The organism is Mesorhizobium sp. M1403, from assembly GCF_040317695.1.
Lineage (GTDB): Bacteria > Pseudomonadota > Alphaproteobacteria > Rhizobiales > Rhizobiaceae > Mesorhizobium.
The window spans coordinates 1-54,515 of sequence record NZ_JAMYKY010000024.1 but is presented as its reverse complement, the minus strand read 5'-3'; the positions used below and the strand labels follow the sequence as shown (position 1 = coordinate 54,515).

The 54,515-nt window shown below is 63.4% G+C and carries 56 protein-coding genes and 1 pseudogene (1 of these 57 running past the window's edge); 26 read left to right on the top strand and 31 right to left on the bottom strand.

Annotation, left to right across the window (positions count from 1 at the left end; genetic code table 11):
- On the top strand, window positions 1-72 hold the 3' portion of the coding sequence (locus tag NKH01_RS27865; protein ID WP_352909832.1) for an amidase. 1,425 nt of this gene lie to the left of the window's left edge; only the last 72 of its 1,497 coding nucleotides appear in the window; its start codon lies off the left edge, out of view; the stop codon is at window positions 70-72.
- A gap of 96 nt (window positions 73-168) precedes the next feature.
- Window positions 169-1,062: an acetylglutamate kinase gene (argB, locus tag NKH01_RS27860; RefSeq protein WP_023677482.1), complete on the top strand. Its 894-nt coding sequence runs from the start codon at window positions 169-171 to the stop codon at window positions 1,060-1,062.
- Window positions 1,063-1,194: 132 nt separating this feature from the next.
- On the opposite strand, the gene NKH01_RS27855 is transcribed toward argB, so the two are convergent.
- The 3 genes from NKH01_RS27855 to NKH01_RS27845 all read right to left on the bottom strand — a co-directional run bounded on the left by NKH01_RS27855 (window position 1,195) and on the right by NKH01_RS27845 (window position 3,942).
- Complete coding sequence (locus NKH01_RS27855; protein ID WP_023718205.1) at window positions 1,195-1,593, bottom strand: RidA family protein; 399 nt, start codon at window positions 1,591-1,593, stop codon at window positions 1,195-1,197.
- A gap of 221 nt (window positions 1,594-1,814) precedes the next feature.
- Complete coding sequence (bchE, locus tag NKH01_RS27850; protein ID WP_353023403.1) at window positions 1,815-3,356, bottom strand: magnesium-protoporphyrin IX monomethyl ester anaerobic oxidative cyclase; 1,542 nt, start codon at window positions 3,354-3,356, stop codon at window positions 1,815-1,817.
- Window positions 3,357-3,465: 109 nt separating this feature from the next.
- Window positions 3,466-3,942 carry an Lrp/AsnC family transcriptional regulator gene (locus NKH01_RS27845; protein ID WP_023718203.1) on the bottom strand — a complete coding sequence of 159 codons (477 nt, stop codon included), beginning with the start codon at window positions 3,940-3,942 and terminating at the stop codon, window positions 3,466-3,468.
- Window positions 3,943-4,082: 140 nt separating this feature from the next.
- Here NKH01_RS27845 and phhA point away from each other — a divergent pair, with 140 nt between their 5' ends.
- A complete protein-coding gene (gene phhA, locus NKH01_RS27840) occupies window positions 4,083-4,916 on the top strand; it encodes a phenylalanine 4-monooxygenase (protein ID WP_353023380.1) in 834 nt (277 codons plus the stop codon).
- Here phhA and NKH01_RS27835 read toward each other — a convergent pair.
- Complete coding sequence (locus tag NKH01_RS27835) at window positions 4,911-5,411, bottom strand: MarR family winged helix-turn-helix transcriptional regulator (RefSeq protein WP_353023378.1); 501 nt, start codon at window positions 5,409-5,411, stop codon at window positions 4,911-4,913. The two genes, phhA and NKH01_RS27835, sit on opposite strands and share 6 nt — an antisense overlap.
- Window positions 5,412-5,423: 12 nt before the next feature.
- Here NKH01_RS27835 and NKH01_RS27830 point away from each other — a divergent pair, with 12 nt between their 5' ends.
- Window positions 5,424-5,672, top strand: coding sequence for a hypothetical protein (locus NKH01_RS27830; protein WP_353023377.1), 249 nt, complete (start codon window positions 5,424-5,426; stop codon window positions 5,670-5,672).
- Window positions 5,673-5,742: 70 nt separating this feature from the next.
- On the opposite strand, the gene NKH01_RS27825 is transcribed toward NKH01_RS27830, so the two are convergent.
- Window positions 5,743-6,504, bottom strand: a complete 762-nt coding sequence (locus NKH01_RS27825) for a GGDEF domain-containing protein (RefSeq protein WP_352716554.1) — start codon at window positions 6,502-6,504, stop codon at window positions 5,743-5,745.
- Window positions 6,505-6,665: 161 nt separating this feature from the next.
- On the opposite strand from NKH01_RS27825, the gene NKH01_RS27820 reads away from it, so the two are divergent.
- Window positions 6,666-7,373 (top strand): pyrimidine 5'-nucleotidase, encoded by a 708-nt coding sequence (locus NKH01_RS27820; RefSeq protein WP_023677476.1) that lies wholly within the window; start codon window positions 6,666-6,668, stop codon window positions 7,371-7,373.
- A gap of 34 nt (window positions 7,374-7,407) precedes the next feature.
- On the opposite strand, the gene NKH01_RS27815 is transcribed toward NKH01_RS27820, so the two are convergent.
- A complete protein-coding gene (locus NKH01_RS27815) occupies window positions 7,408-8,247 on the bottom strand; it encodes an LOG family protein (RefSeq protein WP_023718198.1) in 840 nt (279 codons plus the stop codon).
- Window positions 8,248-8,392: 145 nt separating this feature from the next.
- Between NKH01_RS27815 and dapD the strand changes: the two genes are divergently transcribed.
- From dapD to NKH01_RS27795, 4 genes are all read left to right on the top strand, one after another.
- Window positions 8,393-9,247, top strand: a complete 855-nt coding sequence (gene dapD / locus NKH01_RS27810) for a 2,3,4,5-tetrahydropyridine-2,6-dicarboxylate N-succinyltransferase (protein ID WP_352484324.1) — start codon at window positions 8,393-8,395, stop codon at window positions 9,245-9,247.
- Window positions 9,248-9,271: 24 nt separating this feature from the next.
- Window positions 9,272-9,643 carry a DUF805 domain-containing protein gene (locus NKH01_RS27805; protein ID WP_031193743.1) on the top strand — a complete coding sequence of 124 codons (372 nt, stop codon included), beginning with the start codon at window positions 9,272-9,274 and terminating at the stop codon, window positions 9,641-9,643.
- Between the two features lie 21 nt (window positions 9,644-9,664).
- Window positions 9,665-10,453 (top strand): hypothetical protein, encoded by a 789-nt coding sequence (locus NKH01_RS27800; RefSeq protein WP_352484325.1) that lies wholly within the window; start codon window positions 9,665-9,667, stop codon window positions 10,451-10,453.
- A 233-nt stretch (window positions 10,454-10,686) separates the two neighbouring features.
- A complete protein-coding gene (locus NKH01_RS27795; RefSeq protein WP_023718195.1) occupies window positions 10,687-11,787 on the top strand; it encodes a GGDEF domain-containing protein in 1,101 nt (366 codons plus the stop codon).
- On the opposite strand, the pseudogene NKH01_RS27790 reads toward NKH01_RS27795, so the two are convergent.
- Window positions 11,777-12,807, bottom strand: a pseudogene (locus tag NKH01_RS27790) (2-dehydropantoate 2-reductase). The gene NKH01_RS27795 and the pseudogene NKH01_RS27790 sit on opposite strands and share 11 nt — an antisense overlap.
- 129 nt (window positions 12,808-12,936) lie before the next feature.
- Between NKH01_RS27790 and dapE the strand changes: the two are divergent.
- Window positions 12,937-14,136: a succinyl-diaminopimelate desuccinylase gene (dapE, locus tag NKH01_RS27785; protein ID WP_353023373.1), complete on the top strand. Its 1,200-nt coding sequence runs from the start codon at window positions 12,937-12,939 to the stop codon at window positions 14,134-14,136.
- Window positions 14,137-14,138: 2 nt separating this feature from the next.
- On the top strand, window positions 14,139-14,747 hold the full coding sequence (locus NKH01_RS27780) for a hypothetical protein (protein WP_023718193.1): 609 nt from the start codon (window positions 14,139-14,141) through the stop codon (window positions 14,745-14,747).
- Here NKH01_RS27780 and truA read toward each other — a convergent pair.
- The 4 genes from truA to def are packed head-to-tail and all read right to left on the bottom strand — an operon-like array spanning window position 14,729 to window position 17,485.
- Window positions 14,729-15,484: a tRNA pseudouridine(38-40) synthase TruA gene (gene truA / locus NKH01_RS27775; protein ID WP_353023370.1), complete on the bottom strand. Its 756-nt coding sequence runs from the start codon at window positions 15,482-15,484 to the stop codon at window positions 14,729-14,731. The genes NKH01_RS27780 and truA overlap by 19 nt on opposite strands.
- An 18-nt stretch (window positions 15,485-15,502) precedes the next feature.
- Window positions 15,503-16,012 carry a GNAT family N-acetyltransferase gene (locus NKH01_RS27770; protein WP_353023368.1) on the bottom strand — a complete coding sequence of 170 codons (510 nt, stop codon included), beginning with the start codon at window positions 16,010-16,012 and terminating at the stop codon, window positions 15,503-15,505.
- Entirely contained in the window at window positions 16,009-16,938 is a 930-nt protein-coding gene (gene fmt / locus NKH01_RS27765) for a methionyl-tRNA formyltransferase (protein WP_353023401.1), read from the bottom strand. The genes NKH01_RS27770 and fmt overlap by 4 nt, the downstream gene beginning before the upstream one ends.
- Window positions 16,939-16,954: 16 nt before the next feature.
- A complete protein-coding gene (gene def / locus NKH01_RS27760; protein ID WP_023718189.1) occupies window positions 16,955-17,485 on the bottom strand; it encodes a peptide deformylase in 531 nt (176 codons plus the stop codon).
- A gap of 103 nt (window positions 17,486-17,588) precedes the next feature.
- Here def and NKH01_RS27755 point away from each other — a divergent pair, with 103 nt between their 5' ends.
- Window positions 17,589-18,851, top strand: coding sequence for a DNA recombination protein RmuC (locus NKH01_RS27755; RefSeq protein WP_023718188.1), 1,263 nt, complete (start codon window positions 17,589-17,591; stop codon window positions 18,849-18,851).
- 43 nt (window positions 18,852-18,894) lie between these two features.
- Here NKH01_RS27755 and NKH01_RS27750 read toward each other — a convergent pair whose 3' ends face one another.
- The 3 genes from NKH01_RS27750 to NKH01_RS27740 form a co-directional block, all read right to left on the bottom strand.
- Window positions 18,895-19,299 (bottom strand): GFA family protein, encoded by a 405-nt coding sequence (locus tag NKH01_RS27750; RefSeq protein WP_023718187.1) that lies wholly within the window; start codon window positions 19,297-19,299, stop codon window positions 18,895-18,897.
- A 67-nt stretch (window positions 19,300-19,366) separates the two neighbouring features.
- Window positions 19,367-20,329 (bottom strand): cation diffusion facilitator family transporter, encoded by a 963-nt coding sequence (locus NKH01_RS27745; RefSeq protein WP_352548083.1) that lies wholly within the window; start codon window positions 20,327-20,329, stop codon window positions 19,367-19,369.
- A gap of 106 nt (window positions 20,330-20,435) precedes the next feature.
- Window positions 20,436-21,245, bottom strand: a complete 810-nt coding sequence (locus tag NKH01_RS27740; protein WP_023718185.1) for a transglutaminase-like domain-containing protein — start codon at window positions 21,243-21,245, stop codon at window positions 20,436-20,438.
- A gap of 215 nt (window positions 21,246-21,460) precedes the next feature.
- On the opposite strand from NKH01_RS27740, the gene NKH01_RS27735 reads away from it, so the two are divergent.
- The gene (locus NKH01_RS27735; RefSeq protein WP_013528464.1) at window positions 21,461-21,586 is read left to right on the top strand and encodes a hypothetical protein; all 126 of its coding nucleotides are present in this window, start codon (window positions 21,461-21,463) and stop codon (window positions 21,584-21,586) included.
- A gap of 153 nt (window positions 21,587-21,739) precedes the next feature.
- On the top strand, window positions 21,740-22,054 hold the full coding sequence (sugE, locus tag NKH01_RS27730; RefSeq protein ID WP_023718184.1) for a quaternary ammonium compound efflux SMR transporter SugE: 315 nt from the start codon (window positions 21,740-21,742) through the stop codon (window positions 22,052-22,054).
- A gap of 83 nt (window positions 22,055-22,137) precedes the next feature.
- On the opposite strand, the gene NKH01_RS27725 is transcribed toward sugE, so the two are convergent.
- Entirely contained in the window at window positions 22,138-22,566 is a 429-nt protein-coding gene (locus tag NKH01_RS27725) for a DUF6481 family protein (protein ID WP_023718183.1), read from the bottom strand.
- Between the two features lie 231 nt (window positions 22,567-22,797).
- Between NKH01_RS27725 and NKH01_RS27720 the strand changes: the two genes are divergently transcribed.
- From NKH01_RS27720 to NKH01_RS27710, 3 genes are all read left to right on the top strand, one after another.
- The gene (locus NKH01_RS27720; protein ID WP_353023364.1) at window positions 22,798-23,856 is read left to right on the top strand and encodes an LLM class flavin-dependent oxidoreductase; all 1,059 of its coding nucleotides are present in this window, start codon (window positions 22,798-22,800) and stop codon (window positions 23,854-23,856) included.
- Window positions 23,857-23,974: 118 nt separating this feature from the next.
- A complete protein-coding gene (locus NKH01_RS27715) occupies window positions 23,975-25,135 on the top strand; it encodes an AI-2E family transporter (RefSeq protein ID WP_353023362.1) in 1,161 nt (386 codons plus the stop codon).
- 157 nt (window positions 25,136-25,292) lie between these two features.
- A complete protein-coding gene (locus NKH01_RS27710) occupies window positions 25,293-26,294 on the top strand; it encodes an LLM class flavin-dependent oxidoreductase (RefSeq protein WP_352495038.1) in 1,002 nt (333 codons plus the stop codon).
- 157 nt (window positions 26,295-26,451) lie between these two features.
- Here NKH01_RS27710 and NKH01_RS27705 read toward each other — a convergent pair whose 3' ends face one another.
- Window positions 26,452-27,075, bottom strand: coding sequence for a L,D-transpeptidase (locus tag NKH01_RS27705; protein WP_352640289.1), 624 nt, complete (start codon window positions 27,073-27,075; stop codon window positions 26,452-26,454).
- 254 nt (window positions 27,076-27,329) lie between these two features.
- A complete protein-coding gene (locus NKH01_RS27700) occupies window positions 27,330-28,349 on the bottom strand; it encodes a LacI family DNA-binding transcriptional regulator (RefSeq protein ID WP_023718178.1) in 1,020 nt (339 codons plus the stop codon).
- Window positions 28,350-28,602: 253 nt separating this feature from the next.
- On the opposite strand from NKH01_RS27700, the gene NKH01_RS27695 reads away from it, so the two are divergent.
- The 3 genes from NKH01_RS27695 to NKH01_RS27685 are packed head-to-tail and all read left to right on the top strand — an operon-like array spanning window position 28,603 to window position 32,422.
- Window positions 28,603-30,150 carry a sugar ABC transporter ATP-binding protein gene (locus tag NKH01_RS27695; protein ID WP_352846896.1) on the top strand — a complete coding sequence of 516 codons (1,548 nt, stop codon included), beginning with the start codon at window positions 28,603-28,605 and terminating at the stop codon, window positions 30,148-30,150.
- Window positions 30,147-31,460: an ABC transporter permease gene (locus NKH01_RS27690; RefSeq protein WP_023718176.1), complete on the top strand. Its 1,314-nt coding sequence runs from the start codon at window positions 30,147-30,149 to the stop codon at window positions 31,458-31,460. Before NKH01_RS27695 ends, NKH01_RS27690 begins: the two co-directional genes overlap by 4 nt.
- Window positions 31,457-32,422, top strand: a complete 966-nt coding sequence (locus tag NKH01_RS27685; protein WP_023718175.1) for a substrate-binding domain-containing protein — start codon at window positions 31,457-31,459, stop codon at window positions 32,420-32,422. Before NKH01_RS27690 ends, NKH01_RS27685 begins: the two co-directional genes overlap by 4 nt.
- Before the next feature lie 69 nt (window positions 32,423-32,491).
- Here the strand turns inward: NKH01_RS27685 and NKH01_RS27680 are convergent, their stop codons facing one another.
- The 6 genes from NKH01_RS27680 to NKH01_RS27655 are packed head-to-tail and all read right to left on the bottom strand — an operon-like array spanning window position 32,492 to window position 39,553.
- On the bottom strand, window positions 32,492-32,953 hold the full coding sequence (locus NKH01_RS27680) for a MarR family winged helix-turn-helix transcriptional regulator (protein WP_023718174.1): 462 nt from the start codon (window positions 32,951-32,953) through the stop codon (window positions 32,492-32,494).
- Window positions 32,950-33,534 carry an amino acid synthesis family protein gene (locus tag NKH01_RS27675; protein ID WP_023718173.1) on the bottom strand — a complete coding sequence of 195 codons (585 nt, stop codon included), beginning with the start codon at window positions 33,532-33,534 and terminating at the stop codon, window positions 32,950-32,952. The genes NKH01_RS27680 and NKH01_RS27675 overlap by 4 nt, the downstream gene beginning before the upstream one ends.
- Complete coding sequence (locus NKH01_RS27670; RefSeq protein ID WP_353023358.1) at window positions 33,527-34,402, bottom strand: UPF0280 family protein; 876 nt, start codon at window positions 34,400-34,402, stop codon at window positions 33,527-33,529. The genes NKH01_RS27675 and NKH01_RS27670 overlap by 8 nt, the downstream gene beginning before the upstream one ends.
- Complete coding sequence (locus NKH01_RS27665; RefSeq protein WP_353023356.1) at window positions 34,402-35,943, bottom strand: 6-hydroxynicotinate reductase; 1,542 nt, start codon at window positions 35,941-35,943, stop codon at window positions 34,402-34,404. The genes NKH01_RS27670 and NKH01_RS27665 overlap by 1 nt, the downstream gene beginning before the upstream one ends.
- Entirely contained in the window at window positions 35,940-38,693 is a 2,754-nt protein-coding gene (locus NKH01_RS27660) for a molybdopterin-dependent oxidoreductase (RefSeq protein ID WP_353023399.1), read from the bottom strand. Before NKH01_RS27660 ends, NKH01_RS27665 begins: the two co-directional genes overlap by 4 nt.
- Complete coding sequence (locus NKH01_RS27655) at window positions 38,693-39,553, bottom strand: FAD binding domain-containing protein (protein ID WP_353023354.1); 861 nt, start codon at window positions 39,551-39,553, stop codon at window positions 38,693-38,695. The genes NKH01_RS27660 and NKH01_RS27655 overlap by 1 nt, the downstream gene beginning before the upstream one ends.
- Before the next feature lie 272 nt (window positions 39,554-39,825).
- Between NKH01_RS27655 and pncA the strand changes: the two genes are divergently transcribed.
- Both pncA and NKH01_RS27645 read left to right on the top strand, forming a co-directional pair.
- Entirely contained in the window at window positions 39,826-40,425 is a 600-nt protein-coding gene (gene pncA / locus NKH01_RS27650; RefSeq protein ID WP_023718168.1) for a bifunctional nicotinamidase/pyrazinamidase, read from the top strand.
- Between the two features lie 40 nt (window positions 40,426-40,465).
- Window positions 40,466-41,893 (top strand): sodium:proton antiporter, encoded by a 1,428-nt coding sequence (locus NKH01_RS27645; protein WP_023718167.1) that lies wholly within the window; start codon window positions 40,466-40,468, stop codon window positions 41,891-41,893.
- Here the strand turns inward: NKH01_RS27645 and NKH01_RS27640 are convergent, their stop codons facing one another.
- From NKH01_RS27640 to gcvA, 8 genes are all read right to left on the bottom strand, one after another.
- Window positions 41,894-42,613, bottom strand: a complete 720-nt coding sequence (locus tag NKH01_RS27640) for an ABC transporter ATP-binding protein (protein ID WP_352484342.1) — start codon at window positions 42,611-42,613, stop codon at window positions 41,894-41,896.
- On the bottom strand, window positions 42,606-43,334 hold the full coding sequence (locus NKH01_RS27635; RefSeq protein ID WP_023718165.1) for an ABC transporter ATP-binding protein: 729 nt from the start codon (window positions 43,332-43,334) through the stop codon (window positions 42,606-42,608). The genes NKH01_RS27640 and NKH01_RS27635 overlap by 8 nt, the downstream gene beginning before the upstream one ends.
- Window positions 43,331-44,293: a branched-chain amino acid ABC transporter permease gene (locus NKH01_RS27630; RefSeq protein WP_023718164.1), complete on the bottom strand. Its 963-nt coding sequence runs from the start codon at window positions 44,291-44,293 to the stop codon at window positions 43,331-43,333. The genes NKH01_RS27635 and NKH01_RS27630 overlap by 4 nt, the downstream gene beginning before the upstream one ends.
- Window positions 44,290-45,171, bottom strand: coding sequence for a branched-chain amino acid ABC transporter permease (locus NKH01_RS27625; protein ID WP_023718163.1), 882 nt, complete (start codon window positions 45,169-45,171; stop codon window positions 44,290-44,292). Before NKH01_RS27625 ends, NKH01_RS27630 begins: the two co-directional genes overlap by 4 nt.
- A gap of 86 nt (window positions 45,172-45,257) precedes the next feature.
- Window positions 45,258-46,562 carry an ABC transporter substrate-binding protein gene (locus tag NKH01_RS27620; RefSeq protein WP_023718162.1) on the bottom strand — a complete coding sequence of 435 codons (1,305 nt, stop codon included), beginning with the start codon at window positions 46,560-46,562 and terminating at the stop codon, window positions 45,258-45,260.
- A 163-nt stretch (window positions 46,563-46,725) separates the two neighbouring features.
- Window positions 46,726-48,168, bottom strand: a complete 1,443-nt coding sequence (locus tag NKH01_RS27615) for a hypothetical protein (protein ID WP_353023350.1) — start codon at window positions 48,166-48,168, stop codon at window positions 46,726-46,728.
- A 168-nt stretch (window positions 48,169-48,336) separates the two neighbouring features.
- The gene (pncB, locus tag NKH01_RS27610) at window positions 48,337-49,641 is read right to left on the bottom strand and encodes a nicotinate phosphoribosyltransferase (protein ID WP_353023348.1); all 1,305 of its coding nucleotides are present in this window, start codon (window positions 49,639-49,641) and stop codon (window positions 48,337-48,339) included.
- Window positions 49,642-49,835: 194 nt separating this feature from the next.
- Complete coding sequence (gcvA, locus tag NKH01_RS27605) at window positions 49,836-50,810, bottom strand: transcriptional regulator GcvA (RefSeq protein WP_352467794.1); 975 nt, start codon at window positions 50,808-50,810, stop codon at window positions 49,836-49,838.
- Between the two features lie 181 nt (window positions 50,811-50,991).
- On the opposite strand from gcvA, the gene speB reads away from it, so the two are divergent.
- The 4 genes from speB to NKH01_RS27585 all read left to right on the top strand — a co-directional run bounded on the left by speB (window position 50,992) and on the right by NKH01_RS27585 (window position 54,320).
- Window positions 50,992-52,053 (top strand): agmatinase, encoded by a 1,062-nt coding sequence (gene speB, locus NKH01_RS27600; protein ID WP_353023346.1) that lies wholly within the window; start codon window positions 50,992-50,994, stop codon window positions 52,051-52,053.
- A 138-nt stretch (window positions 52,054-52,191) separates the two neighbouring features.
- Window positions 52,192-53,001 carry a transporter substrate-binding domain-containing protein gene (locus NKH01_RS27595; RefSeq protein ID WP_031195178.1) on the top strand — a complete coding sequence of 270 codons (810 nt, stop codon included), beginning with the start codon at window positions 52,192-52,194 and terminating at the stop codon, window positions 52,999-53,001.
- Between the two features lie 6 nt (window positions 53,002-53,007).
- On the top strand, window positions 53,008-53,676 hold the full coding sequence (locus NKH01_RS27590; RefSeq protein ID WP_353023343.1) for an amino acid ABC transporter permease: 669 nt from the start codon (window positions 53,008-53,010) through the stop codon (window positions 53,674-53,676).
- Window positions 53,673-54,320 carry an amino acid ABC transporter permease gene (locus tag NKH01_RS27585; protein WP_023722520.1) on the top strand — a complete coding sequence of 216 codons (648 nt, stop codon included), beginning with the start codon at window positions 53,673-53,675 and terminating at the stop codon, window positions 54,318-54,320. The genes NKH01_RS27590 and NKH01_RS27585 overlap by 4 nt, the downstream gene beginning before the upstream one ends.
- The last annotated feature ends 195 nt before the right edge of the window (window positions 54,321-54,515 follow it).

Below are 54,515 nucleotides of genomic sequence, written 5' to 3'. Positions count from 1 at the left end.
TCGTTCGCCGCGCAGATGGAAAAGATCTCGGGATGGCTGGGCCGGCGGGCGCCGCTGCAGGTGCCGGCATAGGCGGTGATTTGATCGATCGTGACAACAAAGCCGTTTGCCCCCTCGTCCAATTCCCGCTAAGACGCCGCCGTTCATGCCAAGCTGGGAACCACGCCGATGACGGATGTCGCCGCCACCGCCGAAATGCAGGCCGCGCTGCTTTCAAGGGCGCTGCCCTATATGCAGCGCTACGAGAACAAGACGGTCGTGGTGAAATATGGCGGCCACGCGATGGGCGACATCGCGCTCGGCAAGGCCTTCGCCCGCGACATCGCACTGCTCAAGCAATCCGGGGTCAACCCGATCGTCGTGCATGGCGGCGGGCCGCAGATCGGCGCCATGCTCAGCAAGATGGGCATCGAATCCAAATTCGAGGGCGGCTTGCGCGTCACCGACCAGAAGACCGTCGAGATTGTCGAGATGGTGCTGGCCGGGTCGATCAACAAGGAGATCGTCGCGCTGATCAATGCCGAGGGCGAGTGGGCGATCGGCCTGTGCGGCAAGGACGGCAACATGGTGTTTGCCGAAAAGGCGCGCAAGACCATGATCGATCCGGATTCCAACATCGAGCGGGTGCTCGACCTGGGCTTCGTCGGTGAGCCGGTCGAGGTCGACCGCACATTGCTCGACCTCCTGGCACGATCCGAAATGATCCCGGTGCTGGCGCCGGTGGCGCCCGGCCGCGACGGCCATACCTACAACATCAATGCCGACACTTTTGCCGGCGCCATCGCAGGCGCCTGCCAGGCGACGCGCCTGCTGTTCCTCACCGACGTGCCCGGCGTGCTCGACAAGGACAAGAAGCTGATCGACGAGTTGACCGTGGCCGAGGCCAAGGCCCTGATCAAGGACGGCACGGTCTCGGGCGGCATGATCCCCAAAGTCGAGACCTGCATCGAGGCAATCGAGCGCGGCGTCGCAGGCGTCGTCATCCTCAACGGCAAGACGCCGCATGCGGTGCTGCTCGAGCTGTTCACCGAACACGGCGCCGGCACGCTGATCGTGCCGTGAGTGGCCTCAGTCTGTCCAACGCCGCGACAGACCGGAAGACCATCCGATCACCATCGCGCCGCTTGTCGAGACAGGCGGGCGGGCGAACGATCGACTAGGTAGTCTCCGCCTTCGTCGCTCGCCGCCAATCGATCATCCGGGCTGAGGAAGGCGCGCGATGACCTTTATCTCAAAATCGAAGCCCGCCAGCCAATTCACCCCCACCGCGGTCCAGTTCGGGTAGGGCGGTTCACCGATCGCCCTAAGTCGAACGGCGTCAATCGCCTCCCACTGCTTGGCCGGGTCGGTGTGGAACGTGGTCACGTCAACGATGTCGTCGAACGTGCAACCGGCGGCCTTCAGCACCGCCGCGAGATTGTCGAAGGCAAGCTGGACCTGCTTTTCGAAGGCTGGCTCCGGCGACCCGTCCTCGCGGCTGCCGACTTGGCCCGAGACGAACAGAAAGCCGCCTGAGCGGATCGCCGCCGAATAGCGATTGATTTCGTAGAGGGCCTGCCGACCGGCAGGGAAGATCGCATCGCGTTTGGTCATTGTTTCACTCCATTCAAACAAGGCAGGCCGGTCCCGACCATCGCGATGTGGCTTCTCCGAGAAGGTGAGAGCCGCTCGCAAGACTTCGGGGTTTTGGATCGCTGCGTTCCATTTTCCGGGGCGGTCGCTGATATCCGTCCCGTATCCCGAAGTGGGTACATACATTCCGTATGTCAATATACATACGTTGCGTATGCTTGTTAAAAGATTGCCCGAGCCGGTCAGGCGCGCGGCGAAATCGTGGTCGCAGGCGGTGTCAGCCTGCGCGCCGGGTGCGCGACCACCATCGATTCCTCTTCCTGGTCTTGCGGCGCGCCCCAGAATTCGGCGAGCGTCGGGCCATTCTTCAGGCGGCGGTCGCGGACCAGAAAGCCCCAGACTTCACGAAACCAGACGCGGCGGCCCATTTTGGTGTACCAGCGCATCGAATGCCGTTGCTCCGGATCCTTGTGGAACAGGATGCGCGCCAAGGCCTTGGGCCGCGACTGCACGGCCAGTTCGATCAGCTTGACGGCGAAGAACAACATCCACGGCTTGAGGCGGGTCATCTGCAGCACCTGGTGCTTGTAGTCCCACAGGCGGGCGTCCAGCTGGATCACCTTGCGGTCCCTGGCAATCCTGAAGAACGGCGTCCAGCGGTGCGGCGTCACATAGAGCGCCTGGATCTGGTCGGGGTCATAAGCGATCAGCTGGCGGAAGCCGCGCCAGAGGTCGCGGAAACTTTCGTCCTCGAAACCGGCCACCCAGGTCGCCATCGACAAGATGCCATTGAGGCGCAGCAGCCGTATCGCCTCGCGGTCGGATGAGGTGCTGCCGCCCTTGCGGATCAACTGGAGCGTCTGCTCGTCGGTATTTTCCATGCCAAGCAGCCAGCGGATGACGCCGGCCTTGCGATAGAGATGCAGGCTGCCGGCGTCGCGGACGATGTCGTCGGCGCGGGTGGAGCCGACGATCAGCACCGGCACATTCTCGGCGATCATCGCATCGAGAAAGGCGCGCCAGGCTTTTTTGGACGAGGTCGGGTTCTCGTCGGCAAGGTTGATCAGCTCGACGCGGTGCTCGCGGTATAGCCAGGCAATCTCCCGCGCGAACTTCACGGGGTCGCGGTGCCGCCAGCGCGTCCAGAACCCCCGCTGGCCGCAATAGTTGCACAGATGCGGACAGCCTCGCGAGAACTGCATGACCACCGCACGCTTGCCTCCCCAATAGCTATAGCGAGTGATATCGATCAGTTCCCAGCCGATGCGGTAGTCGTCGAGATTGGCGATCGTCCTTGCCGGGTTGGTGGCAAAAGGCCGGCGCAAATCGTCGCGAAAGGCGATGCCCGCCACATCCGACAGCGGCTTGCGTTTTTCAAGCGCTTCGACCAGCGCGACGATGGTCGCCTCCCCCTCGCCACGAACGATGAAGTCGAAGGCCTCCGTTTCGGCCAGTATGTCGCGCCAGTGATAGGTCGGAAACACGCCGCCATAAATCAGGATTGTCGCCGGATCGATGTGTTTGACCATGCCGGCGATCAGTAGGGCTGTCGGATGCGCAGAGGTCGAGCCGGAATGGCCGATCAGAATACAGTCGGGATGATCGCTCAAGGCGTCCCGGACCAGCGTGGCAAGCGGCATCGGCCCGAATTCGGCGTCCACAAGTCGCACTTGATGTCCCGCGTCGATCAGCGGACCGCCCAGTGCCAGCAAACCGAGCGGCGGCAGATGGTCGTCCGGCACACGGCTGCCGATGGCCGTATGTGGCGGGTTGATCAGGACGATTTTTCATGGCGGACCTTATGCAATGGCGGTCCGCATGTCGTAGTCGGCGATCTAGCGCTGGAGATTGGCTCGCTTCAGCAGTTTGTGTGCAGCTTTTCCGCAGAAATGCCTACCGTCTGAGATGTGCAAGCGGGACATGGCCCGGCCCCTTGATGTTCTGCAGCACAAGCTGGGTGTGGACGTCACGCACGCCTTCGAGCCGCATCAGCCGGTGCATGACGAAGGCATTGAGCTCGTCGACCGACGGCACCATCACATGCAACAGGAAATCATGATCGCCGGTCATGGTCCAGCATGAGGACACCTCGTCCATCCGCTGGACGGCGGCGATGAAGCTTTCGGGCGAGCCGTCGCTGTGGCTGGTCAGGCGCACCTGGATGAACACCTCGACCATCAGCCCGACGGCGCGACGGCTGAGCACCGCGGCGAAGCCCTTGATGATGCCCGCCTGCTGAAGCGCCTCGAAGCGCCGCGCGCAAGGTGTCGTCGACAGGCCGATCTCCTGCGCCAGTTCGGATACCGGCTTGCGCCCGTCGCGCTGCAGGCTGTCGAGCATCTTGATCTCGAATTCGTCAAACTGAGGCATTTTCACTCTCCCAAAGCTCGATCGTGGAGTCTTTTACCTCCAACCCCGCATTTGAGCCACCATCAAAGCTGATTTGCCTCGCGCCATCCGGCTAGAATTTCCGACGATCCGCTGATCATGATTTCCAGGGAGAGCAAGCCATGACGATGAACGTTGCCGACTACGCCCGCGAATGCGCGGCGCGAGGCCTTCGCGGCGATTATTCGGTCTGCCGTGCCGATTTCACCGTGGCGCAGGGCTACAATTATAGCGACGAAGAACAGGCGGTGTGGCGCACGCTGTGCGACCGCCAGACGAAGCTGACCAGGAAGCTCGCCCACCATTCCTATCTCGATGGCGTTGCGGCGCTCGGCCTTCTCGACAAGATCCCGGATTTCGGTGAGGTCAGCGAGAAGCTGCGCAAGCTCACCGGCTGGGAGATCGTCGCCGTGCCGGGGCTCATTCCCGCCCAGCCGTTCTTCGACCACCTCGCCAACCGTCGCTTCCCGGTCACCAACTGGCTGCGAACCCAAAAGGAGCTCGACTACATTGTCGAGCCCGACATGTTCCACGATTTCTTCGGTCACGTGCCGATCCTGACGCAGCCGGTCTTTGCCGACTTCATGCAGATGTATGGCAAGAAGGCCGACAGCGTGATTGCGGTCGGCGGCGACGAGATGATCACCAGGCTTTACTGGTACACCGTCGAATACGGGCTGATACGCGAGCCGGGCCAGCCGCTGAAGGCTTTCGGCGCCGGGCTGATGTCATCCTTCACCGAGCTTCAGTTCGCGGTCAAAGGCGGCGAGGCGCACCATGTCGCCTTCGACCTGGAAACCGTAATGCGCACCGGCTACGAGATCGACAAGTTCCAGCGTGCCTATTTCGTGCTGCCGTCGTTCGACGTGCTGCGTGATGCTTTCGAGACCGCCGATCTTGCGGCGATCGTGGCGCGCCGCAAAGGCGAGCCGGCGCTCGACCCGGCGAGCCTATAGGCTGTCGGCTGTTTCCAGGGCCTCGGCTTTCAGCCGGGCAAGCTGGTCGCGCTGAAGGTCGAGCGACGCGGTGACGAAGCGCAGGATCGTGGCCAGCTCGGTGTCGCTAAATGTGGCGATCACCTTTTCTCCCTCCTGCGCGATCGCACCATAATAGCGCGCCGATAGTTCTCGCGTGAGTTCCGTCGCCTCTATGACCACCTTGCGCCTGTCCTCGAGGCTGCGCGTTCGTGTCAGCAGGCCGCGCGCCTCCAGCCGGTCGATCAGCGCGGTGACTGCGGCCGGCGTCAACCCTGTTGCGGCCGCGACCTCGCCAGCCGATTGCGGGCCGCCATAGAGCAGCGCCAGGCAATGGCGTTCCGCCGTACTCAGCTCAAGCCTATCGCCTACTGCCTCGTCATAAGCCTGCGTCGCGTCTTGCCAGCCCATAATGGCAAGGCTGATGGCCGTCTTCATGTCGGCCCGATTCATGCTTGACGAGTTTATTTCGATCATCTAACTATCAATTTGCCTAACATTACGGCCATTATAGTAATATGCTGCGTCGGGCGCAAGGCACGGCCTGTCGCAGCACGCAAGGAGTGGACAAGGAACCAGAACCAGACGCGCGGCCCACTCACACCGGCCGAAGAATTCAAATACGCCAAGCTGGCGATGGAATGGTATGGCTGGGGTTCTCCCATTGGCCTTGGTATTGCACTGGTCGCGCTGGCGGCCGCTGCCCTGCTGTTCCGCATCGCCATCTTCGGATTTTGACAGCACTGGCCGCGGCGCGGTTGAATTCTGATAGGGTAGAATTTTTCCAGCACAAGGCTTAGGGCTGAGCTCACGCCGCTTCGGAAATGTCACGATCGATGATCGACAGGTTGCGGCCGCGATGCTTGGCCTCGTAGAGCCGCTGGTCGGCGGCGCGCATTAGCTCCGACACTGCGGCGTCCTCGCCGCAGGTGGTCCCGCCGATACTGACCGTCAGCGGAACGGTTCGTTCGTCGACGGGCCGGAAACGGATACGCTCTACTTCACGGCGGATGCGCTCGGCGACGCGCCTGGCTTCGTGTTCGGTGGCGCCGATCAGAAAGGCGCAGAATTCCTCACCGCCGATGCGGCCAAGGACATCGCCGCTGCGCACGCCACGCTCTATCGCACTTGCGATCAGGAGCAGCGCCTCGTCGCCGATCAGATGGCCGTAGCTGTCGTTGATGGTCTTGAAATGGTCGGCATCGACGATCAGCAATGCCCCGCGATCGGATTTACGCCGAGAGCCGTCGAGGGCGGCAAAGAAACTTTCGCGGTTGAGCATGCCGGTCATGTCGTCGCGGCTCGCCTTTTCCGCCAAGCGCCTGTGGGCGGCGGCGAGCTGGGCATGGGCGCGGGCGAGCTCGCGATGCGCGGTCTTCAACCTTTCGCCCTGCCAGACCGAATAGGCACCGGCGCCCCAGGCAAGAGCCAGCGGGCATACGGTGGACGTCAACCAGATGGTGCGATTGATCGGAAAACCCATTGCCGGCACGACGATCAGCGTCAGCAAAAGTGAGACGGCGACGGAGGCGAAAGCGATGGCGGCAGACTTTAGAAATATGCGATTCATCGCTTGCTCCCACTGGTCCGTCTTGGTGCCAGCAAGCGCTGAATGTCACCTTTCGGCGATGCTTAAGATTTTAATCACGGCGCCATTTTCACCACCCAGGGCGCGCATAGGTTGTGGATAAACCTCCTGTTAGAAAGATCGTTTCGTGCCATAAGGACGGTATGACGACGCTTCCCGACCCCGCCCGCTTTGCCCATGTCACCGACTGGGTGTTCGATCTCGACAACACGCTCTATCCGCACCATTCCAATCTGTTCTCTCAGATTGATGTGAAGATGACCGCCTATGTCGGAGAATTGCTGACGCTGCCGCGCGAGGAAGCACGCAAGCTGCAAAAGGAGCTCTACCGGGAATACGGCACGACACTGAACGGGTTGATGACGCGCCACGGCATCGACCCCGACGACTTTCTCGAGAAGGTCCACGACATCGATTATTCCTGGCTGGTGCCAGATCCCGTCCTCGGCACCGCCATACGCCAGCTTCCCGGCCGCAAATTCATCTTCACCAATGGCGATCGCCGGCATGCCGAACGCACCGCGCGGCAGCTGGGCATTCTCGAGCATTTCGACGACATTTTCGATATCGTCGCAGCCGGGCTGAACCCCAAGCCGGCGCGACAATCCTACGAGAAATTTGCCGAACTCCACGCCGTCACCGGGCAAAATGCGGTGATGTTCGAAGACCTCGCCCGCAACCTGTCGGTGCCGAAATCGCTGGGCATGACCACGGTGCTGGTGGTGCCGCGCAATTTCGAGCCGACCTTCTCGGAAATCTGGGAACGCGACCCGGCCAACGAGGACGACGTGGACTTCGTCACCGACGATCTCGCCGGCTTTCTCACGGCGATCGTCGAAGTCCCCGCTTGAGGCAGTCGGCGCGCTTCAAATTCTTGCTTGCATATCAGAGCTTATAGAAGCGGCTGACGATCCCCCAGGCCTCGTCGGCGGTGTCGACGAAATCGATGATGTCCTGGTCGCCGGGGGTGATCGTACCTTGCTCGGCGAGGAAATCGAGGTCGATCGCCCGTGCCCAGAAAGCCTTGCCGAACAGGATGACCGGCACCCGTTCCATGCGGCCGGTCTGGATCAGGGTCAGCGTCTCGAAGAACTCGTCCATCGTACCGAAGCCGCCGGGAAACACCGCAACGGCCTTGGCACGCATGACGAAATGCATCTTGCGGACCGCGAAATAGTGGAAGTTGAAGCAGAGTTCCGGCGTCACGTAGGCGTTTGGCGCCTGCTCGTGCGGCAGCACGATGTTGAGACCGATCGACGGCGCGCCTACATCGTCGGCGCCGCGATTGCCGGCCTCCATGACGCCAGGCCCGCCGCCGGTCACCACGACGAATTCGCGATAGTACGAAGTGGCCGACTGCTGCGAGCAGAGGCGGGCGAATTTGCGCGCCTCCTCATAGTATTTGCTGTTTTGCTCCAGATTCTTCTTCTGCGTCTCGTTCTTGGCCGCCCAGGCTTCACCGCCGGGCTCGGGGATGCGCGCGCCGCCGAACAGGATGACGGTCGATTGGATGCCGCGCTCGGCCAGGATCATCTCCGGTTTCAGCAGTTCGAGCTGCAGCCTGACCGCGCGCAACTCGCGCCGCGTCATGAAATCGGGGTCGTTCCAGGCCAGCCGATATGTCTCCGCGCGCGTTTGCGGCGTGTCCGGCACGCTTTTCGACCGCTCCAGATCCTCGTCCGAATGCGGTAGCGGCGTCCACCCCGCCTTTTCCATGGGAGTCATATTTGCTTTACCCGTCCAATCATTCACTTGCGCCGTCCCGTGACGCTGCCGCGATTGACCCTCCCCAAGCCTTCACATAGGGTCCGCGCGACTTTCAAACAGGTTAAGGCGCCGGCCCTTAACAGCTTGGTAATGGAGCGAATTCATGTCGAAGCCCGATCTCGCGAGTCTCGAGAAGATCATCGAGAACGCCTTCGAGGAACGCGACACCATTTCGACCGCAACCCGCGGCGAGACGCGCGAGGCCATCCAATCGGCGCTCGACCTGCTCGACCGGGGCGTCGCCCGCGTCGCCGAGCGGCAGGCCGACGGCAAATGGCACGTCAACCAGTGGCTGAAGAAAGCGGTGCTGCTGTCCTTCCGGCTCAACCCGATGGAGATCATCAAGGGTGGTCCCGGTCAGGCGGTATGGTGGGACAAGGTGCCTTCGAAGTTCGACGGCTGGAGCGCCGTCGATTTCGAGAAGGCCGGCTTCCGCGCCGTGCCGTCGTCGATCGTGCGCCGCTCTGCCTATGTCGCGCCGGGCGCCGTGCTGATGCCGTCCTTCGTCAATGTCGGCGCCTATGTCGATAGCGGCACCATGGTCGACACCTGGGCGTCGGTCGGCTCCTGTGCCCAGATCGGCAAGAATGTGCATCTGTCGGGCGGCGTCGGTATCGGCGGCGTGCTGGAGCCGATGCAGGCCGGCCCAACCATCATCGAGGACAATTGCTTCATCGGCGCCCGTTCCGAAGTGGTCGAGGGCTGCATTGTTCGCGAGGGCTCAGTGCTCGGCATGGGTGTCTTCATCGGCCAATCGACCAAGATCGTCGACCGCGCCACCGGCGAGATCTTCTACGGCGAAGTGCCGGCCAATTCCGTCGTCGTCGCCGGCTCACTGCCGGGCAAGCCTTTTCCAAACAACGAGCCCGGCCCCAGCCTCTACTGCGCCGTCATCGTCAAGCGGGTCGACGCAAGAACCCGTTCCAAGACCTCGATCAACGAATTGCTGCGCGATTGATCTCCCGAGAACGGATGCACCGGGTTGACTGACAAACCTCAATTCCTATGGCTTTTCTTCAGCCTTTCTGGGCGGGTGAATCCGAGCGCTTATGTTTTGGCTGGCCTCTTGCCGGTCATCGTTCAACTCTTTCTGCTCTACCAGTTCGCGCGAACGCCGTTAGGCACTGCCGCGAGCCAGTATTGGGCGCTCGCCTTATGGATCGCTGTGTTCGTCTCGACATGGTCGACCTTTGCGCTAACGGCGAAGCGGTTCCATGATTTCGGCAAGCCTGCCTATTACGCATTGATCTCTCTCATTATCGGCTTCGTCCTGCTTTTTATCCTGGCTTTTTTCAAAAGTGACCCAGGCCCCAACCGCTACGGCAAGCGCACCAACGCACCGGCCGAACCCTGAGCGCCAATCGGACATTTCGTCATGCGCTACCGCTCGCTTGATTCGAAACTGATCCTCGAAACCGCCGAACGGCTGGAAGAGCGCGTCGCCGAGCGCTTTCCCGATGCAGGCCTGCGCGGCGTCGCCGCCGAGCTCGTGTCGCTGTCGCGCGATCTGGCAAAGGCAGCCAAGGCGCTGGAGGCGCCGATCTGGTGGCTGCGCGGCCTCATCATCGCCGCTTTCGTCGTCGGAGCGCTGATGTTCCTGTTCGTCGGCACAATCCTGCCGCTCGGCCGCATCTCGGGAAACCACGATGCCTTCCAGTCGGTGCAAGGCATCGAAGCCTCCCTCAACATGATCATCCTCGCCGTGCTGGGCTTCCTGGCCCTGATCCGCTCCGAGGAGCGGATCAAGCGCAAGCGGGTGTTCCGCCAACTCCACGGGCTGCGGTCGCTCATCCACGTCATCGACATGCACCAGCTGACCAAGGATCCGGCAGCACTTTCAGCCAGTTTCAAGCCGACTGCACATTCGCCAGCCCGCATCACCAACGCCGCCGACCTTGCCCGCTATCTCGACTATTGCTCCGAAATGTTGTCGATCACCGGCAAGATCGCCGCGCTGTTTGCCCAGTCGGTCAATGACGCCGTGGTCATCGATGGCGTCAATGACATCGAGAACCTGGCGTCGAACCTGTCGCGAAAGATCTGGCAGAAGATCACGCTGATCGAAACCCCTCATGGGCAGCCGGCACATGCGAAGAAAACCGATCCCGAGCCGGGTCCGCCGCGTCGGCCTGCAGTCCGCAGACGACCGGGGCCGGCAAGCTAAGACCCGCGAGCCGGCGGCAGATCCGCTAGAGCGGCAGAGCGGGGAGTTCCGAAACCCCGGTTTTGCGCCGGACGCTCTAAGCGAATGTTAATCACCCTGGCCCAGCATGCCGGCGAAAACTGTGTCGACCGGCACGGAGCGCTCGACTGGCAAGCGACCTATCCCTGACCACCAAGGAGCCGCGCAAAACGTGGAGCGCCGCCGCTCGCCTGTTTGCCTGGTTCTCTTCGCCGATGAGATTGGAACCGGAAGCCGTCCGCGCCCGGCTTCTCGACACCACTTTCGACCGCAAATTCGCAGTCTTGTTCGGCACCATCAGCGTTCTGGTGGTTGCGGTCAGCGCCGCACTTGCCACGAAGGATTGGTGGCCCTACGCCTGGATCGCAGCCGACCTGATGCTTTTCGTCGTCCGCGTTCTGCTGATGCGGGAATGCGAGCAGGCCCGCAGGCGCGGCTCGAAAGGGCCGCTGGCGGGCCTGATGGCAGCCAGCGGTGTATGGTCGGTCGTTTTCGGCCTCGGCTGCTATGGCTGTGTTGCCAGCGGGAATATGGCGCTTTCCGTACTTGCCGCCTTGAATGTCGCAGGTGTCGTTGGCGTGGTGTCGTCACGCAATGCGGCCACCCCGCGCTTCGCCATATTCGTCATGTTGGCCGTAAGCCTGCCTTACGTGGTCGGTGCATTGTTTTCCGCAGCGCCCGGAATGCCGATCGTCGGAATTCAAACGCCGTTCTATGTGGCCGGCGTCATCATCGTGCTGCTTCAGAACCACGCAATCAACGCCCGCATGATCCGCGCGGAGCTGGACAATCGCGACCTGGCGATCAAGGACGCGCTGACCGGCCTGCCAAACCGCATCTTCCTGCAGGAAAAATTGCGCGACATGTGCCGCGACCTTGCGGCGCCGGCCGCCAATGGCGGCAAGCCGTTTGCCGTGCTCAGCATGGACCTCGACGGCTTCAAACAGGTCAACGACCGTTTTGGTCATGCGGTCGGCGACGTGCTGCTGCGCAAGGTGGCCGAACGATTGAAGCGCGGCTTCCGGCCGGGGGACGTGGTCTTCCGTATCGGCGGCGACGAATTCGTCATCCTTTTGCCCGCAACCTCGGAGATCGAGGCCACCTATCTGGCAAAGCGGGCCATCGAAAAGGTCTCGGTGCCTTTCGACCTCGGGGTCGGTTCCGCCATCCATGTCGGCTTGAGCGTCGGCAGCGCCTTTGCACCCGCCGACGGCGGCGATCCGGAAATCCTGCTCACCTGTTCCGACCATGCACTCTACGAAGCCAAGCGCACCGGCAAGGGCCGTTATTGGGCGCCTGTGCGGGCTACGATCTGACGGTCGCAGCGACAGCTTCCGGCGGCAAGCAAGGCGATCCGCGCCTCTCCTGCTCGGCCGCGCGCACCAGTGCAGTGACATGCTTCAGCAAAGGCGCCGGCGTGCCGGCCTTTTCGGCCAAACGCAGGACCGCGCCTTGCAGTTCGCCGATCTCCGTCGACCGGCGGCGCCGCAGGTCATCCCACATCGACGAACGCGCGGCCGGATCGATGGCAAGCATCCGCCGCGCCAAGAACTTGAACAGCCCGTCGGGCAGGCGAAGCACTTTCGGCAGCAGTGCGGGACGCAGGCCGGCGATGCGAGCGGGTTCGATGCCTGTCGCCGTCATTGCCGCCAATGCTTCGTCGATCTGACCGGCCAGGATCAGCCGCAGCGGCGATCGGCAAGCTCTGCCGCCAGCGGCAGACCGGAAAGCGCCACCAGCGCGTTGTTGAGGTTGAGCAGCAGCTTGTCCCATAACACCGCGTCGATGTCACCATGCGTCGCGACGGCAAACCCCTCGACATCAAGCAGTTCGTCAAGGCCCGCCGAGCCCTGTTCGATCATCACTTTGCCGCCGCTGGCGCGGTGCAGGCGAAGCGGCAATTCGCCCTCCGGCGATTGGACCACGTTGAACGGCACCATGCCCGCGAGCACCGGCTGGGCGGTGAGATGGGCTCGCAATTTATCGGCATTGTCGACGCCGTTCTGCAGGCTGAGTATCACCACGTCCGGTCGGGCATGGGCGGCAATCAGCCCGGCCATGTCTTGCGTCGCGCCGCTCTTGACCGTTACCAAAATGACATCGGCATCGGAGAATGCTACCGCCGGATCGGCGGTGACCGACAATGCGTCCGGCTTGACAGAACGGTCGCGGCGGTCAGGGTCGGTGATGCGCAAGCCAGCTTCTTGCAGGGCCTTCTCGACGCGCGGCCGCGCCAGCAGAACCACCTTTCGCCCGGCAAGTATCAGGCAGCCGCCGGCGTAGCAGCCGATACTGCCGGCACCGGCGATTACGATCGTCTTGCCACGCGTGACCATGCGATGGCCCTGTCCTGGTCGGGAGACCTTGCCGCAATTATACGACATGAAAACCATAATGTCGGCGGCATGGCTGGCCCTCACGTCTGGCCGTGACAGACCTTGCGCTTTCGACTATCGCTTTTGCCCATGACGCTGCCTACCGATCCGGTTAGAAATCTCGCTGCACTCATCCGCTGTGCTTCCGTGACGCCCGCCGAAGGCGGTGCGCTGCGCGCGCTGGAGGCGATGTTGAAGCCGCTCGGCTTTGCGGTCGAGCGGCCGGTGTTTTCCGAAGCCGGCACACCGGACATCGAGAACCTTTACGCGCGGCGTTCCGGCAATGGCCCGCATCTGATGTTTGCCGGCCATACCGACGTGGTGCGGGTGGGCGACGAAGCAGCCTGGACGCACCCGCCCTTTGGCGCCGAGATCGCCAATGGCGAGATGTTTGGCCGCGGCGCCGTCGACATGAAGGGCGGCATTGCTTGTTTCGTCGCGGCGGTGGCGCGACATGTCGAGCAGAAGGGCGGCCCGAAGGGGTCGGTCACGCTGCTGATCACCGGCGATGAGGAAGGGCCGGCGATCAACGGCACGACGAAGCTGCTCGAATGGGCGGCCGCCAAAGGCGAGAAATGGGATGCCTCGATCGTCGGCGAGCCGACCAATCCCGACGCGCTTGGCGATATGATCAAGATCGGCCGGCGCGGCTCGCTATCGGGCACGGTCGTCGTCAACGGCCGCCAGGGCCACGCCGCCTATCCGCAGCTAGCCGACAATCCGGTGCGCGGCCTGGTGACGCTGGTCGACGCCTTGCTGCACCCCGTATTCGACGACGGAACAAGGGATTTCCAGCCGACGAATCTTGAGGTGACCTCTATCGATGTCGGCAATCCTGCCACCAACGTCATCCCGGCGAAGGCAGCAGCTACCTTCAATATCCGCTTCAACGACACATGGACCGCCGAGACGATCCAGGCCGAGATCCACAACCGCCTCGACCGGGCGGCGAAACGCAAGAAATACCGCGCCGGCAAGAAGACGCCGGTCGACTACGAGATCGTCTGGCGCGACGGGCCGAGCCATGTTTTCCTGACACGCGACGACAGGCTGATCGAGACGCTTGGCGGTTCGGTCAAGGCGGTGACCGGCAGGAGGCCGGCGCTCTCCACGTCCGGCGGCACCTCCGATGCCCGCTTCATCAAGGATTATTGTCCGGTGGTCGAATTCGGCCTGGTCGGCAAGACCATGCACATGGTCGACGAACGTGTGGCGATTGCCGATCTCGAGACGCTGACGCAGATTTATCTGCGCTTCGTTGAAGACTGGTTTGCGCAGGACATATCCTAGTGATGCTTTCAGCGGATGAAACCTATGCTTCGCTTGCCGGCGCCTGGCGGCTGATGCTCGGCAAGGCCGACGGATTTCGCCTGCTCGACCTTTCTGCGGACGGTTTCTGGAACTCCTTTTTTGCCATCGTCGTCGCGGCGCCGGCATTGATCGTCGGCTGGGTCGGCATTGCCAACGAGATCGGCGATCCCGACGCATTCGTCGGCCGTTTCAGCATGTTGATCCGGCTGGCCACCGTCGATATCGGCGCCTGGGTGCTGCCGCTCATCGGCCTGGCCCTGGTCGCGCCGCGGGTCGGCGTCGGCAGCCGTTTCGTCCATTATGTCGTCGCCAGCAACTGGGCCTCGGCGATCATCGCCTGGATGATGCTGCCATCGGCGTTGATCCGGCTTTTCCTGACATCGGCCAACGAAGTCTCCGGGCTGGTGTCGCTGCTGCTGTTCGCGCTGTCGATGGTATTGACCTGGCGGATGACCAACGTCGCGATCGGCAGGGGTGCGGCTGTCGGCAGCGCTGTTTTTGCCGGTATGTTCGTGGCGTCGCTGATCGTGCTGTTCGGCCTGCAGGCGCTGCTCGGGATCAGCGTGCCGGATCAGCCAGGCGTCGGGTAATCGACGCCGACTAGAAACAGCCCGTCGGGCGGCGCCACCTGACCGCAGGCCGCACGGTCGCGCGCCTCGAGCGCCGCCTTGAGGTCGGCAATGGTCCAGCCGCCTTCGCCGACACGTTTGAGCGAGCCGACCATCGAGCGCACCTGGTTGTGCAGGAATGACCGCGCCGAAGCGCGGACTTCAATGAAATCGCCCGCCCGGCTGACATCCAGCCGGTCGAGCGTGCGGACCGGGCTGGTGGCCTGGCACTGGGTCGAGCGGAAGGTGGTGAAATCATGCCGGCCAAGCAGCACTTTTGCCGCTTCGTGCATGGCAGCGGCATCGAGCTGCTTCGGTACCCACCAGATCTTGCCCTTGTCGAGCGCCGCCGGCGCGCGGCGGTTGACGATACGGTAGAGATAGTGGCGGCCGATCGCCGAGAAACGCGCATCGAAGCCATCCGGCACGACGGCGGCCTTCAGGATGGCGATGTGGGCCTTGGCCGCTTGCAGATGGGCGTTGACGGCGTCGCGCACCTTGTCGCCGGGCCATGCCTTGATCAAATCAACATGCGCCACCTGAGCGGTCGCATGGACGCCGGCATCGGTGCGGCCGGCGGCGCGCAGCGAAACCTGCTCACCGCAGAACTTCTCGATCGCCTGCTCGATCGCCTGCTGCACCGAAGGCTGGTTGGCCTGACGTTGCCAGCCGGCGAAGAGGCTGCCGTCATATTCGATGTCGAGGCGAAAACGCGGCATTCCCGGATCGAGGCGAAATCAGGCGGCTAGGGCTGAGCCGAAGGCCGAGGCGTAGACCAGCCTGCCGGTCTCCGGCGCCTCGCCCCAGGCAAGCGCCTGCAAAGCCTCGCCTTGGTAGTCGCTCTCGAATTTCGCTGCACGGGCGCGGCTGTAGCCGAAGCGGCCATAGTAGGCCGGATCGCCGAGCACCACAGCGAGCGTCTCGCCGGCGGCTTTCAGGCGGATATGAGCCTCGCGGACCAGGGCACCGCCGATGCCGGTGCCGTGGAACGACGGCTCGACTGCCAGCGGCGCCAGCGCGACTGCCGGGAAGCTCTTGCCGCCATTCTGCACGAAGAGCCGTGAAAACAGGATATGGCCGACCACTTGCCCGTCTTCGTCCGCCACCAGTTCGACGACGGCATCACCGCCGGTGACCAGCGCGTCGACCAGTCCGGCCTCCGCCTGCTGGCCGAATGCGTGTTCTTCGACAAGGCGGATCGCCTCGCGATCCCGCGTCGTCGCTGCGCGTATGGACATCATGCTCATGACAGTTTCATTCCTTTTTCGAGCTTGGCCCCGCGCAGAAACTCCTGCGCGGCAATGGGCCTTCCGCCCGCACGTTGAACTTCGACCAGCCTGATCGCGCCTGACCCGCAGGCGACCGTCAGCCGGTCATCGAGAATTCCTCCCGGTTCGCCGGCGCCTTGCGAGAGCGTCGGGCGAAGCAGTTTCAGCCGTTCCACGCGGCCGCCGATTTCGGCCTCGCACCATGCACCGGGAAAGGGCGACAGGCCGCGAATCTGGTTGTGCACGTCGCCGGCAGGTCGCAGCCAGTCTATGCGAGTCTCCGATTTATCGATTTTCTTGGCGTAGGTCACCCCCACCTCCGCCTGTGTGGTAAATGTCAGCGTATTCCGCTCGAGCCGTTCGAGCGCTTGCACCATCAGCGCAGCACCCAGGATCATCAGCCGGTCGTGCAGATCGCCGGCCGTCATGTCGGGTCCAATGGCGCATTTTTCAACCATTGCCACAGGCCCGGTGTCGAGGCCTTCCTCCATCCGCATCACCATCATGCCCGTCTCGGTATCGCCGGCCATGATGGCGCGCTGGATAGGGGCAGCGCCGCGCCAGCGCGGCAATAGCGATGCGTGGCCATTGAGGCAACCGAGCCGCGGCGCCTCGAGAATAGGTTTGGGCAGAAGCAGCCCGTAGGCGACGACCACGGCGACATCGGCGCGCAAGGTGCGGAACGCCTGCTGCTCCGCCTCGCTCTTCAGCGACACCGGCGACCGCACCTCGATGCCAAGCCGCTCCGCCTCACGCTGCACCGGCGACGGCGTCAGCTCGAGCCCGCGCCGGCCTGCGGCGCGCGGCGGCTGCGTGTAGACGGCTGCCAATTCATGCCCTGCCCCGGCGATCGCTCGCAGCGTCTGCACGGAGAATTCGGGCGTACCCATGAAGATGACACGCAGGGGCATTCGTCGACCCCTATCCCACCATCTTGCCCGGCGCCTTGTCCCTGGCGAGCTTCTTGAATTTCTTGACCACCATGTCGCGCTTCAGCTTGGAGATGTGGTCGATGAACAGCACGCCGTTTAGGTGGTCGATCTCATGCTGCAGGCAGGTCGCCATCAGCCCCTCGGCCTCGATCTCCTGCAGCTTGCCGTCGCGATCGAGATACTTCACCCGCACCGCTGCCGGACGCTCGACCTCGGCATAGTAATCCGGGATCGACAGGCAGCCTTCCTCGTAGACCGAACGCTGGTCGGAGCTGTCGAGGATTTCGGGATTGATGAAGACGTGCGGTGCCGGCGTCTCGTCCTCCTTGGCGAGGTCGATCACCAGCAAGCGCAAGGGTTCGCCGACCTGGATCGCCGCGAGGCCGATGCCGGGCGCGTCATACATGGTGTCCAGCATGTCGCCGGCCAGTTTACGCAAATCACCGTCGACACGCTCGACCGGTTTTGAAACCTGACGCAGGACGGGATCGGGGAGGATGATAAGCGGCTTGATCGACATGGCGTCTCACCTAAGACCTCGCAGGAAAAGCGTCAACCGGGACGCCTTCTGGTCGTTCACGTTTTGATCTGTGCCGCCAGACCGAATCATCTATGCTGTCGGCATGAACGATCTGGCCACCATCCTGTCCGAACCTGTCGCCCGCCTCGGCGCCACCACGATCACGCTCGGCCATGCCCTGGGTTTCGGCGCAATGCTGTTCCTCGGCCTGTTCGTGGCGCTCGTCATTGCGCTCTGGCGATCGGCCAAGGCGCGTGCAATGGCGGCCGCCGAAGCCGCCGACCACGCCCGCGACGCCGAGGTGCGGATGGCCGGCATCTTGGCAAGCCAGGCGGAAATGCAGGGCCGTATGGGCGCTATCGCCGAAGTGTTCGGGGCGCGTCAGGCCGAACTGACCCAGTCGATCGGCCAGCGCCTCGACGCCATGACCGGCCGCCTCGGCCAGACCATGACCGAGCAGACGAGATCGACGCATGAGAGCCTCGCCAAGCTGCAGGAGCGGCTGGCGGTCATCGATATCGCGCAAGGCAACATCCAGTCGCTGGCCGGCCAGGTCGTGCAATTGCAGGCGATCCTTTCCAACAAGCAGACGCGCGGCGCCTTCGGCCAGTCGCGTATGGAAGCCATCGTCGCCGACGGATTGCCCCACGGCGCCTATGAATTCCAGGCGACCTTGTCGAATGGCAGCCGGCCCGACTGCCTGGTGAAGATGCCGAACGGCGCACCGTCGCTTGCCATCGATGCAAAGTTTCCACTCGAGGCCTGGAATGCCATCCGTGCCGCCGAAGGCGCCGACCTGCAGAAGTCCGCCGCTCAGGCTTTCCGCCGCGACATCGAGGTGCATGTCCGGGATATTTCCGAAAAATACCTGATCCAGGGCGAGACGCAGGACACTGCCTTCATGTTCGTGCCCTCGGAATCGGTGTTCGCCGAAATCCACGAGAATTTCGAGGCCGTTGTCCAAAAGGCGCATCGATCGCGGATCGTCATCGTCTCGCCATCGCTTTTGATGCTGTCGATCCAGGTCATCCAGGCGATCCTCAAGGATGCCCGTATGCGCGAGCAGGCGCACCTGATCCAGGGCGAGGTCATCCGGCTGATGGAAGACGTCTCTCGGCTCGACGAGCGGGTGCGCAAATTGCAGACGCATTTCGGTCAATCGGCCAAGGATATCGAGGACATCCTCGTCTCGACATCGAAGGTGACCAGGCGCGGACAAAAGATCGAGGCGCTGGAGTTTGGCGTGCAGCCGGCGGAGGACACCGCTGGGTCGAATGGCAGCGGAGCAAAAGCGGAAAGCAGCGCGCGTGTTGCCGATTCGAAAACCGGGCAGCTGAGGCTAAGGGTCGTCGAAGGCGACGATTGAGAGCTACGCCGGAACCGGAGCCGAGGCTTCGCCCGGTCTGGCGCTACTGCTCCTCGATGATGGTTGTGCCTTCGAATTCCGGCAGCCAATGCAGCGCCGAGCGATGCCAGATCTGCTTTCTCGGCACCAGTTGATCGCGCTGCCATGCCGTGCCGACCCTGATGCCGTAAACCTTCGGTCCCGCGCCCGCCGACGTGGCGTAGAGATGCGAGCCGCACTCACCGCAAAATGCCTGAGCGCGCTTGGCACCACTCGAACCGGTCTTGATGTAGATTTTCGGCGCGCCCTTGGTGATCGTGTAATTGTCCTCGGACGCCGGCACGGTGACGCGAAAGGCCGTTCCGGTTAGCTTCTGACAATCGACGCAGTGACAAATGGTGGTCTTTTCCGGATCGACCTCGGCCTCGTAAGTAATGGCGCCGCAATGACACCCGCCGTCGATTTTCATCTTCGTTCCTCCTGGAGCTTTTGCGCGCAATCATAACCGGGACTGCCCGATGGCGCAGCCATTTTCCTCAGGCCGGCTCCCCTCCGGACGCCGCCAAGGCCTTGCTCCGCCGTTCCCAGGTGCCGGTGGTCTGCGGCTTGACGAACAGGCGCGTGACCTCCGGCATCTCCGCCTTCAGCCGTGTCTCGAGGCGTTCGACGCAGGTCTCTATCTCGGGCGCCGACAAGTGGTCCTCGAACTCGATGCTCAGAGCGGCGACGATCTCCTGAGGCCCCATATGGAGCGTCAGTACGCCATTTGCCCGCTGCACCGCCGGGTCCTGCTGGACAATGGCCAGCACTTTCATTTGCACCTCGGGCGAGGCCGGCTCGCCGAGCAGCAGGCTCTTGCTTTCGCGGGCCAGGAAGATCGCGGTCGCGCCCAGGATCAGCGCGATGCCGATCGACGCGGCGCCGTCGAGCTTCGGCATGTCCAGCAGTTCCGCCGCCAATATGCCGGCGAAGGCGACAACGAGGCCGAGAAGTGCCGCGCTGTCCTCGAAGAGTACGGTGTAGACACTCGGGTCCTTGCTGAGCTGCACCGCCTCGAGCCAGCCGTGGCTGCCTTTTTGGTGGCGGAACTCGTTCAGCGCCACCAGCCAGGAGGTGCCTTCGAACAGGAAGGAAAGGCCAAGTACAGCGTAGTTCACCTTTGCGTTGGCAATCGGCTCCGGCGCCATGATGTGCGTCACGCCTTCGTAGAACGATATGCCGGCGCCCAGTGCAAAGACGAGGAGCGCGACGATGAAGCTCCAGAAATACAGCTCGCGACCATGGCCTAGCGGATGCGTCCGATCGGCCGGCCGGGCGGCGCGGTGCATGCCGTAAAGCAGCAGGCTGCCATTGCCGGTATCGACGAGCGAGTGGACGCCTTCCGAGAGCATTGCCGAGCTGCCCGTGAACAAGGCAGCGGCGAATTTGGTCAGGGCGATCGCAAGATTGCCGGCGAGCGCCGCATAGATCACTTTTTTCGACCCGCCATGCGCCGCCATGGTGTGCTGCCTTGGTTGATGCACCGAGATTAGCGGAGCACGCCCACGCTCCACAGCTCGAACAACGCCTGAAGTGTCGAGTTGTTCAAAAGGGCAGCGCGAGAGGCTATTCGATGACCTCCTCCGTCCAGACCTTGAAGCCAGCCAGCGCGCCCGGTCCAAAAATGTGGGTGAGTGGGACATCGGCGGCATCGCGTCCGGAGGCAATCAGGATGCGGCCGATGCGCGGCGCGTTGTTGCGCGGGTCGAACGCGTGCCAGCGGCCGCCGAGATAAACCTCCATCCAGGCGGCGAAATCCATGTCCGACCACGGCTTTGGCAGGCCGATATCGCTGATATAACCGGTGCAGTAGCGGGTCGGGATGTTCAGGGCGCGGCAGAAGGCGACTGCGAGGTGGGCAAAGTCGCGGCACACACCACTCTGCTCGCGATAGGCTTCGGCTGCGGTGCGTGTCGGCCGTGCATTGAAATAGTTGAAGACGATATGGTTATGGACGAAGTCGCAGACCGCCTGGACGCGCGGGATGCCGAGCGGGGTATTGCCGAACAGCCGCCAGGCTTCGTTCGCCAGCACGTCGCTCTCGCAATAGCGGCTGGGCAGCAGGAACAGCAGCGTCTCCGACGGCAGATCGCGCACCTCATGCTGCCATGCCGTCAGCTCGCGCGTCTCGAAGGAGCCGGGGTCGCGGATGACCGCGTCCGTGCCGAACGCAAAGCGCCCGGCCGGCGCAACGAGACGGTTGCACCAATTGCCGAAACTGTCGCGATAGCTTTCGATCGGCACCGGCGGGTTCGACGTCAGGAAGTCCGGCCGCTCGAGATCGGATGCGCGCGAATAATGGACGTTGAGCATCGCGATCAGCGGTGTTTCCTGCGGGAAGTCGAAGCTCATCTGGCAACCGATGTGGATCCGCATTGTCGTCCTGACCGGACTGCGCGATCATCAGCCGGCGAAACGCAAGGGCTGATGCAGCAGTGCGAAGAGGACCATCGCACGGACCGCTGCGGTTTACGAGGGAATTAGAAACCGGTTGACAGCCATCGGCCAAGGCGACTGCACGGCAGCGGCCTCTTGCAGTCTAGCGTTTTCTCTTGTTTCACTTCGCCAGACATCAACCGGAGGAACGAATCATGGCTAAAGGTGCGATGAAGGCAGGCAAGGAAGCCCGCAAGCCGAAGAAGGACGCGAAGAAACCCGCTCCGGCGCCGGCCCTGAAGGCACCGCCGGTGAAGGCGATGAAGCTGAAGGACAAGTAGGGCCGCAGCTACCGTTTTGGCTTATTTCGACCGGCCGCAAATGCGGCCGGTATTGTTGTTCATTAAGCGCACGAGCATCCCATATGGATGCGGCGAAGATAGTTTTTGCGCTTTCAAGAGATCGGCCGGGAGCCATCGAAACGGAGCGTTCCGATGTCGTGGATTTTCCTGTTCTTCGCCGGCCTGTTCGAGATCGGCTGGGCGATCGGCCTAAGATACACCGACGGATTCTCGAAGCCGCTGCCAACCGTCCTGACGGTAGCCTCGATGATTGTCAGCCTGACCTTGCTCGGCCTGGCGCTGAAGGCACTGCCGGTCGGCACAGCCTATGCGGTATGGACCGGCATCGGCACCGTCGGCACGGCGCTGTTGGGGATATGGCTGCTCGGGGAGCCGGCGACCGCGATCAGGCTGGCCTGCATCGCGCTCATCGTTTGCGGCATTATGGGACTGAAGCTCGCGGCTTAAGTCGGCCCGACAGACCAAACGCCTTCAGGGCCGCTGCAAGGCGGCCCTGATTCTTGAATTCGGCTGATCAGCGCCGGAAGGCGCTATCGGGCGGAGAAGCCGGGCGGCGTCCTGCCGGTGCGCTGCTTGCGCGCGGCATAGCGTGCGTCACGCTTGGCCTTGCGTTCGGCCTCGTCGGCAAGAAAACGGGCGATGCGCTCGTTCTCTTCAGCTTCCCGGATCTTCGCTTCGGCCTGTGCTGCCTCTTCGGCGGCAATGCGTGCCGCTTCGGCAGCTGCCTCGCGCTCGGCCTTTTCGGCCGCTTCGCGCGCCAGCTTTTCCTGCTTCAGCCTGGCCTTTTCGGCCTCGCGTATCGCGCGGGCCTCGAGGATTGCCTTGCGCTCGGCCTGTCGTGCCAGCACCGCTGGATCATCTGCCGCCGGCTTTGCCTTGAAGCGCTCCAGAAGCGCCTTCTTTGCCTCGTTTGCGGCATTGCGCCGCTCGAAAACGTCTTTTTCCCTGTAGATAGCCAAGTCCACTTCCCTGGAGTCAATTTGCGAGGCTTACATACGCGTGAAAACCGAGAGTTCAAGCGCCAAAACGGTATGCCAGCCATGAAATTCTGATCTGTTGCAACCGGGAGACGCCATTTCGATCGAATTCGGCTGAAAGCCACCCGCACTGTTCACCATCCAGGCCTCTGGCGGCGCAGCGGACTGATCGCTACCTGTAGCGCCAAGACAAAACGCTAGGATGACACCACTATGGAACTCGGTCTCTACACCTTCGCTGACGTCAGCCCGGAACCGGGTCCCGGTGCGATCGGTGCGCATGAGCGGCTGCGCAACCTGATCGAGGAGATCGAGCTCGCCGATCAGGTCGGGCTGGACGTCTTTGGTCTCGGCGAGCACAACCGTCCCGACTATGCTGCCTCCGCTCCGGTGGTGGCGCTGGCGGCGGCTGCCGAACGAACCAAGCGCATAAGGCTGACCAGCGCGGTCACCGTTTTGTCCTCCGACGATCCGGTGCGCGTCTTTCAGCAGTTTGCCACCCTCGATCTTCTGTCCGGCGGCCGGGCCGAGATCATGGCCGGGCGCGGCTCGTTCATCGAATCCTTTCCGCTGTTCGGCTATAATCTCGAAGACTATGACGAGCTCTTTGCCGAGAAGCTCGACCTGCTGCTCGCCATCCGTGATCATGTCAAGGTGACCTGGTCGGGCAGTCTGCGCGCGCCGATCAACGATCGCGGCGTCTATCCCCGGCCCTTTCAGGACAAATTGCCGATCTGGATCGCGATCGGTGGTACGCCGCAATCGGCGGCGCGGGCTGGCGTACTCGGGTTGCCGCTGGCTCTGGCGATCATCGGCGGCGAACCGGCGCGGTTTGCACCACTGTTCGACATCTACAGGGATGCAGCCAGGCGGGCCGGCAGCGATCCGGCGAGCCTTGCCACCAGCCTCAACGTGCACGGCTTCATCGCCGACACCGCCGACCAGGCAGCCGACGATTTCTACAGGCCGCAGGCCGAAGTGATGAACCGCATCGGCCGCGAGCGCGGCTGGGGGCCGACGTCGCGGGCTCATTTCGACCAATCGCGCGGCCCGAACGGCGCCCTGTTCGTCGGCAATCCAGAACAGGTGGCGCACAAGATCATTGCCCAGCACAGGATATTCGGCAACGACCGCTTCCTGCTGCAAATGGCGATCGGCACCATGCCGCACGCCAAGGTCATGAAGGCTATCGAACTCTACGGCACCAAGGTGGCGCCGATCGTGCGCCGGGAAACTGCGAAGGCCGTCGCCGCGGCAGCGCCGGTTGCCTGATTCACCAGCAAAGCCGCGAGGCGGCCTTGCCGGTGACGCCGGCTAACGGAACCTTGAAGCCGCAGAGGCGTTTTCGCCAACGGTCTACACCAATCGCGGTGTGCCGCCGAGGGTCAGAATGAAGGCCGAACCCGCCGCTTCGGGCGCAAGCGCTGCCGAAAGCCCGGATTCGCGCGTCGAGGCGCGGGCGGATGCGCATCTGATGCGTTCGCTGCTCGTCGGCATCTTCATCCTCATGGCGATCTACGCGCTTTACTTCGCCCGCGCCTTCTTCATGCCGGTCATTCTGGCTTTTCTGCTGGCGCTGACGCTGACGCCGATCGTTCGCTTCCTGCGCAAGCATGGCATGCCCGATGTCATTTCGGCGACACTGCTGGTGCTGCTTTCGTTTTGCCTCGTCGCCGTCGCGGGATATCTGCTCAGCGGCCCGGTCATCGACCTCATCAACAACACCTCGACGATCGGCCAGCAGCTTACCGAACGTCTGGCACAACTGCGCCGTCCGTTCGAACGGATCGTGGAGATTTCGCGCCAGATCGAGGGCCTGACACAGACGTCCCAGGAGCCGGGCGTTCAGAGGGTGGCGATGGCGCCATCGGGTATTCTCTCGCAGGCCGCCGGCAATGTGCTGTCGGCCGGCGCCAGCGTCACCATCGTCTTCGTCCTGTCGCTGTTCCTGCTCGCCTCGGGCACGATGTTCTATGAAAAGATCGTCCAGTCCTTCCCCAGTCTAAGCGAAAAGAAGCGGGCGCTGCGCGTAGTCTATGACGTCGAGCGTGAAATCTCGCACTATCTGCTTACTGTCACGGTCATCAATACATGTCTCGGCGTGGTCATCGGGCTCGGCCTGTGGGCACTCGGCGTGCCCAACGCGCAGGTCTGGGGCGCGGCAGCGGCCTTGCTCAATTTCCTGCCCTATATCGGGGCGCTGACCACCATCACGCTGGTCACGATCATCGCGCTGATCAGCTTCGACACGATTTCCTATGCGCTGCTGGCGCCGGCCTTCGTCCTCTTATGCGACGTCGTCGAAGGCCAGTTCGTGACGCCGACGGTGGTCGGCCGCCGTCTCGAGATCAACGCCGTGGCGATCCTGATCGCCATCGCCTTCTGGTCGTGGCTATGGGGTTTCGTCGGCGCGCTGATGGCGGTGCCGCTGCTGGTCGTCATCAAGGTATTCTGCGATCATTTCGACGGTCTCAGCCATGTCGGCAATTTCCTCGCGGCGCAGCACACGGCGGTAATCGAGGATGAAGAGATTTCCGAGCAAAAAAGGTAGCGGCTTAAGAGCCCAAAAGCGTCACTGATTGGTGTGCATATCAACGACCTTGCATCGGTTGCACATCCGTCGGGCGCACAGCGCTCTATCAACATTTTGAATTTGCCGCCCCGGCAACGGCTTCCTACATCCGTCCGGTCCACAGGAATCCCCGCCGATGACCGCTCTTTCCGTTCTCGACCTGTCGCCGATCGTCGAAGGCAGCAATGCTTCGCAGTCGCTCGCCAATTCGCTCGATCTCGCCCGTCATGCCGAGCGGCTGGGATATAAGCGCTACTGGCTGGCTGAGCATCACAACATGCCAGGCATCGCCAGCGCCGCCACCTCGGTGGTCATTGCCCATGTGGCCGGAGGTACCCGTACGATACGCGTCGGCGCCGGCGGCGTCATGCTGCCCAATCATTCGCCACTTGTCATCGCCGAGCAATTCGGCACGCTCAACGCTCTGCATCCCGGCCGCATCGATCTCGGCCTCGGCCGGGCGCCCGGCACCGACATGCCCACGGCACGGGCGCTGCGCCGCAACCTCGACGCTGGCGCCGACAATTTCCCGCAGGACGTCGTCGAGCTGATCGGTTACTTCCAGCCAGCCGAAGACGGCCAACGCATCCGCGCGGTGCCCGGCGAAGGCGAAAAGGTGCCGATCTGGATTCTCGGCTCCAGCCTCTACGGCGCGCAGCTTGCCGCCACGCTCGGCCTGCCCTACGCCTTCGCTTCGCATTTTGCGCCGGCCGAGCTCGACCATGCGCTGGAGATCTACCGCTCGCGCTTCCAGCCTTCGGAGCAGCTCGACAAGCCCTATGTGATGCTCGGCCTCAATGTCTTCGCTGCTCCTTCCGATGCCGAGGCGCGGCTGTTGTTCACCTCGCTGCAGCAGGCCTTCGTCAATCTGCGCACCGGCCGGCCCGGCCGATTGCCGCCGCCGGTCGAAGGATATGAGCGCGACCTCGATCCAATGGCCAAGACCATGCTCGGCCAGGCGCTTTCCTGCGCCGTCGTCGGCTCCCCCGAAACGGTCAGGCAAGGCATCGAGGCATTCGTGCGCCGCACCGGCGCCGACGAACTGATGGTCACAGCGCAGATTTTCGACCATGCGGCGCGGGTGCGCTCGTTCGAGATACTGACCGACGCCCACAAATCGCTGTCGGAAGCTGCCTGAGAGCTGGTTCGCCACTTGGCACTGTTGCGGGCAAGGCCGGCCTTAGGCAGGGAACATCGCGAACAGGTGTGCGAAGACATCGCGAACAGTTCGCGCGCTTTACGCGGAGAGTTTTCGATCCGTCATGCTCGTCTGTTAGACGGAAACGCGGCGTCTACTAAATGACGATCACCTTGGTGCCGATTGTGGAGCGGTTGTAGAGATCGATGATGTCCTGGTTCATGAGGCGAATGCAGCCCGCCGACACAGCTTTGCCGATGGACCACCATTCAGGGCTACCGTGCAGGCGATATCCAGTGTCACCTTTCTCGTTGAAAAGATAGAGCGCCCGTGCCCCGAGCGGGTTCATGAGTCCGCCCTCCATATGAGCCGGTATGATGCGGCCCCGCTTCTGCTCGCGCACGATCATCGCAGACGGCGCGCTCCAATCCGGCCATTCGCGCTTCCTCGCAACGTGAGCAGTGCCATGCCACTCGAAGCCCGCCTTGCCAACGCCGATTCCGTAGCGCAGCGCCTGACCGTCTCCCAACACGTAGTAGAGGAACTTCGCTCCTGTATCGACAATGATGGTGCCAGGCGCCTCTTCAGTCGCATAAGGCACTGTCTGCCGATGGAACTTTTGGTCAACCTTGTAGATCGGAACCGGCGGAACGCGAAAACCGGCGTCGGTGAGGCCGCCATAGGCCGAGGGGAAAGTCTTTAATGCGCCGCCGGTGGTGCAGCCGAAGAATGCGACCATCCCAGCAAGTACCAGCCCGATTAGGATCGATTTCACGCACATAACTCAAGCCGGCGCCCGTGTAGGCGATCAGCCGCATCTCGTCATATTCCTAATCCGACATGCTTCGATTGCCAAGATTTTCCTGCTTGTCGGCGGGCTGATTGTTGCCCACTTGGCTCGATCGGCGCCGCGTCCTTCAATTGCTCGGTTTTCGAACGACGAACGCCCGTAGCGGCTGCGAAGGGCCTGGGTCGGCAGGACAGAGGCAGCGCTGTCCGTCCGGCATTACAACGTTTCTGAACAGAGCCCAAGCGCTACGCGCTGACGCTTTGTGCGATCGCGCCAAGTGGCCGGCATGAATTGCGGATCATCAGGCGTCCCTTGAGCGTCAGCTTGCGCGGCGGCGCATCCCTGTTGCCGGCGAGCCGGTCGAGCAGCAGATTGGCCGCCTGTTCGCCAATCGCCTGCACCGGCTGTGCGACCGTGGTCAATTGCGGCCGGAACACATCCGACCACGGAAAATCGTCGAAGCAGGCGACCGAAATATCCTCCGGACAGGACAGGCCGATATCGCGGATGGCCTTCATCGTGCCGATCACCATCGGGTTGTTGGCCGAAAAGATGGCGCTCGGCCGGTCGTGCAGCGAAAGCAGCTGCATGGTGGCGTTGTAGCCATCGACTTCGTGGAAATTGCCGAAGCGGACGAGCTCGGGCTCGGCCGGCAGGCCCGCGGTCTGGAGGGCTTCCCGGTATCCCGCCATGCGGTCATGCATCGGCGAGATATCGAACGAGCCGGAGATGTAGCCGATGCGCCGATGGCCGAGATCGATCAGATAAGTGATGGCGTCGAACACCGCGCGCTGATTGTCGAGAACGACGGCATCGGTGTCGACACCCTGGCAAACACGGTCGAGTAGCACGACCGGCACATTGGCGTCGTCGACAATCCGTTTGAGGATCGCGCCGTCGCCGACACGCGCGACGATCAGCCCGTCGACCATCCGGTCGAGCAGCAGCCTGATCTGGTCGTCCTGCGTGTTCAGGTGCTCGTCGGTGCAGCACAGCATGACGGCGTAGCCGGCCCTGTCGAAAGCCTGCTGGATCACCGAAACCACGTCGGTAAAGAACGGGTTGGTGATGTGTGGGACGGTGAGCCCGATGGTGCGTGTGGTGCCCATCTTGAGGCTGCGGGCGATGGCGTTGCGCTTGTAACCGATGTCGCGGATCGCCTGTTCGATGCGCTGGCTGAGCTCGGGGCTGACGGTCGCGGTGCCGTTGATCAACGCCGATACGGTGGCCACGGAAACACGCGCCGCTTCGGCCACGTGAAGCATGGTCGGTGCAGTGGATTTGCGCTGCTTTTTTCGTCCTGACGCTGTCATTTTCGAAACGTTTCACCACTCCGCAGCAGCAATACGTACGGAATCTTATGGTTTTGCGCAAGAATTGAAATGGAACAATCTTGGACACCAGATATTGGCTTGACATGATCGAAACGTTTAGATTAGCGTTTGAGGCGTTCGGTGACGACGGAGGGAGGCCGTCCTTGTCATGCAGCACGGCAATTCCATCCCTGCGGAAGGCGTTATGGCGGACGGCTCGGCTATCGTGCTGAGCGCCGAGCACATCTCCAAGTCCTTCGGCGGCATCGCCGCGCTTGTCGATGTCGGCTTCGAACTGCGGCGCGGCGAGGTCCATGCGCTGATGGGCGAGAACGGCGCCGGCAAGTCGACGCTGATGAAGATCCTATCCGGCGTCTATACGGACTATAACGGAACGGTCAGTATCGATGGCCATCCGGTGCGCTTTGCCGGCGTCCGCGAAGCCGAGCGCGCCGGCATCGCCATCATCCACCAGGAGCTGAACCTCGTTCCCGAACTCAGCGTCGCGGACAATATCTTTCTCGGCCGCGAGAAGCTGATCGCCGGGCTGATTGTCGACCGCAAGGCGAGCAGCCGCGCTGCCGGCGCGCTCTTGCAAAGGCTCGGCATCGAGCTCGACCCGGATGCGCGCGTCGGTGCCTTGCGCGTCGGCGAACAGCAGCTGGTCGAGATCGCCAAGGCGCTGTCTATGTCGGCGCGCATTCTGATCATGGACGAGCCGACCTCGGCGCTGTCGCCAGCCGAATGCCAGCGGCTGTTCCGCATCATCCGCCAGCTCGCCGATAGCGGCGTGGCGATCGTCTACATTTCGCACCGCATCGACGAGGTCATGCATCTGGCCAGCCGGGTCACCGTGTTTCGCGATGGACGCCACGTCCTGACGCAGGCGATGGACAAGCTCGACGAAGACGCCATAATTTCGGCGATGGTCGGGCGAAACCTGCTTGCTTCCTCCCAGGAGCACCGCATCCCCGGTGGCAACACCATCCTTTCCGTAAGCGAGCTGTCGCTATCGAAGCCCAATCGCCATGGCTGGCGCACCGTGCTCGACGGCGTCAGCTTCGATCTTGCCGCAGGAGAAATCCTCGGTATCGGCGGACTGCTGGGCTCGGGCCGTACCGAAATCCTGGAAACGATCTTCGGGTCCAGCGGAGGACGTGCTGGCGGTGAGATCAGGCTCGATGGCGAGGCAGTAGAAATCCGTTCGCCGCGCGATGCGCGCCGGCTCGGCATCGCCCTGGTCACAGAAGACCGCAAGACGCAAGGCCTGCATCTCGAGGCCTCGATCACAGACAACGTCGCGCTGCCGCTGGTCGGTTCGCTGGCGCGGTTCGGCCTGCGCTCGCTGGCCGGCGAGCAAGGGTTGGCACGGGACGCCGTCAAGGCGCTCGGCATTCGCTGCGAGACCGTCGAGCAGCCGGCCGGCACGCTGTCCGGCGGCAACCAGCAGAAGGTCGTCATCGGCAAATGGCTGGCGACGAGGCCACGGGTGCTGCTGCTCGACGAGCCGACGCGCGGCATCGATGTCGGCGCCAAGCGGGAAATTTACGATCTCATCTTCAAGCTGGCGCGAGACGGGCTGGCGATCGCCGTCATCAGCTCGGAATTGCCGGAGCTGCTGCATCTTTCCGACCGTATCCTGGTCATGGCCGACGGCCGCCAGACGGGCATCCTGTCCCGCGCGCAAGCCAGCGAGGAGGCCATCATGCGGCTTGCGGCGCCGCGACGGACCATGACGAGGCCTGCCGCATGAGCATTTTGCATATCCTGTCCCGGACGAAGCTCTATTGGGGCCTGATCGCCATCTTCCTGATCGGCGTGCTCGGCTCGCCGATCAGCTCCAAGGGCAACAATATCTTCCTGTCCTATGGCAACCTGCTCGACGTGCTGCGCCAGGTGTCGACCACCGGCCTGATTGCCACCGGCATGACGGCGGTGATCATCACTGGCGGTATCGACCTTTCCGTCGGCTCGCTGATGGCGATCTGCACGGTGGTCTGTGCCATGCTGCTGACGGTCCCCGGCGTGACGCCGGCGGTGGTGCTGGGGGTGCCGACAGTTGCTGTGGCAGCCCTTTGCCTCGGCATTCTCGTCACCCGTTTCATCCTGCTGAACATCGAAAAATCCCGCGCCGGCGCGCAGGCCACGCACGACATCAGGTTGGATAGCGTTCGTGGGCTGGTTACCCCCGGCATTGTCGGGGTGATCCTGTGCAGTCTGGTGCTGTGGTTCCTGCTGCCGCAGGTAGGCTCAAAATTCGGCGTGCTCGGCGTGCTGCTGGTGGCGCCTTGCGTCGGCCTGCTGTTCGGCGCGCTCAACGGCTTCATCATCGTCGCCGGGCGGCTGCAGCCCTTCATCGTGACGCTGGCGATGATGGTCACTGCGCTCGGCATCGCCCGGCTGACCGCCGGCCAAAACAATGCGGTGCTGCCGGTCTATACCGGTTCGAACGCCACGGCCGATTTCGAAATGCTGCGCTCGCTGGTGTTCGGCGTAATCCCGATGCCGGGCCTGTTCTTCCTCGGCGCGATCCTGATCTACGGCGCCGTGCTGCGCTTCACGCCGTTTGGCCGCTATGTCTATGCCATCGGCGGCAATGAGGAAGCGGCCCGGCTGTCCGGCATCGCCGCCGGCCGCGTCAAGATCGCCACCTACGCGGTTTCGGGGCTGCTGGCCGGCATCGCGGCGGTGCTCTATGTCGCGCAATACCGGCAAGGCAAGCCGGACGCCGGCGCCGGGCTGGAGCTCGACGCGATTGCCGCCGTGGTCATCGGCGGCACCAGCCTGATGGGCGGACGCGGCAGCCTCACCGGGACGTTCTGCGGCGTGCTGATCTTCGGGCTGCTCTCTAACATCCTGCAGCTGCACAACATCAATTCGAACCTTCAGCTGGTGCTGAAGGGGATGATCATCATCGGTACCGTGCTCGTACAGGAGCGCAATGCCGGCGATCTTCTCTTCTATCTGCGATTGCCCGGTGGGCAAGCGCACAAGGAAACGGCCGCGGCAAAGCGGCCGTCGCAAGAGACCGCGTCTCTGAATATTGGAGGAAACAAGAAATGAAACGACGTGAATTGTTGAAGCTTGCCGCGCTGACAGCGGCACTCCTGACCACGACCGCGATGCTTGCCAGCGGTGCCCACGCGCAGGACAAGAAATGGAAAATCGGCTTCTCGCAGGTTACGACCATCGAACCCTGGCGTGCCCAGTTCAACAAGGACATCCTGGCCGAAGCGGCCAAGCATCCGGAAGTCGAGCTGATCGTAACCGACGGCGAGGACAAGACCGAGAAGCAGGTCGCCGATGTCGAAAACCTGATCCGTCAGGAGGTCGATGCGCTCTTGGTGTCGCCGAAAGAGTCCGCCGGCCTGACCGGTGTCGTGCAGCAGGCGATCGATGCCAAGATCCCGGTCTTCGTGCTCGACCGCAACGTCGAAACCAACGACTACACGCAGTTCGTCGGCGGCGACAACAAGCTGATCGGCCGGGCTGCCGGTGAATATGCCGTCGAGCTGCTTGGCGGCAAGGGCAAGGCCGCCGGCAACGTCGTCGAAATCTGGGGCGGCATGGGCACCCAGCCGGCGCATGACCGCCATGACGGCTTCCATGAATTCACCGACAAGGAGCCGGGTATCAAGAACCTGCTCGACCAGCAGTCGGGCGACTGGAAGCAGGACCAGGCCTACAACATCATGGCCACGGCGCTGCGCAACAACGAAAAGATCGATCTCGTCTACGGCCACAATGATCCAATGGCCTATGGCGCCTATCTTGCCGCCAAGGACGCCGGACGTGAGAAGGACATCAAGTTCATCGGCATCGACGGCCTGCCCAATGAAGGCGTGCAACTCGTCGCCAATGGCGAGCTGACGGCGACGTTCACTTATGTGACGCCGGGCGCCGAAGGGCTGCGGCAGGCGATCAAGTTCCTGAACGGCGAGAAGGTGGAAAAGACCATCATCCTGCCGACGCAGAAGATCACCAAGGAAAATGCTGCCCAGATCCTGAAGGACAACGGCCTCTGAGACGAGGCTTTCCTGCCGGGCGTTCAGCGCCCGGCAGGAGTAACAACTAAACGCTCGGCAGGTGGCAGCTCAAGCCAGCTTGGCCAGCAGCTTCATGAAAATGGCCGCCTCCTTGGCGGAAAGCGGTGCCAGCGTTTCCTGCGTAATCTCGCGGGCAAGCGGAATCAGCCGCTCGATCGCGTCGCGCCCCTCGGCCGTCAGATTGACCAGCAGGCGCCGTTTGTCGACTTCGTGTTTGCTAAGTTCGACAAAGCCTCGCGCTTTCAGCCGGTCGATGACACCTTTCACCGTCGCCGCATCCATGGCGATCAGGCTGCCAAGCTGGTTCTGCGAGGTCTCGCCGACGTCGCGCAATTTGGCCAGGGCGGCAAATTGCGGCGGCGTCAGATCGGCGATGTGTGCGGCGAAGATCGAGACATGGCGCTGGTGCGCCTTGCGCAGGATAAAGCCGACCTGCTCCTGCAAGCGATAGTCGTTTTCGTCAGGCTCCTCGGCCTCGACCAGCTTGAGCAGATTGTCTTCGGCGCTCACCTCAGCCCATCCCATGCCTTGATGTCCTTGGCAGCCAGCCCGCCCATGCGGTCATGCACGCGCGGGCCGCAGGTCATTGCGAGGCAAAACAGGATCTCGTCGGGACGCGGGCCATCGCTGATGCCGATTTCCATGGCATCGAAATGGCTGCGCACATAGGCCGCGTTGATGTGGCCGAGCGGCACATCGAGCCGCGCGCCGAAGCCGCCGACCTTCTTCGACGACGGCACGATCGACTTGGCGTCGCCAAGCCGTTCGCGCATGGCATAGCCGCCCGGCACATGCCACAGCGCGCCATGCTCCAGCTCGCCCGCCGCGCCGACGATGGCACCCTTGCCGTAACCGTCGATCTGTTTCACGTCGCCGCCCAATGCGGCAATGAGCCTGTCGGAGAGCAGCAGCCCGAGCGGCTTCAAATCCTCCATCGCGCTCTGCAGTTCCTCGACGTAACGGCCGGCGAACGGGTTCTTCACCACAGCCATGGCCGCGGCGCGGCGCCGCGGCACCTTCGCCACCGGCCCGCCTTCGTGAAAAATCTCTTCGGTCAGCACGGCGATCTTGCGGATCGGAAACTCAGGCATGAGCAATTTCCCTCTCTAAAACTTTGTTGGCGAGCGCCATCGGACCTGCGATGCGCACCTGACCGCCGAGGAAAAGCGCCGCGGCGGCAATCAGGCCGCGCCGCCGAAACTCCTCGGCAACGGCAAATCCGCTTTCCAGCGCAATAGCGATTTCAGCGGCGGAAAGCGGCCCCACGCCCTGCGTCACCAAACGGTCGCCGAGATCGCTGTCCGGTGCGAGATCGTGCGCCCGTATGCGCCTAACGGCCGGATGACCGGGCACGTCGACGGCGTTGGCGATCAAGGTCGCGGCGGCATCGGCTGCAGCACCCGTCCGCGCCAGCACCGTGACCGCGTCGGCGATGCCGAGCGAAAACGAACGGCCGCGCCAGCCGCTTGTCGCGACACCGCGGATCCCGTCTTCGGCGCGGCTCGTGAGACGGTCTGCCAGCCCGTGACCTGTCCCGGCAATGGCAAGCGTCATCGACTGGCCGTGGCCGAGATGGATCGCGCTGTCGCCGCCATTGTTGACATAGGCGCGCTCGAGCCGGCGGCCGGCAAGCAGAGCGCCAAGCACTTCGTCGGCTACCGAGCCGGCGACGGCCGCCATCGGCGTGATGAATTGTTTCGCTAGCGGAACGACCGCCGCTTCCATGCGACGTGCCGTCGGGCCGACAAACATGCGAGGACGCAGCGGCGCCTGGCGACGCAGTTCGGGCAACTCTTCGACCAGTTCGGGCAGGATTGTCTGGAAGCGCGTTGCCGCCTGATGATAGGCGGCGCGGCATTCGCTCGCCTCGCCGAAGGCCTCGACGATCAGATCGATCGGCCCATGATTGAGGTGAAGCCTTCGGCCGTCCTCGAGCCAATGCGCCTGCGGGCCGTTCATCACCCTGCCCCATTTGTCGTCGCGCGCCGCAGCTGCACCAGCGGCGGCCAGGGATTGTCGCGAGGTGCGGCCTTGCCGCGGCGCGGGTTGAGATACTCGCCGCCCTTGGCCAGGATATCGTCGACGCTGCGGATTTCGGCTTCATAGCCGCCGAGCCTGACATAATCGTCGCGGCGCATGGTGAATTCGATGGGCGCCACCAGCGCCGGCGTCGGGACATAGCCGAAGGCGCCTTCCGGCACGCGGGTGACGTCGACCATCAGCGTGATGCCGCCGCCCGGCCAGACATAGACCGGCGCGCCGCCGACCGTCACATAGGTCTTGAGGCCCTGCACCGAGCGGGTCAGATTGACCGGGTTCTCGGTGACGCCGGCGCGCAGCGAGCCGCCGGCGCCGCCGACGAAAAGCACGGTGCAGAGCGCCGGCTCGCAATTGTCCTCGATCAGTTCAACCGACTTCCGCAGCCGCTCCGGGAACGGTTTCTGCACCGGCTTCAATTCGTCGTCGAGCTCGTAATAGGCGAATTGCTCGCCGGTGGTCGAGACCATCAGCAGCGACATGCCGGGGCGCGCGCCCTTTTTGGCGTTCCATTCACCAAGGATCGACAGCGGGTCGGAAATGCTGGTGCCGCCCCAGCCGACGCCGGGCTCCGACACCTTGAAATAACGGCCCGGCGTCGAACGGCGGCCGATGATCTTGATGCCAGTGTCCTGCCAGCCAAGCACCTTGCCGGCCTGATGCTCGGAGACGACGCCGGTGATGTGGTCGTCGACCACCACCACCTCATCGACAAGGCCGCGCCATTGGGTGGCGAACATGCCTATGGTAGCCGAACCGCAGCCGACGCGCATGCGCTGCTCGAGCTTGCCGTCGATGACAGGCGGCTTGCCGGCTTCGACGATGACGGTGGCGCCGCCGTCGATGACGAGCTCGACCGGTTTGCGGTTGCACAGGCTGAGCATGGCGTCACAGGTGGCGCGCCCTTCAGCCTTCGAGCCGCCGGTCAAATGATGCACGCCGCCCAGCGACAGCATTTGCGAGCCGTATTCGCCGGTCGTGACATGGCCGATCGCCTCGCCTTGGGCACGGACCGTCGCCGTTTCGGGGCCGATATGACGGTCGGTGTCGATCTTCACCTTGACGCCGCAATAGGAGAAGATGCCCTCGGTGACGACGGTGACCAGATCGACGCCCTCGACCTCCTGGCTGACGATGAAGGGCGCCGGCTTGTAATCGGGGTAGGTGGTGCCGGCGCCGATCGCAGTGACGAAGCGGCGGCCGGTGTTGACCAGTTCGCCGTCCCAGCCCTTGCCTTCCTCGGCAAAGGGCACGACCGCGCCGCCTGTCTCGGCCGCGTGGTCGAGGATGGTCAGCGGATCCATCCGCACGATCCTGCCGCCAACATTGCCGTAGCGATCGCAGGCGCCGGTGCGGCTATCGGCGATGTAGCACATGACCGGACAGGCATCGCAGCGGATCTTCTCCGCTACCAGCTTCTCGCCGGGATCGTGTGTCTCGAAGCGTTCGGCAAGCTCGCTCATCGGCGCGCCTCCTTGTCGCGGATGGCGGCGCGGATGCGGGTCGGCGTCGCCGGAATTTTGGTGACCACCACACCGGCGGCATGGCGTATGGCGTTGAGGATCGCCGGCGCCGTCGGGATCAGCACATGCTCGCCCAAACCCTTGGCGCCGAAGGGTCCTTCCGGATCCGGAACTTCTATCAAGATGGTCTCGATCGGCGGCACGTCGCCGATCGTCGGGATCAGATAGTCGTGCAGGTTTTCGGTGCGGCCGGGGATGTATTCTTCCATCAGCGCCATGCCGATGCCCTGGGCGATGCCACCCTCGATTTGGCCTTCGGCAAGCAAGGGATTGATGGCCTTGCCGACATCGTGCGCGGCGGTGATTTTTATCAGCTTCACGGTGCCGAGCCTGAGGTCGACCTCCAGTTCGGCGATCTGGGCGCCATAGCCATAGACGGCGTAAGGCTTGCCCTGACCTTTTGCATCGAGCGGCTGCGTCGGCGGGTCGTAGCTTTCCTCGGCCCGGAAGACGAATCCTTCGGCGTCTGCCTGCAGCGAGGAAAGATCGATGCGGCGCGTCGCTTCGCCTTCCCCGATGCTCAGACTTGTGCCGTCCAGCGCAATCGCCGCCTTTTCCGAGACATTGGCGAAACGCAAGATCTCATCGCGCAAGGCGCGGCCGGCCTTTTCGGCGGCCTTGCCGGTGACGAAGGTCTGGCGCGAGGCCGATGTCTTGCCGGCGTCGGGGGTGATCGCCGTGTCGGCGCCTTTCAGCCGGAGCTTTTCAAGCGGAAGCCCCAACGCGTCGGCGCAGATCTGCGCGATGACAGTGTTCGAACCTTGCCCGATATCGACCGCCCCCTGATGCAGGACGACTTCACCCGATACCGAGATGCCGACCTTGATGGTCGACGGATTGGGCAGCGAGGTGTTGCCGCAGCCGTACCAGCAAGAGGCCACGCCGACGCCGCGTTTTTTGATGCTGCTACCGGCATTGAACGCTTCGGCATCACGAAGGGCACGCCGCCAATGTGAGCGGAGGGCCTCCAGGCAGTCGGCGATGCCGACGCCTGACTCGAGCCGCTGCCCGGTAACTGTTTCGGATCCGTTCCGAAGGCAGTTCTTCAGGCGAAAGTCGAGCCGGTCCATGCCTAGCTTGTCGGCCAACTCGTCATAGAGGGTCTCCTGCATGATCGTCGCCTGCGGCACGCCGAAACCGCGAAAGGCGCCGGCAATCGGGCCATTGGTGTGGATGGCGCGGCCTTCGGCGCGATAGTTCGGCGTCGCATAGGGGCCGGAGGCGTGCACCGGCACGCGGTTGGCGACCGTCGGCCCCCAGCTGGCATAGGCGCCGGTGTTGAAATCGCCGGCGAAGACCATGCCGGTGACGCGGCCGTCGGCATCGGCGCCGATGCTCGCTCTCATCCGAGCGGGATGGCGCTTGGTGGTCGAGATCATCGATTCGGTGCGGGTATAGGCGAGTGCCGCCGACCGGCCGGTTTTCATGGCGACGAGGCCGATGAGCGGTTGCAGCGAGACATCGAGCTTGGAGCCGAAGCCGCCGCCGGTGGCGGTCGGCACGATGCGCACCTTTTCCGGGGCAAGGCCGAGCACTTTTGCCGTGTCGTCGCGGTCCATATAGGGGGCCTGCGTGCAGGCGACGACGACCAGCGTATCGCCGTCCATGAAGGCATAGCCGGCTTCCGGTTCGATATAGGCATGCTCGACATAGGAGGTGTCGATGGCGCCGGAAACGACGAAAGCCGCACCGGCAAGGGCGGCCTCGGGGTCGCCACGCTCGACGAAGCCGGAGGTGAGCAAGTTCGAGGGCCGGTTTTCATGGACCAGTGACGCACCGCCGGCCTGTGCTTCGCAAGGCTCCAGAAAATGCGGCAATTCGGTCCAACTGACAGGAAAATCGGCAAGGTCGAGATCGACGATGGCCTCGCGTTCGCCGGCAACCAGCGCCACCGCCTCGCCGCGAAAGCGCGAAAATGCTTCGGCCAGCGCCGGCTGGTCGGCGAAGGGCGCGATGACGCCGAAACAATTCTTTCCCGGAATGTCGGCGGCGGTAAAGACGCCGGCAATGCCGGGACGGGATTTCACCCAGCCATCGAGATCGCCGAAGCTGAAGGCCGCATGATAATGCGGCGAGCGGATCACCAGCACCGACAGTGCATCCATGGGAAAGGAATCGCCGCCGAATTTTTCGACGCCGGTGACTTTCGGCACGCCATCGAGGCGGATCGGAGAGGAGCCGACGGCATGGCCGGACAATGGCATGCGCGGATCGAGACCATCGGCGTGGCGCCAAGCATCCATCACCGCGGCGACGATCTTGCGGTAGCCGGTACAGCGGCAGAGCACGCCGCCCAGCGCATCCTGCGTTTCGGCCTCGCTCGGGTAAGGCGTCCTGTCCAGGAGTGCCGTTGCGGCGACCAGCAGGCCGGGCGTGCAGGCGCCGCATTGTGCTGCGCCATGGCTGAGAAACGAGGCCTGCAGCGCCGACAGCCTGCCATCGCCGAGACCTTCGACGGTCGTCACCACGGTGCCGGAGGCGGAAGCCGCCGGCATCAGGCAGGCGCAGACCGGCTCGCCGTCGACCAGCACCGTGCAGGCGCCGCAATCGCCGGCATCACAGCCGATCTTGGTGCCGGTCAGCCGCAGCTCGTCGCGCAACACGGCGGATAGCCGCCGCACCGGCGGCACGCAAACGCTGACGGCGGCGCCGTTGACCTCGAAGGCGATGTCGGCGCGCTCCATGCCCATCATGCTGCCGCCCTTTCGCCGGGAATAGCGCCCACAGCACCAAGCACGGCACGGGCAACGATCTCGCGCGCCGCATCCAGCCGATATTCGGCGCTGCCGCGCACGTCGCCGATCGGCGACAGCTCGTCCATTGGCGCGGATTGGATGGCAGTGGCCAGCGCGGGGCCGACCGGACGGCCGCGCAGCGCCGCCTCGACGCCCGCCAAGCGCCTGGCGACGACCGAGCAGGACCCGACGGCCACGACCGCGTTCCTGACGATGCCATCTTCGATGGCCAGGCGTGCGGCGGCCATGGCGATGGAGATGACGAGATAACGCCGTGCGCCAAGCTTCACGAAGGCGGAGCTGCCGGCGGTCGCGGGTTTGGGAATGCGGATTGCCGTGACCATTTCGCCGGGCTGCAGAGCGGTGCGACGGTTGCCGAGGATGAATTCTGCAAGGGGCAGATGCCGGGTCGCCACCGAGGAACGCAGTTCGACCTCGGCGTCGAGCACCAGCAGCGCCGGCACGCCGTCGGCGGCCGGCGAGGCATTGCAAAGATTGCCGGCAATCGAGGCAACGTTCTGGATCTGCACCGAGCCGACTTCCCGCGCCGCCTGCTTCAGCGCGTCGAAAGCCGCCGGCAGCGGATGGCGGACGAGATCGGTCCAGGTGGTGCGCGCGCCAACGAGCCAATGGTTCTCGGCTTCGGCAATGCCGCGCAATGCCGCCAAGCCATTGATGTCGAGGACATTGTCGCGGAAAGGCTTGCTGCCCTGTGCCGGATAGAAGTCGGTGCCGCCGGCGAGGATGCGCCATTGTCCTTCGCCCAGCAAAGCGAGGGCGTCGTCGACCGTGGTGGGTTTTGCGTAACGGATCACGCTTTGCCTTCCCAGAATGGACTTCCCGAGAGGGGATCCTGCCGAAAGATTTTCCCGAGCATGCAAGGCAGGAAATTCATTCGTATGCAAATGATATCAAGCCGGCAGGAATTGTCAAAGCCAGAGTTTGCACGGCTATGGGCACCGGTGCGCCCGGAACGCATTTGTTATGCCGTGAGAGGTTGACGCAGCCGGCCATCTGGTCAAGTTTCTGCGTCCGGTCGCGTTTTCATTGGAGCCTAAGCTCAAGACCAAGAAAATAAGGAGGCTCCATGGCCGACGAAGCGCTTGTCGTCATCGACCTGCAGAACGATTTCTGCCCGGGTGGCGCCCTGGAAGTGGCTGGCGGCGACGAAATCGTGCCGTTGGTCAACGACCTGATCCGGCGGACCGAGCACGTCCTGCTGACGCAGGACTGGCACCCTGCCGGCCATTCCAGCTTTGCCTCCAGCCACCCCGGCAAGCAACCGTTCGAAACGATCGATGTGCCTTATGGCCACCAGACGCTGTGGCCGGATCACTGCATCCAGGGCAGCCTGGGATCGGATTTCCATTCGGGCCTCGCCTGGAGCAAGGCCGAGCTGGTGATCCGCAAAGGGTTCCGTCCTGCGATCGACAGCTATTCGGCATTCTTCGAGAACGACCGGACGACGCCGACCGGCCTTGCCGGCTATCTTCGGGATCGGAACATCGAGACGCTGACCCTGGTCGGCCTAGCGACGGATTTCTGCGTCGCCTTTTCGGCGCTCGACGCGGTCAAGCTCGGTTTTGAGACGTCCGTGCGGCTCGACGCCTGCCGCGGCATCGATCTCAACGGCTCCGTGGAGAGGATGCTGGGCCGGATGCGCGATGCCGGCGTGGCACTGATTTGAACGTCATCCAGCCGAACCTGACAGACTTTTGAGGGGCTCCATGCGGTTTGCGGCGTTGACGGCAAGTGCTGCACTGATTGCCGCAATCTTTTCTCCGGGAGCGGTTCTCGCGGCCGAAGCGCACGAATTGCCGGGCGCCGCCATGTCGCTGTGGTGGGTGCTGCCGTTTGCCGGGCTATTGCTTTGCATCGCGACCGGGCCGTTGCTCTTCCGTCATGCCTGGGAGCACCATTACGGCAAGATTGCCGCTTTCTGGGCAGCGTTGGTGATCGGGCCGCTGGCGCTCGCCTTCGGCATCCCGTCGGCAACGCAGGCGGTGCTGCACGCGCTGCTCACCGAATACATGTCGTTCATCATCCTGTTGTTCGCACTGTTCACCATTTCGGGCGGCATCTTCGTTGCCGGCAACATCCACGGCACGCCGCTGGTCAATGCCGGGCTGTTGCTGGGCGGCGCTGTGCTTGCTTCGATCATCGGCACAACCGGCGCCTCGATGATCCTGATCCGGCCGCTCATCCGCGCCAACGACAACCGGCGCTTCAACGCCCATGTCGTCATCTTCTTCATCTTCCTGGTGTCCAACATCGGCGGGTCGCTGACGCCGCTCGGCGATCCGCCGCTGTTCGTCGGCTTCCTGCGCGGCGTCGATTTCTTCTGGACGACAGTTCACCTGTTGCCCGAGACACTGTTCGTCGCCGGCGTGGTGCTGGCGGTTTTCCTGGCGATCGACATCATCATGCATCACCGGGAGGAAGGCGCGCCGAAGATCAAGGATCCGACGCCCGACAGCAAGGTGCGCATTCGCGGCCTGGCCAACATCCCGCTGCTGGCAGGGGTGATCGCCGCGATCCTGATTTCCGCTGCCTGGAAGCCGGGAGTGAGTTTCTCTTTTCAGGGCGTCAGCCTCGAGCTGCAGAATCTGGTGCGCGACGCCGCCATCCTGATACTGGCCTTCACGTCGCTTGTCGTCTCGCCAAAGGAGTTTCGCGGCGCAAACGCCTTCAGCTGGGGGCCGATTGCCGAGGTGGCGAAGCTGTTCGCCAGCATCTTCATCTGCATCGTGCCGGTCGTCGCCATATTGCGGGCCGGCCTCGACGGCGCGCTGGCGCCGTTGGTGCTGCTGGTCAGCTCGCCGACCGGCGCGCCCGACAATCTCGCTTATTTCTGGCTGACCGGGGCGCTGTCGTCCTTCCTCGACAATGCGCCGACCTATCTGGTGTTCTTCGAGCTGGCCGGCGGCGATGCGCAGCATCTGATGACCGAGCTCGCCTCGACGCTGGCGGCCATCTCGGCCGGCGCGGTGTTCATGGGTGCCAACACCTATGTCGGCAATGCGCCGAATTTCATGGTCTATGCCATTGCCAGGCATCGCGGCATCAAGATGCCGAGCTTCTTTGGCTACATGGCGTGGTCGGGCGCCGTGCTGATCCCGACTTTCCTGCTCGCCGGCTTGCTGTTTTTTGCCTGATCAGCCGACGCCGACATAGCGGCGGACCGCCGAGGGATCAGCACGCAGTTCCTCAACGTCGACCGTCTCGCGGTTGCGGCCGTTTTCGATGAAGCAAACGCGGTCTGCGACCGAGAGCACGGCATCGACGCGCTGCTCGACAAGGATTGTCGACACGCCAAGCGCACGCAGCTTCGAAACGGTTTCGCGGATCTTGGCGATCATCGACGGCATCAGCCCTTCGGTCGGCTCGTCGAGTAGGAGCACCTGTGGTTCCAGACACAGGGCGCGGGCCATGGCCAGCATCTGCTGCTCGCCGCCCGATAGCGTGCCAGAACGCTGCCTAAGGCGCTGGCGCAGCAGCGGGAAGAGATCGAGCACGTTTTCGCGCGTCGCCTTGCCCTTGTTGCGGGCCATCAGGCCGATCTCGATGTTTTCAGCCACCGTCATCTCGGCGAACAGCCGCCGGCCCTGCGGCACATAGGCGACGCCGGCCTTGGGCACCTCGTGCGCCGGCAGGCCGGTCAATTCCCGCCCTTCGAGCCGGATCGAGCCGGCGCTTGCCGGCACCAGGCCCATGATCGCCTTCAGCGTCGTCGTCTTGCCGGCGCCGTTGCGGCCGAACAGGCAGAGCACCTCGCCCTCGCTCAAGACGAGATCGAGGCCATAGAGCACCTGGACCTCGCCATAGAAGCAATCAAGCCCAGAGATCGTCAGTGCCCTGGACTGGGCCTCAGCCATGGGTCGTCCCCAGATAGGCGTCCTGCACCGCGGCATTGGCGCGGATCTGCTCGGGCGTGCCTTCAGCTAAAATCCTGCCGGCGTTGAAGACGGTGATGCGGTCGGCGAGCTGCATGACCACCGGCATGTTGTGCTCGATCAAAAGCACGGTGGCGCTATCGGCGATCTCGCGCACCAGCTCGATGAAATTGTCGATCTCGCTGTCGGCCAGCCCTTGCGTCGGTTCGTCGAGGATCAGCAGCCGCGGCTTCAGTGCCAGCCCCATCGCCACTTCCAACAGGCGCTGGTGACCGTAGGACAACTGCCCGGCCGGCATTTGCGCCCAGTCGGCAAGTCCGGTGCGCTCGAGCGCCGCCATGACGCCGGTGTGAACCGCGCCCTTCGAGCGGCTGTCGGTCAGCGTGCGCTGCACCGGCAGGGCAACATTGTCGTAGGCGCTGAGATTGGCAAAGACGCTGGTGATCTGGAATGTATAGGCGATGCCAAGGCGAACCCTGGCGTAGGCAGGCAGGCTGGTGATATCGGCGCCGTCGAAGATGATCGTGCCCGACGAGGGCTGGATGCGGCCGCTGACCAGGCTGACGAAGGTGGTCTTGCCGGCACCGTTGGGGCCGATGACAGCGCGGATCTCGCCCGGCATCAGCGCGAAGTCGACGCCGTCGACGGCGCGCAAGCCGCCGAAACTGCGCGACAGGTCTTTGGTGGTCAAAAGCGGCATCATGGCAGCCATCCGAGCCAGCGCTGGCGAATGCTGCCGAGAATGCCTTTTGGGAAAAACAAAACCAGCAGGATCAGCGCGATGCCGACGATCAGCAGATAGGCGGAGGTGTAGCCGCTAGCGACGTCGATGACATAGTACATGAACAGCGTGCCGATCAGCGGCCCGAGCGTGGTGGCAGCACCCCCCAGCAGCACCCAGAGCAGCGGCAGGATGGAATACTGCACCGAAGCGAAGCTCGAGCCGACATAGCCGAACAGCAGCGCATAGGCGGCGCCGGAACCCGCGCAGATGGTGCCGGAGACGATGACGGCGGCGAGCTTGTTGGAAAACGTATCGTAGCCGAGCATTTTTGTCCGCTCCTCGTTCTCGCGGATGGCGACCAGCACGCGGCCATAGCCGGAGCGGACTATGGCCAGGCTTATAAGCAGCACGATCGAGAACAGCGCCAGCGCGCTCATATAGCGCACGGTCGGGTTGGTGAGGTCGAGCGACGTGCTGCCCAGGACAAGGACACGCATCGACTGCGGTACGACCATGCCCTGGTCGCCGCCGGTCCAGGCGGCGAGATAGAGGATGACGAGATAGAATACCTGAGCGAACATCATTGTTACGATCATGAAGGCGACGCCGGAGGTGCGCAGCGCCAGCAGCGCGATCACCAGCGCGAGAAGTGCGCCGCAGGCAAGCCCGGCTGCAAAGGCGGCCGATACGCTCCAGCCGAGATGAATGACGGCGAGGCCGGCGCCATAGAGCCCGGCTGAAAAAAACATGGCATGGCCGAGGCTGAGCAGCCCGACATAGCCGAACAGCAGATTGTAGCCCATGGCGAAGACCGCCAGCACCATGATGCGAGCGAGCAGGCCGTGATGGTATTCCGGCAAGACGAAGCTCAGGGCGAAAAGCAGGGCGATGACGCCGAGGTGCAGCGCATATGGCTTTGCCGGCGAAGCATCCTTCATCGCGATGCCGTCCCGAACAGGCCCTGCGGCCGGAACACCAGCACCATGGCGACGAGCAAGGTGGCGATGATCTTGGCCAGCGTCGGTGAGAAGAACACCGAGATGATGCCGTCGGAAAGGCCGATCAGCACCGCGGCGACGACCGTGCCGCGCAGCGAGCCGAGGCCGCCGATGATGACGACGATGAACGACAGCAACAGCGGGTCTTGTCCCATCAGATAGTGGGCCTGGCTGATCGGCACGATCAGCACCGCGGCCACAGCCGCCAACATGGCGCCGAGCGCGAAGACGCCGGCATAGACTCTGGTCACCGGAATGCCAAAGGCCTGCGCCGTCTCGCTGTCATATTGCGTGGCGCGCATGATGAGGCCGATTTTCGTGCGCGTCAGCACCAGCCAGGTCGCGACCAGAAGCAGCGCGGATGCGGCGATGATCGACAGCTTGTAGCCGGAATAGCCGAACCACGGCAGGAGGATGCGGTAGCTGAACGGCGGCTCCACAGGCCGCGCCTCCGGGCCGTAGAAGGTCAGCGCCAATTGCTGGATGATGTAGAGCATGCCGATGGTGGCGACGATGGTGGCTTCCGGATTGTAGTTGAGCCGGCGCAGGACCAGCCGTTCGGCGAGCAGTGCGATCAAGCCGACGATCAGCGGCGCCAGCACCAGGGCGGCCAGGAAGCCGAGCGCCGGATGGCCGGATATCGCCGTAGAAATCGCCCAGGCAAGCACCGCGCCCAGCATGAAGAACTCGCCATGCGCGACATTGACGACGCGCATGACGCCGAACACCAGCGACAGGCCAAGCGCCGTCAGCGCCAGGACGGCGGAGGTGACGAGGCCTTCGAGGGCGGCGAGGAGCAGGTGGGGTCCGAAGTGCATCGGCTAAGCACCGGCGGATGCGCGAAGCACCCCCCTCTGGCCAGAGGGGGGTGTCTTGGCGCTCACGCTTGCTGCAGCAGCCAAGCTCACAGCGCCTGCGTCGTGTAATCCCCTTCCGGCTCGTAGAGGCCGTCCTCGATCTTGGTCTTGTGGACGACATTCAGCCGGCCGCCTTCGACCTTGGAGATGTTCTGGATACCAAAACACTGGTGGATCTTGCCGTTGAAGGTTTTCGGTCCCTGCGGATGCTCGGGCCCCTCGGCGAACTCGGTCAACGCCTCGGTCGCCTCGACCAGCTTGGCGCGGTCTTCCGGGCCCTTATAGCCGGCATCCTCCATCGCCTTCTTGACGACGTAGAGCGTTTCCCAGCAGCCGAACATGTGCGCGGCGGTGGAGACGTCCTTGGGATCGCCGACAGATGCACCATTGTCGTCGATGCCGACGGCGGCACGATAGGCCTTCTGTGCAGGGGAGTCATCGGGCTGCGCATAACGTGGCGAGCCTTCCCAGAAATGGCTGCCGTCGAGGAATTCGAGGCCGGGGCTGTTGATGTCGGTGGCTTCGAGCGAATCGATGAAGCCGAACAATTGCGGCCGGTTGGAGCCGTAGAACTCGCCGAGTTCCTTGACGAAGGTGAGCACCGCCGGGCCGACCATGACGTGGTAAATCACCTCGGTCTCGGCCGGGATCTGCGGAAAATATTTGGTGAAGGAGGATTCCGTCGGCGGGATGGCGATCTGCGCGATGACCTCGGCGCCTTGCGCCTTCAGCGCCGGCGGCAGGTAGTCGCGATGATCGTAGCCGAAAGCGAAATCGGGGAATATCTGCGTTACCTTCTTGCCGGCATTGGCGGCAATCCACGGCGCCATCGACTGGATCTGGCTCTTCACGTCGGTGATGCCGGGCTGGAAGACGTAGCGGTTCAATTTGGTCGACGCGACGTGGTGACCTTCACTGACGACGAAATAGGGCATCTTGGCCTCGCCGGCGGCCGGCGCCGAGCCGATGACGACATGCGAAAACAGCGTGCCGTAGACGATGTCGGTCTTGTGCTGGGAGGCGAATTTGCCGACCACTTCGGCGCCCCGGCCGGGATCGGTGCCGTCATCCTCGATGATCACCTCGACCGGCCGGCCGTTGATGCCGCCGGCATCGTTGATCGCCTTGACCGCCGCGGCCGTGGTCTTCTCGTACCAGCGGCCATAGGCGGCGCCGATGCCGGTGCGGTGCGACTGGAAGCCGATCTTGATCGGCGCCGAGCTCTGCGCCTGGCTGTAGCGCACGAAGCCCGGCGCGACGGCAAGACCGGCGCCGGCGGCAAGGACCTTCAGCGCCGTGCGGCGGGTGAGAGCGGATCTGGAGAGATCGAAAAACCCATTCTTGTCAGTCACGGCAGTTCCCCTTGTTTTTGAGCTTTGACCAATGGCTGTAGCGAGGCGGGCCACTCTTGCTAAGAGGGCCGAAAATTGCATGTGTACAAACTAAATCACCAAAGCTCTGACGTGGCAAGCGAGCTTTCCCCAAGGTTCGATTGACGGGCATCGCGCATCTCGTTCACCCGGCGGTTGGCGTCGCAAGCAGCCACAAGCCGAAGACGGTGTAGGCGATCATCAGCGCGGTGAGCGGGAACTGGCTGAGCGCGGCGCGAGCGGGAACGGGATGCAGCCGCCAGGCCAAGCCATGGGCGACAAGCACTGCAAGCATGTGGCCGGCTATGATGACGCCGGCCTGGAGATTCCACAGCCACCACGCCGAGCCGGCGCCGGCGACGACGCCGGCTTCAATTGGCATTTCGGCGGTACCGAACAGGTTCCAGCCCAGCGCAAACGGGTCGGAGAGAGCGGCAATCGCATATTGGCCGTCGACCAGCAGCGCCGTCAGATAATGCGCGAAGTGATAGGCGAGCGCGATCGGCACGATCGACCAGACCAGCAGCCCTGCGGCGTGGCCGAGGGAATGCTTGCTGCCGGCAAGGTGCTGGCCAAGAAAGACGGCAAGCGCGAACACGGCCGCAAGCACGACAAAGGTCAGCACAAGGCCGAAACTGCCGATGCCGATCAAGGCGGTGCGTCCCGGAAACTCCAGCGGATTGATGCCGAACCGGCCTAGCCAGAAGAAGGTTTTCGACAGGCCGTCGAAGGATACCGACGACAGCGCAAGCAGCAGGAAAGCGACGCCGCTTAGCGGCAGCGGCGCAACCTCGAGCAGCTTAGCGCCCGGCCAGCAGAGTTTGAGCCGGCCGTCCTCGTTGCGTTCGACGATGGCGAAGCGCGCCACCATCGAAAAGAACATTGTCAGGAACTCACCGCTGCGGGTCCAGCCGCGGTAGCCGAAGACCTGCATGGCCGCGAAGCTTAGCAGCCAGTAGACGCCGGCGGCCCAGGCCAGCCGCGCCGGGTCATCGGGCGCCGGGTCGATCAGCTCGAACCAGGCGAAGGCGAAGAACAGCACGAAAGCCGGCCAATAGCCGAGCCATTGGGGCAGCCGCCGTGGCTGCGTTCTGTCGGACAGGCGCGAGACGACGCGGCAAGTCCCGTACCACGGATTGAGCCACGACCAGAGATCGCCGCCGAGCCCTTGCAGCAAAGCCAGCCCAACCCAGAGCAATGTCCATACGGTCAGCGGCAGCGGATTGGAGAGCGGATCGCGGCTGCCGAACAGGCCGGCGGCAATGAGGATTGCAAAGCCGGCAAAGGATATCAGGCTGACAGCAGTCCGCGCGCCGTCGCCGAAGGTGAAAAGCGGCAGGCGTTTGCGCCAGAAGCGGTCGAGGGAGTCCGGCCGCAGTAGCGCCAGGACAAGGAAACTGGCGGCGACGGCGAGCGCGCCACCGGCGACGTAGTAGCCGGTGGGGAGGAGCAGGACGTGGCCGCGGTCGGAGGCATGGGCGAAGGCGGGCGCGGGTGACAGGAGAGCCACCGAAGCGACGAGGCCGGGAAAGGGCCTGATTGCAGAAATGCAGCGCTCTGCGGCGCCCCCCTCTGTCCTGCCGGACATCTCCCCCACTTGGGGGGAGATCGGCGGTTCCGCCGTCGGCTCTCCTTCTGCAACTTTAGCGATTGGCGAAAGCAGCAATGAGGGCGCAATCTCCCCCCTCGTGGGGGAGATGTCCGGTAGGACAGAGGCGGGCGAGAAGGAACTCATACTACGCAAGAGTTCCCTACCTCACACCTTCACCAACTGCTCCACGCGGTCCTTCTGGCCGAAAATGCGCAGATAGCGCTCGATCTCTTTCTCGTCGCCTGTCGACTTGGCCGGATTGTCGGAAAGCTTGACCGCCGGCCTGCCATTGGCCTCGGTGACCTTGCAGACCAGCGAGATGGCGTCGAGCCGGTTGGTCTCGGTCGGTGCGCAGCCTTCGAAATCATTGGTCAGGTTGGTGCCCCAGCCGAAGGACATGCGCACCTTGCCGCGGAAGTGGCGGTAGGTCTCCTCGATGGTCTCGACCTCAAGCCCGTCGGAGAAGATGAGCAGCTTCTGCTTGGGGTCCTTGCCCTTTTCGCGCCACCAGGAAATGATCTTCTCGCCGCCCTCGATCGGCGGCGCGCTGTCGGGGCGGAAGCCGGTCCAGTCGGCGACCCAGTCCGGCGCATCGCGCAGGAACGCCGCGGTGCCGAAGGTGTCCGGCAGCACGATCAGCAAATTGCCGCCGTAGTAGCGCTGCCAGTCCTGCAACACCTTATAGGGCGACTGCTTCAATTCCTTTTCCGAATTGGTGAGCGCGGCGAACACCATCGGCAGCTCATGCGCGTTGGTGCCGAGCGCTTCGAGGTCGTTGTCCATGGCGAGCAGGACGTTGGAGGTGCCGGTAAAGGCCTCGCCGATGCCCTCCTTCAACGCTTCGACGCACCAGCGCTGCCACAGGAACGAATGACGGCGGCGGGTGCCGAAATCCGAAATGCGGATGCCGGGCAGCGCCTTCAGCCGCTCGGTCTTGGCCCACATCTTGGCCTTGGCGCGGGCATAGAGCACGTCGAGCGCAAACGGCCCGAACGCCCGCATGGCCGCGCGCGAGCGCAGTTCGTTGATAATTGCCAGCGCCGGGATCTCCCACAGCGTCGTATACATCCACGGACCGCTGAAGGTGAGCTCGTATTGGCCGTCGCGCCTGGAAAGCTCGTATTCGGGCAGCCGGAAATTTTCCAGCCAGGCGAGGAATTCCGGTTCGAAGATCTGCTTGCGGCCGTAGAAGGTGTTGCCGCCGAGCCAGATCATCTCTTTCTTCGAGAAGCGCAGCGTACGGGCATGGTCGAGCTGCTCGCGCAACTCTGCCTCGTCGATCTCCTCGGCAAGGCGGACCGAAGTGGTGCGGTTGATCAGCGAGAAAGTGGTATCGACCTTGGGATACATGCCCCAGATCATCTGCAGCATCAAAAGCTTGTAGAAATCGGTGTCCAGCAGGCTGCGGACGATCGGGTCGAGCTTCCAGGTGTGGTTGTAGACGCGCCGCGCTATATCGGTCTTTGCCATCGCTCAATGCCGCCTTCGCTGCTCGCTCTAGCTTTTTGTTTAGCGCAATTCCGGATGGAAAACCGCTGCGCACTTTTCCTGGAATTGCTCCAAATGGCTCTTAGCATCGAATTTTTGAAAGCGCCTCCCGCTTTGCGGGCTGGCCCGACAAAAAGAAGCCCCTGCGGCAAGCGTCGCCTACGGCAATTTCGGCCTCAGGATGCGGTCTTGGCGCCGACCACCTTGAGCGCCGGACGCTTGCGGCGAGTGCCGATGCGGCCCGCCACCGGCGCGTCGGCGCGGCGGTCGGCCTGCTCTTTCTCGGCAAACAGCCAGTCGATGAACAATTGCACGATCGGCGCCGACCTCATCTCGTTGCGGCAGACGACGTAGAAATCGTCGACCGCCGGCACGGAAAGGCTGAACGGGGCGACAAGCAGACCCCTGGCGAGCAGTCCGCTTGCCGTCACCGTGTCGCCGAGCGCCACGCCATGGCCGTGGACTGCGGCCTCGGTCGCCATGCGCGCGTCGCCGAGATGGTGGCGGCGGCCGCGCTCCAGGTCCAGCGCATCGGCGGCGGCCAGCCAGGTGTGCCATTCGCGGCCGTCGTCGCCATGCAGGAAGACGTGATCGGCGAGGTCGCGGACGGTGCGGATCGGGCGGTTGTTGATCAGCGTCGGGCTGACCACCGGGAACAGTTCGAGACCCGACCATTTGCGCATCCAGCAATCGGTCCAGCTGCCGTCACCATAGTGCACGCAGACATCGATATGCGGTGCGCGGACGTCCTTGGCATCATTGGATGGGATCAGCGTCAGCCGGATATCCGGATATTGCGAAGTGAAGCTGCCCAGCCGCGGGATCATCCACAGCAATAGCAGCGCCGGCACGCAGGATACCGATAGCGCGCCGGTGCTGGCCGGCCGTGTCATGCGCTGCGTGGCGGCGGCGATGCCGTCGAAGGCGGTCGACACCGCCGGCAGCAACTCGGCGCCGTGCGGCGTGAGCTTCACCCGCTGGCCGGCGCGCTCGAACAGCTTGACGCCCAATGATTGCTCGAGCGCCTTGATCTGATGGCTGATGGCGCCGTGGGTGACGTTCAGCTCGGCCGCCGCCTTGGTCAGCGAGGCATGGCGCGCCGTCGCCTCGAAGGCGCGCAGCGGGTTGAGCGGTGGCAAACGCTTGGCCATTTGGAACCTAAGCTCTGTGAGATTTTCTCACAGCGAACACCCTAACAATATCAATTGATTTTTCAATGCAGCTACAGGACACTTTGCCCAAGCATTGCATCAAGACGTGAAATCTGCAGGCAGCCAACGGCTGCGGCTATCGAGGCCGCCGTCCGCGCTGCACCAGCCATGGAGGACCGACATGGGTTATGACCGCGGCAAGCTCGAAGCGCTGCGCCGCAAATACGGCGAGAGCCATGGCGGCGAAATGTTCGACCCGAAATTCCAGCGTGTCGCCGACAAGATCTTCTCCAAGACCGGCACGCGGCTGGCGCCCTATTCCGGCATCCCGACCTTCCTCGCGGCGCCCTATCGTAAAATCGCCGCCGACAATCCGGATTTCGGCGATCTTCAGGTGGCGATGATCGGTGTGCCGATGGATCTGGGCGTCACCAACCGGCCGGGCGCCCGTTTCGGGCCAAGGGCGCTACGCGCCATCGAGCGCATCGGCCCCTACAATCATGTGCTGGAATGCGCACCGACGCATGAGCTGAAAGTCGCCGACATTGGCGACGTGCCGTTCCAGAGCCGCTACCGGCTGGAGACCAGCCATGACGACATCGAACGCCGCACCAACCAGATCGTCGACGCCGGCGTCCTGCCCTTGTCAGTCGGCGGCGACCATTCGATCAGCCACCCGATCCTGAAGGCTGTCGGCAAGAAGGCGCCGGTGGGCATGATCCATATCGACGCCCATTGCGATACCAGCGGCCTGTTCGACATGACCAAGTTCCACCATGGCGGGCCGTTCCGCAACGCGGTGCTGGACGGCGTGCTCGACCCGAGCCGCACCATCCAGATCGGCATTCGCGGCTCGGCCGAGTACCTTTGGGAGTTCACCTATGAGTCCGGCATGACCGTGGTACATGCCGAAGAGGTGACCGGCCTCGGCATTCCCGCCATCATCGAGAAGGCGCGCAGGATAGTCGGCGACGGCCCGACCTATGTCTCGTTCGACATAGACAGCGTCGATCCGGCCTTTGCGCCGGGCACCGGCACACCGGAAGTCGGCGGGCTGACGACGCGCGAAGTGCTCGAGCTGCTGCGCGGCCTGAAAGGCCTCAACATCGTCGGCGGCGACGTCGTCGAGGTGGCACCGCAGTACGACGCAACCACCAACACGGCGCATGCCGGCGCGCAGGTGCTGTTCGAGATCCTCAGCCTGATGGTCTTCAGCCCGGCAATCACCGGCAAGGCGGGCTGACGCGTTCGACCATGACCCCGAAAAAGTAGGAACCGTTTTTCGGAGACGATCATGGTCCACTAGGGAATCCAAAGGCTACCGCCGCGCTGGAGCCGGCGGTTGCACTCAAACAAACAAGCTTCCAGCAGGGGAATAAAAATGACACTTCACATGAAACTCAAATCATCTATCGCAGCCGTGCTGATGCTCGGTGCGGCCGGTCTTGGTTTCACCACCCAGGCCGTCAATGCCGACGCGATCGACGACATTGTCAAGGCCGGCGCCATCAATGTCGGCATCTTTTCCGATTTCCCGCCCTTCTCCTCGGCCAGCGCCGATATGAGCATCAAGGGCTACGACATCGACGTGGCGCAATCCATCGCCGACCAGCTCAAGGTCAAGCTCAATCTGGTCAGCGTGACCGGGCAGAACCGCATTCCGTACCTGACCGACAAGCGCGTCGACCTGCTGATGAGCGTCGGCTATTCCAAGGAGCGTGAGCAGGTGATCGATTTCGCCGCCGCCTACGCGCCCTATTACATCGCCGTCATCGGCCCTGCAGCACTTGCGGTCAAAGGCAAGGAAGACCTTGCCGACAAGTCGATCGCCGTCAATCGCGGCACGCTGGAAGACACCTCGCTGACCGAGGCAGCACCCGCCTCGGCCGACATCCGCCGCTTCGACAACTACAATTCCGTCATCCAGGCCTTCATTTCGGGCCAGACCCAGCTGATGGTGGTCGGCAACGATGTCGGCGCCCAGGTGCTCGCCCGCCAGGAGGCGCTGAAGCCGGAACAGAAATTCCAGCTTCTCACCTCGCCATCGCATATCGGCCTCAACAAGAAGGAAGACCGCCTCAAGCAAGCGGTCAACGATGCGGTTGCCAAGATGCTGGCCGACGGCAAACTGGACGAAAGCTCGAAGGCCTGGCTGAAGACACCGCTCGATCCCGCCAATCTCAAGGATTGACGGCCGGTGACCTATAGCCTCGACTTCGGCTGGCTTGCCGGGGCGACAGGGGCGATCGCGCGCGGCGCGGCCACGACGATCCTGTTGATCGCCGTGACCACGCTGGCGGGAACGTTGCTCAGCATCCTCGGCGCCGCAGGGCGGCGGAACGGCCCGCTGCTGCTCAAGCGGGCGATCGGCGTCTATGTCGAGGTGATCCGCAACACGCCGTTCCTGGTGCAGCTGTTCTTCATCTTCTTCGGGCTGCCAAGCATCGGCGTGAGGCTCGATCCCGTGCTGGCAGCCATGCTGGCGATGACGCTCAACATGGCGGCCTACACGATCGAGATCGTTGGCGCCGGACTCGACGCGGTGCCGCCCGGGCAGACGGAAGCGGCAATGGCGCTTGGGCTCAGGCCGCGCCGGGTCTTCATCAAGATCGTGCTGCCGCAGGCGCTCAAGGTGATCTATCCGGCGCTGACCAGCCAGATCGTCATCATGATGCTGGAATCCGCCGTGGTGTCGCAGATCGCGGTGCGCGAGCTGACCTATGAAGCCGACATGCTGCAGGCGCGCACGTTCCGGGCTTTCGAGACCTATTTCGTGGTGACGATGGTCTATCTCATCCTGTCGATTGGGCTGCGCCGGCTGCTGGTCGGCGGCGGGCGCCGGCTTCTTGGAGCCGGCGTGTCATGATCGAATTCACCTTCTGGGACATTCTGCGCAACCTGCTGCTGGCGGCGCGCTGGACAGTGCTCTTGTCGTTGGCCGCCTTTGTCGGCGGCGCCGTGGTCGGCATGATCGTGCTGTTCTTCCGGATCGCCAAGAATAAATGGGCGCGGCGGTTTGCCTCCGGCTACATCGCGCTTTTCCAGGGCACGCCGCTGCTGATGCAGCTCTTCCTGATGTTCTTCGGCTTGCCGATGCTGGGCCTGCGCATCGAGCCGTGGACCGCGGCGGTGCTTGGCCTGACCTTCTTTGCCAGCGCCTATCTCGCCGAGATCTGGCGCGGCGGCGTCGATGCGCTGCCGCGCGGCCAGTGGGACGCCGGCGCCAGCCTCGGCCTGCACTATCTGCAGGAACTCCGGCTGATCATCTTGCCTCAGGCGTTTTCGATCACCCGCGCCCCGACCGTCGGCTTCCTGGTGCAGCTGATCAAGTCGACCGCGCTGACCTCGATCATCGGTTTCGAGGAGCTGGTGAGGACATCCAACGCAATCAACAATGCGACCTTCGAACCGTTCAAAGTCTACGGGCTGGTAGCGCTGATCTTCTTCGTCATGTGCTTTCCGCTGACGCAATACGCACGTTCGCTCGAGCAGCGGGCGGCGGCCCGCTGAGCCCAGACATGTTGCATTGACGACGCTGCAGCTAGGAAGCTGTCTCTGCGGTTAGTGCTCGAACGCCTCTTAGGATCAGGATCTGCCTTTCGCCAATGTCCAGTTCTGACGGTGGGCTCAATCGGTGAGGGCAACACACTAGTCTTTCATCAGAGATGGAGTGTGGGCCATGAAGCAGCGAGGTCGCATCTATTA

What these genes read in the sequence shown, in the direction of transcription:
- NKH01_RS27690 (WP_023718176.1), top strand. Translation starts at nt 30,147, where the DNA reads ATGAGCATTTTGCATATCCTGTCCCGGACGAAGCTCTATTGGGGCCTG.
- NKH01_RS27720 (WP_353023364.1), top strand. Translation starts at nt 22,798, where the DNA reads ATGGAACTCGGTCTCTACACCTTCGCTGACGTCAGCCCGGAACCGGGT.
- sugE (WP_023718184.1), top strand. Translation starts at nt 21,740, where the DNA reads ATGTCGTGGATTTTCCTGTTCTTCGCCGGCCTGTTCGAGATCGGCTGG.
- NKH01_RS27700 (WP_023718178.1), bottom strand. Translation starts at nt 28,349, where the DNA reads ATGCTTCACGTGGCCGAAGCGGCGCGTGTTTCCGTGGCCACCGTATCG.
- NKH01_RS27635 (WP_023718165.1), bottom strand. Translation starts at nt 43,334, where the DNA reads ATGATGCCGCTTTTGACCACCAAAGACCTGTCGCGCAGTTTCGGCGGC.
- NKH01_RS27745 (WP_352548083.1), bottom strand. Translation starts at nt 20,329, where the DNA reads ATGGCGGCGCATGGCGGGTCGAAAAAAGTGATCTATGCGGCGCTCGCC.
- NKH01_RS27740 (WP_023718185.1), bottom strand. Translation starts at nt 21,245, where the DNA reads ATGCGGATCCACATCGGTTGCCAGATGAGCTTCGACTTCCCGCAGGAA.
- NKH01_RS27645 (WP_023718167.1), top strand. Translation starts at nt 40,466, where the DNA reads ATGCGGTTTGCGGCGTTGACGGCAAGTGCTGCACTGATTGCCGCAATC.
- argB (WP_023677482.1), top strand. Translation starts at nt 169, where the DNA reads ATGACGGATGTCGCCGCCACCGCCGAAATGCAGGCCGCGCTGCTTTCA.
- NKH01_RS27780 (WP_023718193.1), top strand. Translation starts at nt 14,139, where the DNA reads ATGCTTTCAGCGGATGAAACCTATGCTTCGCTTGCCGGCGCCTGGCGG.
- NKH01_RS27665 (WP_353023356.1), bottom strand. Translation starts at nt 35,943, where the DNA reads ATGAGCGAGCTTGCCGAACGCTTCGAGACACACGATCCCGGCGAGAAG.
- NKH01_RS27615 (WP_353023350.1), bottom strand. Translation starts at nt 48,168, where the DNA reads ATGTCCGGCAGGACAGAGGGGGGCGCCGCAGAGCGCTGCATTTCTGCA.
- NKH01_RS27750 (WP_023718187.1), bottom strand. Translation starts at nt 19,299, where the DNA reads ATGAAAATCGACGGCGGGTGTCATTGCGGCGCCATTACTTACGAGGCC.
- NKH01_RS27815 (WP_023718198.1), bottom strand. Translation starts at nt 8,247, where the DNA reads ATGACTCCCATGGAAAAGGCGGGGTGGACGCCGCTACCGCATTCGGAC.
- pncA (WP_023718168.1), top strand. Translation starts at nt 39,826, where the DNA reads ATGGCCGACGAAGCGCTTGTCGTCATCGACCTGCAGAACGATTTCTGC.
- NKH01_RS27755 (WP_023718188.1), top strand. Translation starts at nt 17,589, where the DNA reads ATGAACGATCTGGCCACCATCCTGTCCGAACCTGTCGCCCGCCTCGGC.
- dapD (WP_352484324.1), top strand. Translation starts at nt 8,393, where the DNA reads ATGTCGAAGCCCGATCTCGCGAGTCTCGAGAAGATCATCGAGAACGCC.
- NKH01_RS27660 (WP_353023399.1), bottom strand. Translation starts at nt 38,693, where the DNA reads ATGGGCATGGAGCGCGCCGACATCGCCTTCGAGGTCAACGGCGCCGCC.
- NKH01_RS27705 (WP_352640289.1), bottom strand. Translation starts at nt 27,075, where the DNA reads ATGTGCGTGAAATCGATCCTAATCGGGCTGGTACTTGCTGGGATGGTC.
- NKH01_RS27640 (WP_352484342.1), bottom strand. Translation starts at nt 42,613, where the DNA reads ATGGCTGAGGCCCAGTCCAGGGCACTGACGATCTCTGGGCTTGATTGC.
- truA (WP_353023370.1), bottom strand. Translation starts at nt 15,484, where the DNA reads ATGCCGCGTTTTCGCCTCGACATCGAATATGACGGCAGCCTCTTCGCC.
- NKH01_RS27845 (WP_023718203.1), bottom strand. Translation starts at nt 3,942, where the DNA reads ATGCCTCAGTTTGACGAATTCGAGATCAAGATGCTCGACAGCCTGCAG.
- pncB (WP_353023348.1), bottom strand. Translation starts at nt 49,641, where the DNA reads ATGGCAAAGACCGATATAGCGCGGCGCGTCTACAACCACACCTGGAAG.
- speB (WP_353023346.1), top strand. Translation starts at nt 50,992, where the DNA reads ATGGGTTATGACCGCGGCAAGCTCGAAGCGCTGCGCCGCAAATACGGC.
- NKH01_RS27835 (WP_353023378.1), bottom strand. Translation starts at nt 5,411, where the DNA reads ATGATCGAAATAAACTCGTCAAGCATGAATCGGGCCGACATGAAGACG.
- phhA (WP_353023380.1), top strand. Translation starts at nt 4,083, where the DNA reads ATGACGATGAACGTTGCCGACTACGCCCGCGAATGCGCGGCGCGAGGC.
- dapE (WP_353023373.1), top strand. Translation starts at nt 12,937, where the DNA reads ATGACGCTGCCTACCGATCCGGTTAGAAATCTCGCTGCACTCATCCGC.
- NKH01_RS27585 (WP_023722520.1), top strand. Translation starts at nt 53,673, where the DNA reads ATGATCGAATTCACCTTCTGGGACATTCTGCGCAACCTGCTGCTGGCG.
- NKH01_RS27800 (WP_352484325.1), top strand. Translation starts at nt 9,665, where the DNA reads ATGCGCTACCGCTCGCTTGATTCGAAACTGATCCTCGAAACCGCCGAA.
- NKH01_RS27675 (WP_023718173.1), bottom strand. Translation starts at nt 33,534, where the DNA reads ATGCCTGAGTTTCCGATCCGCAAGATCGCCGTGCTGACCGAAGAGATT.
- def (WP_023718189.1), bottom strand. Translation starts at nt 17,485, where the DNA reads ATGTCGATCAAGCCGCTTATCATCCTCCCCGATCCCGTCCTGCGTCAG.
- NKH01_RS27795 (WP_023718195.1), top strand. Translation starts at nt 10,687, where the DNA reads ATGAGATTGGAACCGGAAGCCGTCCGCGCCCGGCTTCTCGACACCACT.
- NKH01_RS27855 (WP_023718205.1), bottom strand. Translation starts at nt 1,593, where the DNA reads ATGACCAAACGCGATGCGATCTTCCCTGCCGGTCGGCAGGCCCTCTAC.
- NKH01_RS27630 (WP_023718164.1), bottom strand. Translation starts at nt 44,293, where the DNA reads ATGAAGGATGCTTCGCCGGCAAAGCCATATGCGCTGCACCTCGGCGTC.
- NKH01_RS27685 (WP_023718175.1), top strand. Translation starts at nt 31,457, where the DNA reads ATGAAACGACGTGAATTGTTGAAGCTTGCCGCGCTGACAGCGGCACTC.
- NKH01_RS27825 (WP_352716554.1), bottom strand. Translation starts at nt 6,504, where the DNA reads ATGAATCGCATATTTCTAAAGTCTGCCGCCATCGCTTTCGCCTCCGTC.
- NKH01_RS27820 (WP_023677476.1), top strand. Translation starts at nt 6,666, where the DNA reads ATGACGACGCTTCCCGACCCCGCCCGCTTTGCCCATGTCACCGACTGG.
- NKH01_RS27710 (WP_352495038.1), top strand. Translation starts at nt 25,293, where the DNA reads ATGACCGCTCTTTCCGTTCTCGACCTGTCGCCGATCGTCGAAGGCAGC.
- NKH01_RS27670 (WP_353023358.1), bottom strand. Translation starts at nt 34,402, where the DNA reads ATGAACGGCCCGCAGGCGCATTGGCTCGAGGACGGCCGAAGGCTTCAC.
- NKH01_RS27625 (WP_023718163.1), bottom strand. Translation starts at nt 45,171, where the DNA reads ATGCACTTCGGACCCCACCTGCTCCTCGCCGCCCTCGAAGGCCTCGTC.
- gcvA (WP_352467794.1), bottom strand. Translation starts at nt 50,810, where the DNA reads ATGGCCAAGCGTTTGCCACCGCTCAACCCGCTGCGCGCCTTCGAGGCG.
- NKH01_RS27695 (WP_352846896.1), top strand. Translation starts at nt 28,603, where the DNA reads ATGGCGGACGGCTCGGCTATCGTGCTGAGCGCCGAGCACATCTCCAAG.
- NKH01_RS27715 (WP_353023362.1), top strand. Translation starts at nt 23,975, where the DNA reads ATGAAGGCCGAACCCGCCGCTTCGGGCGCAAGCGCTGCCGAAAGCCCG.
- NKH01_RS27595 (WP_031195178.1), top strand. Translation starts at nt 52,192, where the DNA reads ATGACACTTCACATGAAACTCAAATCATCTATCGCAGCCGTGCTGATG.
- NKH01_RS27770 (WP_353023368.1), bottom strand. Translation starts at nt 16,012, where the DNA reads ATGAGCATGATGTCCATACGCGCAGCGACGACGCGGGATCGCGAGGCG.
- NKH01_RS27735 (WP_013528464.1), top strand. Translation starts at nt 21,461, where the DNA reads ATGGCTAAAGGTGCGATGAAGGCAGGCAAGGAAGCCCGCAAGCCGAAG.